The sequence below is a fragment of the Pseudodonghicola flavimaris genome (assembly GCF_030164425.1).
In the GTDB taxonomy this organism is placed as follows: Bacteria; Pseudomonadota; Alphaproteobacteria; order Rhodobacterales; family Rhodobacteraceae; genus Pseudodonghicola; species Pseudodonghicola flavimaris.
In genome coordinates this window covers 1-57,153 of sequence record NZ_JASNJD010000025.1, presented here as the reverse complement: position 1 = coordinate 57,153, position 57,153 = coordinate 1, and the positions used below count along the sequence as shown (strand labels likewise).

Annotated in this window: 53 protein-coding genes, 5 pseudogenes and 1 riboswitch (1 of these 59 only partly in view); of the genes and pseudogenes, 49 read left to right on the top strand and 9 right to left on the bottom strand. The window is 61.6% G+C overall.

The features are described 5' to 3' along the window. A protein-coding gene (locus QO033_RS22435) for a Fic family protein (RefSeq protein WP_284483105.1) crosses the window boundary here: on the bottom strand, nt 1–43 show its 5' portion. 1,502 nt of this gene lie to the left of the window's left edge; 43 of the gene's 1,545 nt are visible here — the first part of the coding sequence; the start codon lies at nt 41–43; the stop codon falls past the left edge of the window. 235 nt (nt 44–278) lie between these two features. Here QO033_RS22435 and QO033_RS22430 point away from each other — a divergent pair. The 4 genes and pseudogenes from QO033_RS22430 to QO033_RS22415 all read left to right on the top strand — a co-directional run. Then, nucleotides 279–2,813 (top strand): annotated as a pseudogene (locus tag QO033_RS22430) (strawberry notch-like NTP hydrolase domain-containing protein); the annotation flags it as partial. Nucleotides 2,814–2,962: 149 nt separating this feature from the next. Next, the gene (locus QO033_RS22425; RefSeq protein WP_028095549.1) at nt 2,963–4,489 is read left to right on the top strand and encodes a tyrosine-type recombinase/integrase; all 1,527 of its coding nucleotides are present in this window, start codon (nt 2,963–2,965) and stop codon (nt 4,487–4,489) included. After that, nucleotides 4,486–5,397 (top strand): tyrosine-type recombinase/integrase, encoded by a 912-nt coding sequence (locus QO033_RS22420; RefSeq protein ID WP_028095548.1) that lies wholly within the window; start codon nt 4,486–4,488, stop codon nt 5,395–5,397. Before QO033_RS22425 ends, QO033_RS22420 begins: the two co-directional genes overlap by 4 nt. Next, nucleotides 5,394–6,398 carry a tyrosine-type recombinase/integrase gene (locus tag QO033_RS22415; RefSeq protein ID WP_028095547.1) on the top strand — a complete coding sequence of 335 codons (1,005 nt, stop codon included), beginning with the start codon at nt 5,394–5,396 and terminating at the stop codon, nt 6,396–6,398. The genes QO033_RS22420 and QO033_RS22415 overlap by 4 nt, the downstream gene beginning before the upstream one ends. Before the next feature lie 39 nt (nt 6,399–6,437). On the opposite strand, the gene QO033_RS22410 is transcribed toward QO033_RS22415, so the two are convergent. After that, a complete protein-coding gene (locus QO033_RS22410; protein ID WP_107818291.1) occupies nt 6,438–8,879 on the bottom strand; it encodes a TOTE conflict system archaeo-eukaryotic primase domain-containing protein in 2,442 nt (813 codons plus the stop codon). Between the two features lie 232 nt (nt 8,880–9,111). Between QO033_RS22410 and QO033_RS22405 the strand changes: the two are divergent. From QO033_RS22405 to QO033_RS22310, 21 genes and pseudogenes are all read left to right on the top strand, one after another. After that, a pseudogene (locus QO033_RS22405) lies at nt 9,112–10,905 on the top strand (strawberry notch C-terminal domain-containing protein); the annotation flags it as partial. Beyond that, the gene (locus QO033_RS22400; RefSeq protein WP_284483104.1) at nt 10,905–11,951 is read left to right on the top strand and encodes a DUF7146 domain-containing protein; all 1,047 of its coding nucleotides are present in this window, start codon (nt 10,905–10,907) and stop codon (nt 11,949–11,951) included. The pseudogene QO033_RS22405 and the gene QO033_RS22400, both read left to right, overlap by 1 nt. A gap of 350 nt (nt 11,952–12,301) precedes the next feature. Beyond that, nucleotides 12,302–13,228: a DUF2493 domain-containing protein gene (locus QO033_RS22395; RefSeq protein ID WP_284483103.1), complete on the top strand. Its 927-nt coding sequence runs from the start codon at nt 12,302–12,304 to the stop codon at nt 13,226–13,228. Nucleotides 13,229–13,274: 46 nt separating this feature from the next. After that, entirely contained in the window at nt 13,275–13,799 is a 525-nt protein-coding gene (locus QO033_RS22390; RefSeq protein ID WP_284483102.1) for a hypothetical protein, read from the top strand. Between the two features lie 556 nt (nt 13,800–14,355). Continuing rightward, nucleotides 14,356–14,679 carry a DUF736 domain-containing protein gene (locus QO033_RS22385; RefSeq protein ID WP_009573768.1) on the top strand — a complete coding sequence of 108 codons (324 nt, stop codon included), beginning with the start codon at nt 14,356–14,358 and terminating at the stop codon, nt 14,677–14,679. Between the two features lie 194 nt (nt 14,680–14,873). Next, nucleotides 14,874–15,122 (top strand): helix-turn-helix domain-containing protein, encoded by a 249-nt coding sequence (locus QO033_RS22380; RefSeq protein ID WP_009573769.1) that lies wholly within the window; start codon nt 14,874–14,876, stop codon nt 15,120–15,122. 99 nt (nt 15,123–15,221) lie between these two features. Beyond that, on the top strand, nt 15,222–15,491 hold the full coding sequence (locus QO033_RS22375) for a DNA -binding domain-containing protein (protein ID WP_043870029.1): 270 nt from the start codon (nt 15,222–15,224) through the stop codon (nt 15,489–15,491). A gap of 106 nt (nt 15,492–15,597) precedes the next feature. After that, nucleotides 15,598–15,918: a transcriptional regulator domain-containing protein gene (locus tag QO033_RS25330; protein WP_407682142.1), complete on the top strand. Its 321-nt coding sequence runs from the start codon at nt 15,598–15,600 to the stop codon at nt 15,916–15,918. Beyond that, complete coding sequence (locus QO033_RS22370; RefSeq protein WP_321170057.1) at nt 15,830–16,372, top strand: DUF2285 domain-containing protein; 543 nt, start codon at nt 15,830–15,832, stop codon at nt 16,370–16,372. The genes QO033_RS25330 and QO033_RS22370 overlap by 89 nt, the downstream gene beginning before the upstream one ends. Before the next feature lie 137 nt (nt 16,373–16,509). Beyond that, complete coding sequence (locus QO033_RS22365; protein ID WP_009573772.1) at nt 16,510–16,791, top strand: helix-turn-helix transcriptional regulator; 282 nt, start codon at nt 16,510–16,512, stop codon at nt 16,789–16,791. 114 nt (nt 16,792–16,905) lie between these two features. Further along, the gene (locus tag QO033_RS22360; RefSeq protein ID WP_009573773.1) at nt 16,906–17,985 is read left to right on the top strand and encodes a replication initiator protein A; all 1,080 of its coding nucleotides are present in this window, start codon (nt 16,906–16,908) and stop codon (nt 17,983–17,985) included. Next, complete coding sequence (gene parA, locus QO033_RS22355; RefSeq protein ID WP_009573774.1) at nt 17,982–18,635, top strand: ParA family partition ATPase; 654 nt, start codon at nt 17,982–17,984, stop codon at nt 18,633–18,635. The genes QO033_RS22360 and parA overlap by 4 nt, the downstream gene beginning before the upstream one ends. Further along, entirely contained in the window at nt 18,632–18,886 is a 255-nt protein-coding gene (locus tag QO033_RS22350; protein ID WP_009573775.1) for a ribbon-helix-helix protein, read from the top strand. The genes parA and QO033_RS22350 overlap by 4 nt, the downstream gene beginning before the upstream one ends. Beyond that, nucleotides 18,883–19,404: a DUF2840 domain-containing protein gene (locus QO033_RS22345; RefSeq protein ID WP_009573776.1), complete on the top strand. Its 522-nt coding sequence runs from the start codon at nt 18,883–18,885 to the stop codon at nt 19,402–19,404. The genes QO033_RS22350 and QO033_RS22345 overlap by 4 nt, the downstream gene beginning before the upstream one ends. Continuing rightward, entirely contained in the window at nt 19,401–19,943 is a 543-nt protein-coding gene (locus QO033_RS22340) for a S26 family signal peptidase (protein ID WP_284483101.1), read from the top strand. The genes QO033_RS22345 and QO033_RS22340 overlap by 4 nt, the downstream gene beginning before the upstream one ends. Nucleotides 19,944–20,010: 67 nt before the next feature. Further along, nucleotides 20,011–20,346, top strand: a complete 336-nt coding sequence (locus QO033_RS22335; RefSeq protein WP_284483100.1) for a DUF736 domain-containing protein — start codon at nt 20,011–20,013, stop codon at nt 20,344–20,346. A gap of 2 nt (nt 20,347–20,348) precedes the next feature. Beyond that, a complete protein-coding gene (locus QO033_RS22330) occupies nt 20,349–21,113 on the top strand; it encodes a lytic transglycosylase domain-containing protein (RefSeq protein ID WP_284483099.1) in 765 nt (254 codons plus the stop codon). A 243-nt stretch (nt 21,114–21,356) separates the two neighbouring features. Beyond that, the gene (locus QO033_RS22325) at nt 21,357–23,111 is read left to right on the top strand and encodes a relaxase/mobilization nuclease domain-containing protein (protein WP_284483098.1); all 1,755 of its coding nucleotides are present in this window, start codon (nt 21,357–21,359) and stop codon (nt 23,109–23,111) included. Nucleotides 23,112–23,138: 27 nt separating this feature from the next. After that, nucleotides 23,139–25,124, top strand: coding sequence for a conjugal transfer protein TraG (locus tag QO033_RS22320; protein ID WP_107817973.1), 1,986 nt, complete (start codon nt 23,139–23,141; stop codon nt 25,122–25,124). A gap of 2 nt (nt 25,125–25,126) precedes the next feature. After that, nucleotides 25,127–25,564: a CopG family transcriptional regulator gene (locus tag QO033_RS22315; RefSeq protein WP_107817974.1), complete on the top strand. Its 438-nt coding sequence runs from the start codon at nt 25,127–25,129 to the stop codon at nt 25,562–25,564. A gap of 492 nt (nt 25,565–26,056) precedes the next feature. After that, nucleotides 26,057–27,085 (top strand): IS110 family RNA-guided transposase, encoded by a 1,029-nt coding sequence (locus tag QO033_RS22310; RefSeq protein WP_107817975.1) that lies wholly within the window; start codon nt 26,057–26,059, stop codon nt 27,083–27,085. Between the two features lie 403 nt (nt 27,086–27,488). On the opposite strand, the gene QO033_RS22305 is transcribed toward QO033_RS22310, so the two are convergent. Together QO033_RS22305 and QO033_RS22300 are read right to left on the bottom strand one after the other, a co-directional pair. After that, nucleotides 27,489–27,731 carry a hypothetical protein gene (locus QO033_RS22305; RefSeq protein WP_107817976.1) on the bottom strand — a complete coding sequence of 81 codons (243 nt, stop codon included), beginning with the start codon at nt 27,729–27,731 and terminating at the stop codon, nt 27,489–27,491. Between the two features lie 187 nt (nt 27,732–27,918). Next, nucleotides 27,919–28,215 (bottom strand): hypothetical protein, encoded by a 297-nt coding sequence (locus tag QO033_RS22300; RefSeq protein WP_107817977.1) that lies wholly within the window; start codon nt 28,213–28,215, stop codon nt 27,919–27,921. A 137-nt stretch (nt 28,216–28,352) separates the two neighbouring features. Between QO033_RS22300 and QO033_RS22295 the strand changes: the two genes are divergently transcribed. From QO033_RS22295 to QO033_RS22275, 5 genes and pseudogenes are all read left to right on the top strand, one after another. Then, on the top strand, nt 28,353–30,176 hold the full coding sequence (locus QO033_RS22295; protein WP_245890294.1) for a PHA/PHB synthase family protein: 1,824 nt from the start codon (nt 28,353–28,355) through the stop codon (nt 30,174–30,176). Nucleotides 30,177–30,181: 5 nt separating this feature from the next. Further along, nucleotides 30,182–31,576, top strand: coding sequence for a bifunctional enoyl-CoA hydratase/phosphate acetyltransferase (locus QO033_RS22290; protein WP_107817978.1), 1,395 nt, complete (start codon nt 30,182–30,184; stop codon nt 31,574–31,576). Continuing rightward, nucleotides 31,576–32,742, top strand: a complete 1,167-nt coding sequence (locus tag QO033_RS22285; protein WP_211309219.1) for an acetate/propionate family kinase — start codon at nt 31,576–31,578, stop codon at nt 32,740–32,742. Before QO033_RS22290 ends, QO033_RS22285 begins: the two co-directional genes overlap by 1 nt. 8 nt (nt 32,743–32,750) lie before the next feature. Beyond that, on the top strand, nt 32,751–33,515 hold the full coding sequence (fabI, locus tag QO033_RS22280; protein WP_407682141.1) for an enoyl-ACP reductase FabI: 765 nt from the start codon (nt 32,751–32,753) through the stop codon (nt 33,513–33,515). 215 nt (nt 33,516–33,730) lie between these two features. Beyond that, nucleotides 33,731–33,967: pseudogene (locus QO033_RS22275) on the top strand (integrase core domain-containing protein); the annotation flags it as partial. 70 nt (nt 33,968–34,037) lie between these two features. Here QO033_RS22275 and QO033_RS25325 read toward each other — a convergent pair. Both QO033_RS25325 and QO033_RS25320 read right to left on the bottom strand, forming a co-directional pair. Continuing rightward, entirely contained in the window at nt 34,038–34,421 is a 384-nt protein-coding gene (locus QO033_RS25325; RefSeq protein ID WP_107817981.1) for a TetR/AcrR family transcriptional regulator, read from the bottom strand. A 52-nt stretch (nt 34,422–34,473) separates the two neighbouring features. Continuing rightward, nucleotides 34,474–34,635: a TetR family transcriptional regulator gene (locus QO033_RS25320; protein ID WP_107817991.1), complete on the bottom strand. Its 162-nt coding sequence runs from the start codon at nt 34,633–34,635 to the stop codon at nt 34,474–34,476. A gap of 124 nt (nt 34,636–34,759) precedes the next feature. Between QO033_RS25320 and QO033_RS22265 the strand changes: the two genes are divergently transcribed. From QO033_RS22265 to QO033_RS22235, 7 genes and pseudogenes are all read left to right on the top strand, one after another. Then, nucleotides 34,760–35,827 (top strand): HlyD family secretion protein, encoded by a 1,068-nt coding sequence (locus tag QO033_RS22265; protein WP_107817982.1) that lies wholly within the window; start codon nt 34,760–34,762, stop codon nt 35,825–35,827. Then, entirely contained in the window at nt 35,824–38,568 is a 2,745-nt protein-coding gene (rbbA, locus tag QO033_RS22260) for a ribosome-associated ATPase/putative transporter RbbA (protein ID WP_107817983.1), read from the top strand. Before QO033_RS22265 ends, rbbA begins: the two co-directional genes overlap by 4 nt. A 7-nt stretch (nt 38,569–38,575) precedes the next feature. Continuing rightward, nucleotides 38,576–39,688 carry an ABC transporter permease gene (locus tag QO033_RS22255; RefSeq protein WP_284483097.1) on the top strand — a complete coding sequence of 371 codons (1,113 nt, stop codon included), beginning with the start codon at nt 38,576–38,578 and terminating at the stop codon, nt 39,686–39,688. A 135-nt stretch (nt 39,689–39,823) separates the two neighbouring features. Next, nucleotides 39,824–40,771 carry an alpha/beta hydrolase gene (locus QO033_RS22250; protein WP_170109372.1) on the top strand — a complete coding sequence of 316 codons (948 nt, stop codon included), beginning with the start codon at nt 39,824–39,826 and terminating at the stop codon, nt 40,769–40,771. Nucleotides 40,772–40,899: 128 nt separating this feature from the next. Next, nucleotides 40,900–41,832, top strand: a pseudogene (locus tag QO033_RS22245) (IS5 family transposase). A gap of 293 nt (nt 41,833–42,125) precedes the next feature. Next, complete coding sequence (locus tag QO033_RS22240) at nt 42,126–42,722, top strand: TetR/AcrR family transcriptional regulator (RefSeq protein WP_107817986.1); 597 nt, start codon at nt 42,126–42,128, stop codon at nt 42,720–42,722. Between the two features lie 526 nt (nt 42,723–43,248). Further along, entirely contained in the window at nt 43,249–44,229 is a 981-nt protein-coding gene (locus QO033_RS22235; protein ID WP_284483096.1) for a LysR family transcriptional regulator, read from the top strand. Here QO033_RS22235 and QO033_RS22230 read toward each other — a convergent pair whose 3' ends face one another. Next, a complete protein-coding gene (locus QO033_RS22230) occupies nt 44,230–44,436 on the bottom strand; it encodes a transposase (RefSeq protein WP_284483123.1) in 207 nt (68 codons plus the stop codon). It lies immediately after the preceding gene. 62 nt (nt 44,437–44,498) lie between these two features. After that, nucleotides 44,499–44,897, bottom strand: a pseudogene (locus tag QO033_RS22225) (transposase); the annotation flags it as partial. Between the two features lie 414 nt (nt 44,898–45,311). Here QO033_RS22225 and trbB point away from each other — a divergent pair. The 11 genes from trbB (at nt 45,312) to QO033_RS22170 (ending at nt 55,028) form a co-directional block, all read left to right on the top strand. Next, the gene (gene trbB / locus QO033_RS22220; RefSeq protein WP_107817993.1) at nt 45,312–46,310 is read left to right on the top strand and encodes a P-type conjugative transfer ATPase TrbB; all 999 of its coding nucleotides are present in this window, start codon (nt 45,312–45,314) and stop codon (nt 46,308–46,310) included. Further along, on the top strand, nt 46,307–46,639 hold the full coding sequence (locus QO033_RS22215; RefSeq protein ID WP_011747801.1) for a TrbC/VirB2 family protein: 333 nt from the start codon (nt 46,307–46,309) through the stop codon (nt 46,637–46,639). The genes trbB and QO033_RS22215 overlap by 4 nt, the downstream gene beginning before the upstream one ends. 67 nt (nt 46,640–46,706) lie before the next feature. Next, entirely contained in the window at nt 46,707–47,000 is a 294-nt protein-coding gene (locus QO033_RS22210) for a VirB3 family type IV secretion system protein (RefSeq protein WP_107817994.1), read from the top strand. 6 nt (nt 47,001–47,006) lie between these two features. Beyond that, entirely contained in the window at nt 47,007–49,517 is a 2,511-nt protein-coding gene (trbE, locus tag QO033_RS22205) for a conjugal transfer protein TrbE (protein WP_107817995.1), read from the top strand. After that, a complete protein-coding gene (trbJ, locus tag QO033_RS22200) occupies nt 49,514–50,296 on the top strand; it encodes a P-type conjugative transfer protein TrbJ (protein WP_107817996.1) in 783 nt (260 codons plus the stop codon). Before trbE ends, trbJ begins: the two co-directional genes overlap by 4 nt. Nucleotides 50,297–50,313: 17 nt before the next feature. After that, on the top strand, nt 50,314–50,601 hold the full coding sequence (trbK-alt, locus tag QO033_RS22195; RefSeq protein ID WP_284483095.1) for a putative entry exclusion protein TrbK-alt: 288 nt from the start codon (nt 50,314–50,316) through the stop codon (nt 50,599–50,601). Between the two features lie 3 nt (nt 50,602–50,604). Further along, nucleotides 50,605–51,957 carry a P-type conjugative transfer protein TrbL gene (gene trbL, locus QO033_RS22190; protein ID WP_284483094.1) on the top strand — a complete coding sequence of 451 codons (1,353 nt, stop codon included), beginning with the start codon at nt 50,605–50,607 and terminating at the stop codon, nt 51,955–51,957. Then, nucleotides 51,954–52,643: a conjugal transfer protein TrbF gene (gene trbF / locus QO033_RS22185; protein ID WP_284483093.1), complete on the top strand. Its 690-nt coding sequence runs from the start codon at nt 51,954–51,956 to the stop codon at nt 52,641–52,643. The genes trbL and trbF overlap by 4 nt, the downstream gene beginning before the upstream one ends. Continuing rightward, entirely contained in the window at nt 52,640–53,668 is a 1,029-nt protein-coding gene (gene trbG / locus QO033_RS22180; protein WP_284483092.1) for a P-type conjugative transfer protein TrbG, read from the top strand. The genes trbF and trbG overlap by 4 nt, the downstream gene beginning before the upstream one ends. Further along, complete coding sequence (locus QO033_RS22175; RefSeq protein WP_284483091.1) at nt 53,665–54,786, top strand: TrbI/VirB10 family protein; 1,122 nt, start codon at nt 53,665–53,667, stop codon at nt 54,784–54,786. The genes trbG and QO033_RS22175 overlap by 4 nt, the downstream gene beginning before the upstream one ends. 2 nt (nt 54,787–54,788) lie before the next feature. After that, on the top strand, nt 54,789–55,028 hold the full coding sequence (locus QO033_RS22170) for a DUF2274 domain-containing protein (protein WP_284483090.1): 240 nt from the start codon (nt 54,789–54,791) through the stop codon (nt 55,026–55,028). Here the strand turns inward: QO033_RS22170 and QO033_RS22165 are convergent. Then, the gene (locus QO033_RS22165) at nt 54,961–55,941 is read right to left on the bottom strand and encodes a LysR family transcriptional regulator (protein WP_284483089.1); all 981 of its coding nucleotides are present in this window, start codon (nt 55,939–55,941) and stop codon (nt 54,961–54,963) included. The two genes, QO033_RS22170 and QO033_RS22165, sit on opposite strands and share 68 nt — an antisense overlap. A gap of 251 nt (nt 55,942–56,192) precedes the next feature. Continuing rightward, nucleotides 56,193–56,388, bottom strand: a riboswitch (cobalamin riboswitch). Between the two features lie 49 nt (nt 56,389–56,437). On the opposite strand from QO033_RS22165, the gene QO033_RS25315 reads away from it, so the two are divergent. After that, nucleotides 56,438–56,728 carry an ABC transporter substrate-binding protein gene (locus tag QO033_RS25315; RefSeq protein ID WP_407682144.1) on the top strand — a complete coding sequence of 97 codons (291 nt, stop codon included), beginning with the start codon at nt 56,438–56,440 and terminating at the stop codon, nt 56,726–56,728. Nucleotides 56,729–57,153 lie beyond the last annotated feature (425 nt).

Here is a 57,153-nt window from a genome sequence, read left to right as displayed (position 1 = left end):
CGGTTACGGCACCTGAAAACGGATTCCTTTGCGCCTGCTCCATGAAATTCAGATCTCAGCCATGATGATTGGTTTCAGATCTATGTATCTCATGAATATCAATTCTAATCAATCATGCCTCGCGAAAGTTGATGGCGGAGCGCTGTCGCCGTCAAGTCTGCGAGGTTATGGGGCCTATGATGAAGAGTTAGAGAGGTACCGGGACAGGGTGAGTCCGGGTGGTTGAGAGAGAGCGCCGTCCGGGTCCTCCCCGTTCCCGCTCTCCGAGGTTCCCCGACATGAATATCTCATCTCCCGTGACCGATCCGGTCACGCCGCTGGCGGCTGCGCCAGCGATCCTGGCCGCCGCCAATCTCCTCCTTCCCCATCTCGAACGCGGTCAACGCGTCAATACTGTGGACCTCCGCAGTGCCATGGAAAGCGCTTTCGGCGCCTCCGACGCCAGCGGCGCGTGGGACTGGAAGCTCGCCTATGAGGCCTGCGAAGTCGCCACGGTTCTGTTCCTGCGCAAATACGGAAAGGCGCTTTTCCGCAAAGCCGGTTCTCCGGTTTCCCGGCTCGATGCTATGGCGAAGATCGCGGGCCTTCTTCCGACGCAGACCCGCCGCTCCGAGGAAAGCCAGAGCTTCCAGCAGTTCAGCACGCCTCTGCCTCTCGGTCTTGCCGCGCTGGCGGCGGCCGCGATCACGCCTGATGACGTGGTGCTGGAACCCTCGGCCGGCACCGGCCTGATGGCGATCCTGGCCCAGACCGCGGGCGGTTCGCTGATCCTCAACGAACTCGCCGAGACCCGTGCCGATCTTCTCTCGTCCCTCTTTCCGGCCTTTCCCGTCACCCGGTTCGACGCCGCCCAGATCGACGATCATCTGGCCCCGGAGGCCGTGCCATCCGTTGTGCTGATGAATCCGCCATTCTCGGTCATGGCCAATGTCGAGGGACGGATGGCGGACGCTGCCTATCGTCATGTCGCTTCGGCACTGGCCCGGCTCGCCCCCGGCGGACGGCTGATCACGATCACCGGCGCCAACTTCGGACCGGAAGCTCCAGCCTGGCGCGATGCCTTCATGCGCTTGCAGGTTCGCGGACGTGTGGTCTTCACAGCGGCCATCGATGGCGCGGTCTTTGCCAGGCATGGCACCAGCATCGACACGCGGCTCACCGTCATCGACAAGTTGCCCGCCGACGATCCGTCCGTCTTCCCGGCCTCGGCAGGGATCGCGCCTGATGTTGCCACGCTGCTCGGCTGGATCGAAAGCCAGCTTCCGCCGCGCTTGCCGGTCTCGCTGCCGAAGGTCTCTTCTCCCGTGCCGGCGGCTGCCCCGAAGACCGTGCGCTGTTATCTCGCTCACGCCGCAGCGTCCCGACCCGCCGCTGCACCAGCGTCCGATCCCGCGGTGGTGGAGCTCGAGTATGAGACCGTGGACTGGGCGCCGCCCGAGGGCGCGTGCCTGTCGGACGCGATCTATGAGGAATATGCGCTGCAATCGCTGCGCATTTCTGGCGCACAGCCGCATCCGACCAAACTGGTGCAATCGGCCGCCATGGCCTCCGTCGCACCTCCGAAGCCCTCCTACCGACCGATGCTGCCCACCGACATCCGTACCCGGCTTTCCGACGCGCAGTTGGAGACGGTGATCTATGCCGGGGACGCCCATGCCGATCACCTCGCCGGCGCCTGGACTGTGGACGAGCATTTCGACAACGTAAGCGCCGCTGCCGAAGGCGCCGCCGACGCTGTCCGCTTCCGCCGGGGCTTCATGCTTGGTGACGGCACCGGCGCTGGTAAGGGACGCCAGTCCGCCGCCATCATTCTCGACAACTGGCTGCGCGGGCGCCGCAAGGCGGTCTGGATCAGCAAGTCCGACAAGCTGATCGAGGACGCGCAACGCGACTGGTCGGCGCTCGGAATGGAGCGACTCCTGGTCACGCCTCTGTCACGCTTCCCTCAAGGCGCAAAGATCACGCTCTCGGAAGGCATCCTTTTTACCACCTATGCCACGCTACGCTCCGATGACCGCGGCGAGAAGGTTTCGCGCGTGAAGCAGATCGTCGAATGGTTGGGCAGGGACTTCGAAGGGGCCATCATCTTCGACGAAAGCCATGCCATGCAGAATGCCGGAGGCGGCAAAGGAGACCGCGGCGACATCGCCGCCTCACAGCAGGGTCGCGCAGGCCTGCGGCTCCAGCATGCCCTGCCGGATGCGCGCGTGGTCTATGTCTCGGCGACAGGAGCCACGACCGTTCACAATCTCGCCTATGCCCAGCGTCTCGGCCTCTGGCATGGCGAGGATTTTCCGTTCCAGACCCGCGCCGAGTTTGTCGAGGCGATCGAGGCCGGTGGCGTGGCAGCCATGGAGGTGCTCGCCCGCGATTTGCGTTCTCTCGGCCTCTATACCGCGCGCTCGCTCTCCTACGACGGCGTCGAATACGAACTGGTCGAGCACAAGCTCACCGACGAGCAGCGCCGCATCTATGACGCTTACGCGGCCGCGTTCGCCGTGATCCATGGAAACCTGGACGCGGCGATGGAGGCGGCCAACATCACCGGCAGTGAAGGCACGCTAAACCGGCAGGCCAAATCCGCAGCGCGGTCGGCCTTCGAGAGCACCAAGCAACGCTTCTTCGGGCATCTGCTGACCTCGATGAAGACGCCGACGCTGATCCGCTCGATCGATGCCGATCTCGAGGCGGGCCATGCCGCCGTCATCCAGATCGTCTCCACCGGCGAGGCGCTGATGGAACGGCGGCTGGCAGAAATCCCCACCGAGGAATGGAATGACATTTCCGTCGATGTCACGCCGCGGGAATACGTCTTATCCCGAGCTCCGGATAAGACATAATATGCCGCGTCAGCATTATGCTGAGTTCGGGGCTTCAAGCTGTTGTTCTGGTGATTCATTTTCAGGTTTCCGCTTTGGATAATCATGATGCCTCTGCTCTCAACCGCAGAAGGACATCTTCCATGAACTCCCCCTCGAACTCTCCGCTCGCCGACCGGGCCGGCGCCGACGAACTCGCTCTGGTCCGCGCCTATTTCGCGGACAATCCACGGCTTTCGGCAGGCGCGCTGAGCGCCGCCCGGCATTTCCTGAAGTGGGCACGCGCCCGGAAGATCCCGATCAGAGATTTCGATGCATCAGCGGTGGACAAGTTCTTGCGCCATCGCTGCCGCTGCGGCCGCTACAGCCCTGCGCAACTGCGCAAACCTGTCTACGCCACCGATACGCGCAGGTTCCTGAGCTATCTCGAAGCCACCGGTTTGGTCATGATTGCCGATGATGTCGCGCGGCTCGGGCAATATCTGGAGGCCTATGCCGGGAAGCTCAGCGCCGCCGGTTACAGCAAGGTGACGCATTCGATGCGACTGAGTCAGGCGCGCCATTTCGCGGAATGGGCGCGGCAGATGCGTGTTTCGGTTCGTGGAATCGACGAGGCCATCATTGTCCAATTCGCGCATCATGATTGCCGTTGCGGGATCAAGACCAAGCGCGGTAAACGGGTCGAGGGTTCCGGCACCTGGGGTCGTCGTCGTGGCGCTCGTGCTTTTGTCCGGTTCCTGCGGGAAGAGCGTCTGATCCCCGCAGAAGCGCGTGACTGCATTACCGCCTACGATCCGCGCCTGACCGAGTTCTCGGAATGGCTGCGCCGCGAACGTGGGGTGACGTCAGAGACTCTACGGCGTTATTTGAACGAAGCCGGCCGCTGGCTGGAACGCCTGGGCGCAACCCCGAAGGATTACAACGCGGCGGCAATCCGGTCTATCGTTCTGGATCAGGGCGAAGAGCGTTCCCGATCATCTGTGCGCATGACGGTCACCGTGCTGCGCTCCTTCCTGCGATTCACCATCGTTCAAGGTCAATGCTCCCCGTCGCTTCTCCATGCGGTGCCACCCGCTGTTCGGCGCAGGCTTTCGACCGTCCCGCGCACCATACCCACCGCGAAGATCGAAGAGATCATTGCCTCCTGTCGCACCGATACGCCCGTCGAGATACGGGACCGTGCCATTCTCCTCCTCCTCGCCCGGTTGGCCCTGCGCGCGGGAGACATCTGGCAACTGCGGCTGTCCGATATCGACTGGCGCGCGAGCCGCTTGCGATTGCACGGCAAGGGTAGACGCGGAGAGATGATGCCCCTGCCGCAGGATGCAGGCGATGCGCTGCTGGCCTATATCGAGGATGTGCGTCCGGTGGTCGCCACGGACAGGATTTTTCTCCGAACCCAGGCACCGTTCACTCCGCTGCGATCCGCTGCCGAGATCGCCGGGATCGTTTCCCGTGTCCTGAACCGGAGCGGTTTTACTGGCTTGCCGACCGGCTCACATGTCTTTCGCCATTCGTTGGCGTCGGCCTGGTTGCGCGGTGGTGCGGATCTTGACCAGATCGGTGTCGCCCTCCGCCACACCTCGCGCGATACCACCGCGATCTACGCCAAGGTTGATGTCGAGATGCTGGCCGGCGTGGCTCAGCCATGGCCGGGGTGCGCATCATGATGCATCACCATGTCGACCGCTTCGTCCAACTGAATCGTGCCCTTGGAATGAAGTTTGCCGCGCAGGAGACATCCTTGCGCGCCTTCGCGGATTTTGCCGCGGAACGGTCCATCACGCACGTGACGGCGGCGTTGATACTGGAGTGGGCCGGTGGCGCATCGACGCCGGATGCCGCGCGGGCCCGGTTTGATCGCGCTCGCGCGCTGGCGGTGTTCCTGCATGCGGAAGATGCGCAGCACGAGATTCCGACTATGGGTCTGCTGGGCCGTTCACGACGCCGGCGACCTGCTCCGCATATTCTGACGCAGGACCAGATCAGTCGGATCATGCAGGAGGCGCTGCTGGTGCCCGGCCTGACGCCGATCAGCCCTCTGACCTACCACAACCTGTTCGGGCTGCTTGCCTCGACAGGCTTGCGGATTTCGGAGGCTTTGTCCCTCCGGCGCGACGACCTGACGGAAGATGGTCTCATGATCCGGAAGGGAAAGTTCGGCAAGAGCCGTCTCGTGCCCATACATGCCTCGACCCGCGCCGCGCTGGAACGGTATCTCGAAGCCCGCTGTATCGTGCGCAATGCTGGCGACGATCTTTTCGTTCTGGGTCATGGCCGCGCTCCAACGGCGACCAGGGTTTACGTGGTCTTTGTTCGGATCGTGCGGAAGCTCGGCTATCGCAACCCGACAGGTCCCGGCCCCCGGGTGCACGATCTGCGCCATACATTCGCGGTGCGATCTCTGGAAGCTTGCGGGAATGACCCGCAGGCTGTCTTGCGGCACATGAAGGCCCTGAGCACCTATCTCGGCCATGTCGATATCGCCAACACCTATTGGTACCTCGAGGCCACGCCGGTCCTGCTGCAGATGATCGCGTCGACCGCCGAAGAGACCTGGATCGGAGGTGCCGCATGACCCCGCTCGCTCCCGACCTTTCAGCCTTCCTGCAAACCCACCTCCCGGGCGAATGCGGAGCAAGCCGACATACCATCGCGGCCTATGCGCATGCATTCACCCTTCTCCTGCGGTTCGCCGCCGAACGGCTCAAGCGTTCCCCTTCGGAACTTGCCATCGAAGACCTTGATGTGCAGATGATCAGGGCGTTCCTTGACCATATCGAGGAAGGGCGTGCCAATTCCGTCCGGTCCCGCAACGCGCGGCTGGCGGCAATCAAATCGTTCTTCCGTTTTGTCGAACATCGCCACCCGGCATGTCTTGAGCAGGCAATGATGATCCGGGCCATGCCGATCAAGCGGACAGATGCCAAGCTTATCGACTACCTGACCAAGGAAGAAGTCCGCGCCTTGCTTGCCGCGCCGAACCACCACACGCCGGGCGGTTTGCGCGACCGGGCGATGCTGCATCTGGCCTATGCCGCGGGGCTGAGGGCGTCCGAACTGCTCGCGGTGCGAATGGGCGACTTTCCCGCAGGGTCGTTTTCCAGCGTGCGGATCCTGGGCAAGGGGCGGCGGGAGCGCATCCTGCCGCTCTGGAAAGAGACCCAGGCCGCCATTCGCACGTGGCTGGCCGTCCGCCCAGGCGATGCGGGGCCGGAGTTATTCCTGAGCCGCGACGGCCGCAGGATGACGCGGGACGGGTTCGCCTTTAGGCTCAGGCAACACGTGGCGACCGCCGAACGCTCGGCACCCTCGATTGCCGCCAAGCACGTGACCCCCCATGTGCTGCGGCACAGTTGCGCCATGCACACGCTTCAGGCCACCGGCGATATCCGCAAGGTCGCGCTCTGGCTCGGCCATGCTAGCATCCAGACGACGGAGATGTATCTGCGCGCGGACCCGACCGAGAAGCTCGCGCTCTTGGATGCCCATCACGCCCCGCTGATCAAGCCGGGTCGGTTCCGGGAACCCTCGGACAAGCTAATGCAGGTCTTGGCCGTCGCCACACAGAGATCCTGACCGACCGGGCAGAATTGGCGTCCCGCTTTCGGCGGGGCGCTATTCCATCACATAGCCAAGGGCCCGATAGCCCGTTCGTCGCTTGGCGGCCATTCTGGACAGGACGGGCACCGAACTGTCGACATAGTCGACCACCAGCACGTCTTTCTTTTCGTCATGCCGCCGATGCAACCTGCCGACATATTGCGCCAGCGTGCCTTTCCAGGCGATCGGCATCGTCAGGAACAGGGTGTCGAGCCGGGCGTCATCGAAGCCTTCGCCGATATAGCGTCCTGTCGCGAGGATCAGCCGTTCCTCGTCGTCATCGACATTCAGCGCCGCATGCGCGGCCTTCCGATCCTTTGCAGACATGCCGCCACGGAGCACGACGATGTTCTTCGCAAATCGGGAGAACCGCTGATGAAGATGCTCGAGGTGATCCTTCCGCTCGGTCAACACGATCGGCGAGCGTTTGGCCTCCAGTGACTTCAGCACGTCGTCGAAGATCAGATCGTTTCGGGCCTCGTCCTCCGCCAGAGCGGCATAGATCGCGGGCATTGACGGGCGCTCGGCCATGGCGAGGGCCTCTGGCAGCCGGAATCTCGTGTGACGTTCCCGCGCCCGATGGTGAATGCCGCTTTCGGCGGCCTGTGATTTGGCGCTCACTTGATGGCGCACCGGACCGCATTGCATGAAGATAATCGGGTGATGCCCGTCTTTTCGAGCGACCGTTGCCGACAATCCCGTGACATAGCGCGCCTTCGATCTGCGGGCCACAAGCTCAAAGCTTGCAGCGGACAGGTGATGGCATTCATCGACAACGAGGTGACCGTAATCGGCTACGACGTCGTCAACTTCGCCTTTGCGAACCAGGCTCTGGATCAGCGCCACGTCGACCACACCGGTGGGTTTGCGCTTTCCGGCGCCGATGGTGCCGATCTGCTTCGGGTCGATCTGCAGAAAGGACCGAAGGCGCTCGACCCATTGGCTGAGGAGTTCGCGACGGTGGACCAGAACTAGCGTATTGCGGGCACGATGTGCGATCAGCGCCGAGGCCACGACCGTCTTGCCGAATGCAGTCGTGGCGGCAAGCACGCCGGTATCGTGTTCGGCCAATTCGTCAAGCGCTCGCGATTGCTGCTGGCGAAGTTCGCCACGGAAGTGAACCGTCCCCGGCAAGCGGGTTCCGTCTTCGCGCAAATCGTCCAGATCGGCTGTCGCACCGTGATCGGACAGGAACCCGATCGCTTCGTCGAAGCTGCCGCGCGGCAGGGCGACGTGTCGGGGATGCAGTTCGGCACAGGACACAATTCGCGGCTTGCCGAATGTCGGCAACCGCATCGCCTGCGCACGATAGAATTCAGGGTTCTGGAACGCGGCCAACCGCACCAGTTGGGCAATCATGGCCGAAGGCAGCTCCGAACGGTCGATATAGATCTGGTCTGCGACCGTCACCTTGATGGTCGGTGGAACGGGAACATCGAGGCGGCGCGGCGTGCTGCGGCGCGAGGGGGGCATTTTCCAGGGTTCGTCCGCCTGTTCGTCATCCACCGGCATGCGGACGCCCAACACCCGCCCGGAAAGCTCTGCCGCTTCGACAAGGTCGGTCACCGCCGCCGCCGACATTCTCGGCAGGGAGGACAAATAAGCCCACTGATCGGCAAAAGGCCGCATGTCCGTGTCTACAAAGACGCTGTTGCCCGTCTTGCGCGCAGTGTTCTGGAGCGGCAGTGCGATCAGATTCCCGAAGCCGCCGAGCGGCATGATATCCTGGTTTGGAAACAGCCGGTCATAGGAAGCAAAGCCGATTTCCGGCCGCCTTTCCATCGTTTCCGTGATCAGGACCGACCCGAGCTGGCGCGCCAGACGGGCGGCGACCGGTTCGGAGAAGAAGATCCAGACATGACCTCCGTTCCCCGACCTCGATCGTTCCAGCGCTGCGGGAACTCCCTTCACCCGGCAGGTTTCGAGCAAGGCATTCGCGTCATCCGTCCAGGATGCCTTGTCAAAATCCGCCGCCAGGAACCAGCATGTATCACCGGGCAGCAGCGGATAGACGCCGGCGACAAAATCTCCGCTTCGGCCATCATCACCGCGCAGGTGTTTTTCCATGATGCTTTCGTCCGGCGGGATGAACTTCTGATGGGGGCATTCGCCACATTTGACCTTCGGCTTGCCGCAGATGCCCTTCACCCATTCGTTGGCACAAGCAGGCGAATATCCTGAGCGACCGGTCTTCCTGTTTTCCCATCGCACCGGGAATACGTCAGGCCGACCGGCGAACAGGCGGCGGAACAGATCAACCTTTTCGTGCGACGGCGAGGCATTCGTGACGGGGGCGTTGTCGAAGGAAGGCTGTTTCACTGCCAGCGCATGCTCTGCAGCGAGGTGAGCCTCGAGTGCCACCATCTTGCGCTGAAGCTCACGCTGCTCGGCATCCAGATCTGCCAGACGCGCTCGAACCCGCGCCAAGTCCGCCTCTATGTCGCTCTTTTCAGCCACCCGCGATTTCCACCCAGTCTCTTCCGTCCCGCCCAGCATAAAGCGCGGAAGAGACTGGCGTAAGAAGGTCTGCATGGCAGCCGAGCGGAGAGTTCGAGGGGGAGTTCATGGGGGATGTCCTTCTGCGGTTGAGAGCAGAGGCATCATGATTATCCAAAGCGGAAACCTGAAAATGAATCACCAGAACAACAGCTTGAAGCCCCGAACTCAGCATAATGCTGACGCGGCATATTATGTCGGCTCGTATTTGCAGCATTCCTTCCCGGTGCAGCTCTACGAACCCTTCACCGACAGCGAAGGCAATCTCTCCTCGCGGCCCGTGTTCCGCGATGGTCAACCGGTCGAGAGCCGCGAAGCCGTGGCGCGGCGCGATGAGATGCTGGAGCAGCTCGGCTCGTTGCCGCCGGTTCCGGGGGCGCTCGACCAGATCGTCCAGCGCTTCGGCACCGATCTGGTGGCGGAGGTTACGGGGCGGTCCCGGCGCATCGTGCGCAAGGGCGATGGCGCATCGGCCCGCCTGGTCGTAGAGAGCCGTGCGCCCTCCGCCAACCTTGCCGAGACTTCGGCCTTCATGGATGACCAGAAGCGCATTCTGGTCTTCTCGGATGCGGGGGGCACCGGGCGCAGCTATCATGCGGACCTTTTGGCGCGGAACCAGCGGCTGCGGGTGCACTACCTGCTGGAGCCGGGCTGGAAGGCCGATGCCGCCATTCAGGGGCTCGGGCGCACCAACCGCACCAATCAGGCGCAACCGCCGCTGTTCCGACCCATCGCCACGGATGTGAAGGCCGAGAAGCGGTTCCTCAGCACGATCGCGCGTCGTCTCGACACCCTCGGCGCGATCACCCGTGGCCAACGCCAGACCGGTGGACAGGGCCTGTTCCGGCCCGAGGACAATCTGGAATCCGCCTATGCCCGCGATGCGTTGCGCCAGCTCTATCTGCTGATCGTGCGCGGCAAGGTCGAGGGCTGCTCGCTTGAACGCTTCGAAACCGCCACCGGTCTGACGCTGATGGACCTGAACGGCATCAAGGACGACCTGCCGCCGATCACGACCTTCCTCAATCGCCTGCTGGCTCTGACCATCGAGTTGCAGGGCATCCTGTTCTCTGCTTTCGAACAGCTTCTGGAGGCCCGGATCGACGGGGCGATTGCCTCAGGCACCTATGACATGGGGCTGGAGACGCTGCGCGCAGAGAGCTTCATCGTCACCGACCGGCAGGTGATCCACACCCATCCCGGCACCGGTGCTGAAACGCGGCTCCTGACCCTGACCGAACGCAAGCGCAACCAGCCGGTCTCGCTGGATGCGGCGCTGGCGGAACTCGACGATCCGCGGGCGAAGCTGCTCGTCAACGAGCGGTCAGGCCGGGCGGCGGTGCAGGTCCCGACCACCAGCGTCATGCTGGACGATGGCGAGATCGAGCGCCGCGTCCGGCTGATCCGGCCGATGGAAGCGATGAACATGCCCGTGCGGGCGATGGGCGAGACCCACTGGGTCGAGATAGACCGCACCGGCTTCGCATCGACGTGGACCGCCGAACTGGCCGAGGTGCCGGAGTTCACCGACAGCATCCTGCATATGGTGACCGGGCTCCTGCTGCCGATCTGGAAACGCCTGCCGCAGGACTCCTCCCGCGTCTATCGGCTCCAGACCGACGAGGGCGAGCGCATCATCGGTCGCCGGGTCTCGCCCGCATGGGCGGCCAATGCCGCCACCAGCGGCGTCGCGACCAGCATCACGCCGGACGAGGCCTATGCCGCGCTGATCGAGGGCCGGACGATCTTCGATCTCGCCGAAGGGCTGCAACTGCGCCGGCCCCGCGTCATGGGCGCGAACCGGATCGAACTGACCGGCTTCACCGATACCATGCGCGATCGGCTGCGAACCTATGGTCTCTTCAGCGAGATCATCTCCTGGAAACTGCGCTTCTTCGTGCCGGTCGGCGGATCGGGGCCGGAGATCATCGGCAGACTGCTCGACCGCTTCCCGGTCGAGCGCATTTCCGAGCGGGAGGCCGCGTGATGGCACGTCTCAACGCTTCCGAACTGGCGCAGCGTCTCGGCCGAGAGGCCGAGGCGGTCTGCCGCCACTATCTCTCGAATGGGCGTAAACAGGGCAATTACTGGCAGGTCGGCGATGTGCAGAACAGTCCCGGCCGCTCCATGTTCGTCCGTCTGACCGGGCCGGAGTCCGGCAAGGGCGCGGCCGGCAAATGGACCGATGCGCAGAGCGGCGAGCATGGCGATCTGCTCGACGTGATCGGCGAAAGCCTCGGCCTCATCGACTTCGCCGACATCGCCGAGGAAGCCCGCCGCTTCCTCAGTCTGCCGCATCCTGAACCGGAGTCATGGTCCCGCACGTTCCGAACACCGCCAGCACCATCCGGATCGTCCGAAGCGGCGCGTCGCCTCTGGCACATGACCCGGCCATTGATCGGCAGTCTCGCGCAGACGTATTTACGCGGACGCGGCATTACGGATTTACGCGGAACCGCAAATCTGCGTTTCCATCCGAATTGCTACTGGCGACCCGAGGGCGATGGGCCGACAGAAACCTGGCCCTCCATGATTGCCGCGGTGACCGACCTCAACGGCAGGATCACCGGCGCGCATCGCACCTGGCTCATCCGCGACGGCTCTGGCAAGGCGCCGCTCGATCCGCCGAGGAAGGCGATGGGCGACCTGCTCGGAAACGCCGTCCGGTTTGACGAGCCGCAGGATGTGCTCGCCGCAGGCGAAGGCATCGAGACCATCCTGTCGCTCCGCCAGGCCTTGCCCACGATGCCGATGGTCTCGGCACTTTCCGCCGGACATCTCGCCGCCATCCTGTTCCCGCCGCATCTGCGCAGGCTCTATATCGTCCGCGACAACGATCCGGCAGGCGACGGCGCGCGCGATGGCCTGGTGGTCCGTGCGCACGAGGCCGGGATCGAGGCGATCACGCTCTCGCCCATGCTGGGGGATTTCAACGACGATCTCGTCAGCCTCGGACTGGAGGCGCTTCGGGCGCAGATCCGGGTGCAGATCGCGCCCGAGGACGTTGTCCGCTTCATGGCCCTGACGCCATAGCCGGCACGGGGGCCGGGATCGGGAAGCTCTGATCCGGTCATGCGCAGTGGGCTACATCCTGTCATCGGCAGGAGGACCGCGCCTTGGCCTTCTGAGAGGGCGAGCGGCCCACAAGCGCTCCGGCCCGGCAATGGCGGCGCCCAACTGATTTCCGTCGGCGGCCCGCCACCCCACGCGACAGGTCGCGTGGGGACCCCGTCTCCCCCGCCTTTACAGCGCGAAACAAATCAGCCGGGCTTTGCCATCAAGGCCCTGAGCCAAAGGGCTCGGGCTGCCCGGCCGGAACGCCCGTGGGCTTGTCGTCGCCATGAAGGCCGCGACGGTCGCGGTCCAGCCGAAGGACTCATCCCATGTATGCCCATGACGAATACGAACCCGATCACGGCATGTCCCCGACCGGCCATGTCATCGAAGACCTCGAACTCTATGGCTACCGTCCCGCCGAGGACGAGGCCGATCCCCGGATCACACCCGAAGACGACGCGATCCGGGGCGCAGTCTCCGACATCTTCGACGCCCTGATCTCCACCATGGCCGACACGAGCCTCGATTCCGACCTCGACGAGATCCTGTGGTCCACCGTCAACACCTTCCATCGTGCCGTCGAGCGGACCGAACGCAAACTCGACGACAACGAGCAGGCGCAGAGGCGCCTTCAGCGGGAACAGGACGGCAGCGAGGTCAAATCCGTCCAGCTCGAAACCCTGATCGGTATCGGCCAGAGCCTGATCGAGCGCCGCGACAGCATGGAGACCTTCCGCGAGACCGCCGCCGACCTCTACCTGCGCAGCACCGGCACGCCCTGGTCGCCGCGCTCCGGCTCACGGGTCAACCATCGCCAGATGACCTCGGCCATGATCGACAGCCGTGACTTCATCGCCGCAAAGCGCAGGGCCGACAATGAGGTGCTAGTGCCCTCCGGGCCGAAGATCGCCTTCTCGGGCGGAGAGACCACCGATCACCGGCTGATCTGGGACAGGCTCGATCAGGTTCATGCCAAGCACCCCGATATGGTCCTTCTTCACGGCGGATCGCCGAAAGGTGCCGAACGCATTGCGGCCACCTGGGCCGACAATCGCAAGGTGCCGCAGGTCGCCTTCAAGCCAGACTGGGTGAAACATGCCAAGGCCGCGCCCTTCAAGCGCAACGACCGGATGCTCGATACCATGCCGATCGGGGTCATCATCTTCCCCGGCTCCGGCATTCAGGAGAACCTTGCCGACAAGGCTCGCAAGATGGGAATCCCGGTCTACCGCCTGGCGGAGGGCAGCGCGTGAGCGCTGCCAGCAATCCATCGCCACCATGCCCGGCAGAACTCTCGCCATGCCGGGCGATTTCATGCTATGTTCGCCTTGCGCCATGGTGGTGGTGGAAGGCGCGACCGTTCCAAGTCAAACGGGAGTCTCCACCATGATCGTTCTCGGAATCCTTACATCTTTCGCGGCCATTGCGGGCCTGTGCTGGTTGGTGTTCAACCTCGCGGTCTTCGCCCTGCCGTTCCTCGTCGGACTTCATACCGGCATTTGGGCCTATGGAACCGGCGCAGGCTGGTTCGGTGCAATCCTCGTCGGCGGCTTCGCCGCAGGGTTGACGCTTGCCATCGGTCAGGCGCTGATCCTGCTCGTGCGCCCGCTCTGGGCGCGGTTTGTCATCGCGCTGATTTTCGTGGTGCCGGCGGTGCTCGCCGGCTTCCACGCCACCCTCGGGATCACCAGGGCCATGATACTCTCGGAGACATGGCAGATAGTCTTCGCATTCATCGGCGCTGGCGCCGTTGGCGTTTCCGCCTTTCTCCGCATTGCCGGTTCGGCTTCTGAGCCTTCGGACAGCTCTCCCGTGAGCGCCTGACATTGCCGACGATCCGATGAGGCGGGGCCTGATCAGTGCTGGACTGCCATCCCAATCGTCAGATTCCCGGTATGGGGTGGTGTGCGGATCGGCATGAGACCCGCGTCGCGGCCCGTGGCCGTGCGGTGGTAATGGCGGACCGTTCGAGCGGCAAGTCGCACCTGTGATTGCGGGGGGCACGTCGGGCGGGGCGCCTGGAGCGTGATGCGCATGGCCTGTCGCGGGTGAGCAAACCCGCCGGTGAAAAGCCGGTCAGGTTGAGGGGCATCCGCGATCGCCATCGTCTCCGTTCCTTGCCCGTCCCATGTCCGCTCCATACGGCCCTTTCAATGGCCTGATCTGGCCGAAGATCGGCTACGCCTCGACCGGCTTGGCGCAACAGCGCCGCCATAACTTTCTTCCCTTGGGCTGTGCCCATTCCGCGCGGAACAAGAAAGTTCTGCCTTTGCTGTCCAGCCCCCGGCACGCCGGGGGTGCACCGCCGGTCGTCTCCGGCCTGTCGATCGCCATCGGGCCGCAATGGTGCGGACCCGGAAACGGAAAACGGAGACCTAAAATGGCAACCATCGGCACCTTCAAGAAGACCGGCAACGAATTCACCGGCGAAATCGTCACCCTCAGCGTTCAGGTCCAGGGCGTGCGCATCGTTCCCGACACCCGCGCCACCGGCGAGAACGCCCCCAGCCACCGCGTCCTGGTCGGCCGCGCCGAGATCGGCGCCGCCTGGTCCAAGCGCTCGGGCGAGGGCCGCGACTATCTGGGCCTCAAGCTCGACGATCCGAGCTTCACCGCCCCGATCTACGCCAACCTCTTCGACGACGAGGACGGCGAGAGCTACGCTCTGATCTGGTCCCGCCCCAACGGTCGCCGCGGAGAATAACGCCGTCGCGAGGCCCCGGTCGAAAGGCCGGGGCCGACCGCCAAGCCGGGCAACCGAATCGGTTCCAGAAATATGCGACGCCAAAGCGAAAACGCGATGTAAACACGTCAGAATTTTGGTGGTGAAATTCTATGATGCGACTATAATAGTCGTAGTTCTGGCGTTTGCGCCGGGCCGGATGGGAGGTGATCTGCATGATCACCGCCCGACAATCACGGGCCGCGCGGGCGCTTCTTGGCTGGACACAGGAGCAGCTGGCGGATGAGGCCCGGGTATCTTTGACCGCGCTCAAGCGTCTCGAATCCGAAAGCGGGCTCGAGGTCTATGAGACCACGCGCGATCAGGTCCGACGGGCTTTCGAGGCGAATGGCATTCTGCTCCTGAACTCCGACCAGGGGATAGGAGTGATGCATGTTCAGGCGAAGGCTGCCTCGAAGGCCTGACCTTTCCGGCAGGTTTTGCAGAGAGCCGAATTGCGCTATTGCCGTGCTCACAAAACTGTCAACTGGCTGTGCTAAGGATGTGCAGCAAACGCCGTGGGGATGCGCGTGACGATCAGCAGCTTGCAGGATGTACCGCCGCAGGGGGACGTGGTGACTGAGTATGACCGTCATCACATGGCGCAGTATATGCGTTTGCTCGATGCTGCAGGCGAGGGCGCGAGCTGGCAGGAGGCCGCGCAGATCATTCTAGGTCTCGATGCGCAGACAGAGCCAGAGCGGGTGCGTCTGGTCCATGACGCACATCTTGAACGCGCGCGTTGGTTGAGCTCGGAAGGGTATCGGCAGTTGGCGGCGGGGCGAACCGCCTGAGGAGGTGATGCGTGCCACGCATCACCTGATGCCTTGGGGCGGGCTTCCCAAGTGATTGATCTCTTGGAATCCTTTCTTGTGATCAACCCAGGGGAGAGGCGATGCCATGCAACCTGATCGCTCGAATTGGCGTGACCAGGCCGCCTACGACTATCTTGATGATCTGGCTGCGCCGGACCTCGGCTGGGAATGCCTGCGCCGCAATCCCGAATATCAGCATGACTACGCGAAGCTCGCAGGAGAACCCCCGGAGAGGGTTGATCTGATGGATCAGGTCGGCCGTCGATGGGGGTTGTGCTTTCCCGATCCGGCCCGGGCTGCCCGCCTCCGTTGCGGAGGTGTTCTGGTGTCCGGCGGTCGATACAGGTGTCGTGGTGCTCGTTGCCGCCCCCGAGGCACTGGCCGAAGAGTCAGACGCCCCCGGTAGTGAAATAGTCGCCCCGACGGGCAGGGCGTCCCCCATTGGCAAGCACCTGCGCCACAGGCTGCCGGACGGGACATACCTGCATCTCGTCGCTCCCCTGAAAGACCGTGGTCGGCTTGTCGCCACCGTTCCTCTCGGCCTCGAGGGTCTCGATCGCATCGAAGCAATCCAGCGGCTCCTGGCGGATCAGCATCGACGTCGATCCATCCCCCGCGACACCCGCCTGACCGCGCAGCAGAAAGCGCGCCTGCGGCGTGTCCTTCAAGCCTCCGACGCAGCCTTCCATGGCGCGACCCAGAAGCAGATCGCCGAGGTCTTGTTCCGTACCGGTCACCTGGACCGCGATGAATGGCAGGTGTCCTCGGCCCGTTTTGCCGTCTCCAGCCTCCTTCGCGAGGGACGTGACCTGATCGCAGGCGGCTATCGCAAGCTCCTGCGTCACCAGCGCCGCCTTTAGGTCGGGGATCCCGCGCCGCGGTGTGCGGATTTACCCCTGCCAACTCCCCACTGCATCTGACCGGACGCGCTTCGCCATCGTGACCGTCATCAGCCGCTGTTTCGCGGCACTGGTCACACACAGTAGGGAGACGCCCGATGTCCGCCATCTCAACCGAACTTCCCCCGCGCTATCTGCGCACCAAGGAAGCCGCCCAGTTCCTGAGCCTGTCGGCTCGGACGCTGGAGAAGCACCGGACCTATGGCACCGGTCCCGCCTACCACAAGCTGGGCGGACGCGTGGTCTATGCGATCGAGGACCTGCAGGCCTGGGTCGGACGCGGCGCTGTCACCTCGACTTCCGACCCGCGCGGGCAGGTGCTGCCAGCGAAACGCCACACGCTCCCCAACCTCCCGCAGCCCGGCCGCTTCGTGCGCTGACGTGGGGGTGACACCTTCATGACTGATGGACGCAGACCCCGTTCCGAGCGTGGACAGCTCGATCTGTTCCGCGCGCTGCCCGGGGATTTCGCCCCAAGAGATGCGCAAGACCTCATGGCCTATCCCTTTTTCTCCCTCGCCAAATCCAAACGGGTCGCACCGATCGACTTTGCCGCTGGTAGCGTCAGCATCCGGGTCGAGGCGGTTCCCGATCACGGTATGGCCACAATCTGGGATGCCGACATCCTGATCTGGGCGGCGAGCCAGATCGTCGAGGCGCGTGACGCGGGGCTGCGCACCTCCCGGCTGATGGCCGCCACCCCTTACGAGATCCTCACCTATGTCGGTCGCGGAACCGGTGCGCGGGACTATCAGCGCCTGAAGGCGGCGTTGGATCGTCTCCAGTCGACGACGATCTCCACCTCGATCCGGCAGCCGGCGGAAGGACGTCGCCATCGCTTCTCCTGGATCAACGAATGGCAGGAGCGCAGCGACAGGGAGGGGCGCCCGGACGGCATCGAGTTGATCGTGCCCGACTGGTTCTACCAGGCCGTGCTCGACAATGCACTCATCCTCACCATTGATCGGGCGTATTTCGACCTGACTGGCGGGCTCGACCGTTGGCTCTATCGCCTGGTGCGCAAGCATGGTGGCAGGCAACGTGAAGGTTGGCGTTTCGACTTCCATCATCTTCACCAGAAGTCCGGGGCGCTGTCCCCCTTCAAGCGCTTCGCCTTCGAGCTTCGCGACATCATCCGGCGGCAGCCGCTGCCGGGTTATACGCTCTTTCTCGAGACAGAGGTTGGTGGCCGCAAGCTGCTGGCTTTCGAGCCTGCTCCGGGCTGTGGAAAACCTGTGAATGGGCTCGTGCTATCGGGAACCCGGGCTATCGTGCTATCAGGAACCGAAGGCTCGTGCTATCAGGAACCCAAACAGGGGGTAACGCACGGAAGCAAAAGCGGAAATCGCCCCCTTAACTTAGAGTCTAACAAAGAGTCTAACTTTGAAGAGCGCGCGCGTGATGTGGAAAACCTCATCCGTGCCACCGCAAAGAGCCTCAGCCAGGCCGGTAAGACGAAGGCAGCCGTCGCCCCATCGGTGCCGCGAACGGCTTCCGATCAGGGTGTCGCAGCAGCCTCCGATCATCCAGATACGCCCCGCCTTCCTCTCGAATTGCCGGGAGGTGGCGAATGATCGTCGCTCTGCTCAATCAGAAGGGTGGCGTCGGCAAGACGACGCTGGCGCTCCATATTGCTGGCGAATTGGCGATACAGGGCAAGCGCGTCACCCTGATCGATGCCGACCCGCAAGGCTCCGCCCTGGACTGGTCGCAGCAACGCGCCCGCGAAGGTCTGCCGCGGCTCTTCGGCACCCTCGGCCTGGCCCGTGACACCCTGCACCGCGAAGTCCCCGAACTTGCCCGCACAGTCGATCATGTCGTTATTGATGGCCCACCGCGTGTTGCGGGGCTCATGCGCTCAGCGCTGCTCACCGCCGATCTGGTGCTGATCCCGGTACAGCCCTCGCCATTCGATGGCTGGGCCTCTGCCGAGATGCTGTCCCTCCTTGGGGAGGCCCGCATTTATCGGCCGGAACTTGTCGCCCGCTTCCTGCTCAACCGCTGCGGCGCGCGCACCGTTATCGCCCGGGACACCGCCGAGGCGCTGGCGGATCACAATCCTCCTGTGCTTGCCAGCACGATTGGTCAGCGCGTCGTCTTTGCAGATGCGGCGCAAACCGGTCGCCTCGCCAGTGACATCGACCGTCAATCGCCTGCTGCCCGAGAGATCGCGGCGCTGACGTCTGAGATCGGGCGCCTCGGTCTTGGGAAGGTGGCGGTATGACCGGGCGCAATGACAAGCGTGGTTTCGCCGCGCGGCCAGTCGATGCCGAGACCTGGATCAAGGCTGGCGAGGCGCCATCCGCACACGGTCGCGCGGCGGCGATCTATACGGCCCGGCTTACCATCGACATCACCCCGGACCTGCGCGGTCGCATCAAGGTCGCAGCTTTCAGCCGAGGCGTCACTGTCGCTGACATGCTGCGCGAGTTGCTCGGGCGCGAATATCCGAAACCCGAAGGAGAACCTCAATGACCGGCTTTGTGATCCCCGGCGTGACCGGAGACGGATCGTTCGACGCCCATTCCGGCGGCGAGCTGACGCGCGTGGAACTGACCTGGGTGGAGAAGCGGATCGAGTTCTGGATCAGGTTCGGCCAGGAGGCCGGAACGCAGATCCTCGACCGCAGCCGCCGCATCGTCTTCTTCCGTCCCGGCGCCGTGTTTGGCTTCGTCCGCTGGGCGGCGAATGACTACGGAACCGTTGTTTCGCGCATCGACATTGTGCGCGCGATCGCGCCTGGTAGCGCCTGTCAGACGCTGCCCTGCGTGCGTCCCGGTGGCGAGATTTTGTTGAAGATCGAAGGCTGGCCCAAGGTCGAAGAGGTCCTGCGCCATGTCGATGCTATCGAGGGTCTCGGGATCGACCCTGCCGAGGTCGATCCCGACCACTGGCGCCATGTCGCCCACTGGATGAAGGCGGGCGAAGCGCCGCGCGCCTATACGGCGGAACGCCATGCCGCATGGCTCCGGCGCCGGGAGATCGGAAAATGACCCGTGCCCGCTACATCATGGCGACGGTCGCGGCGGTCGCCACCGTCATCGCCGGCAGCATTCCGGTTGCGCCACGGCTGGTCTGGAACGCCTCGGCCAGCGTGCCGATTGGTTTCTACACCATAGCGCCGGCGGATCGGCTCGAGGTGCCAGATCTGGTCGTGGTCATGCCGCCCGAACCCTTTGCAGGTTTCATGGTCGCGCGCGGCTATGTCGGTCGCGATGTACCGATCCTGAAGCACGTCATCGGGCTGCCGGGACAACGGGTCTGCCGTGACGTCGCCGCGATCACCGTCGATGGCAGACACCTGGGGGAGGCGCGAGAGCGCGACAGCCAGGGCCGCGATCTTCCTGTCTGGCAGGGCTGCCGCACCATCGCCGAGGGCGAGGTTTTCCTGATGAACCCGGCGGTCTCTGACAGCTTCGATGGCCGATATTTCGGTCCGTTCCCCACCTCGGCCGTGATCGGCCGGGCCAGTCCACTGTTCACCGATGAGGGCGGCGATGGCCGCCTCGTCTGGCGCGCGCCGGATCGGTGACGGCGCGCTCATGGCGGGACGTGCAAGCGGCCCGCATCCCACTCACCGCATGAGGAAGGAGCCTCCAATGCCACAGATCGGTCAATTCACCCGCACCTCGTCCGGCTATGCCGGACAGCTTCGCTCGCTCTCGCTCGACCTGGAGCTGACCTTTGTTCCCACCGACAATGTCGATACCGAGAAGGCTCCTGCCTATCGTATCCACCTCGGTGACGAGGAGGGCCCGGAGGTTGGCGCGGGCTGGAAACACACCGGCGAAACCGCTGGGGCGTTCGTTTCGGTCCTGCTCGATGATCCGGTTTTCCGGCATCCGATCCGCGCCCGCCTGTTCCAGTCGGATGAGGAGGGCAGGGCATGGGGGCTGCACTGGACCCGCCCGAAGAAGCGGGATGAGCAGGACTGAAAATGACAATGTCCTGCACCCGTCCCGCTTCGGGGAGATGCGGCGCCCGCCGCCGCATGCTCCTCCTTCTTCTTTCCGGCCTCTTCCTTCCGGCCACTGCCACGCAGCCGCTCTTCGCGCAAACCGGTGTGCCCGAACACGCAATCGCCGCGCATCCCTACGCCGCCCAGGTCACCGAGGCATCGCAGCGCTTCGGCATTCCGACGACATGGATCATGGCCGTGATGCGGGCAGAGAGTGCGGGCGATCTGCGTGCGGTTTCTTCCGCTGGCGCGATGGGGCTGATGCAGGTCATGCCCGACACCTGGGCCGGGCTGCGCATCCGTCATGGTCTTGGCGGAGACCCTTTCGAGCCGCGTGACAACATCCTCGCGGGCACGGCCTATCTGCGCGAGATGTGGGACCGCTATGGCAATGTCACGGCGATGCTGGCGGCCTATAATGCCGGTCCTGCCCGCTACGACGAATACCGTTTGGCGGATCGTCCGTTGCCGGCCGAGACGCGTGCCTATGTCGCCGCGCTTGCGCCCGTGCTGCTTGGCGAGCGGCCATCGGGCGGCACTGTTGCTGCAGCCCGGCCGCTCGATTGGCGTGAGGCGGCGATCTTCATCAGCCGCGACGACGGCGGGTCTGCGATCGGTTCTGTGTCGCCTCACCGGACGGTCGGCGGCGCTCCTTCACCCGTCCCGGCGTTGCCGCAGGCGGGCATCGCCCCGCAGGCCGAGGGCCTCTTCGTCAGGCGAGAAACTGGTGAGGCCCGGCCATGACCTGCGCGACGACACTTCGCATTCCGTCGTACTCGGGCGTGCTTCTGAGGGGACGGGCGGTGGCGGCAGGCACCACGACCGAAGGATGGCAGGATAAAAGGGCGCACGGTGCGCGGTGGTTGGGCGGTTGTTTTTGTTCATGTTTTTGCTGCGATCCGCACCGTGTGGCGCGTGTTCGCACCGTGCGAGATGTGCCTAAGTTTGTGAAAATGATCGCTGTTTCGCACTGTGTGGGGACCTCCCATGCCCGATGATCGCGAGTTCCGCATCCGTCCGGGGCGTATCCGCTCGACACGGGTGCAGCAGGGCCGGCCCTTTGTCGCACAGGCCCTGGCTGCGGCGAAAAAGGCCGGGGGTGGTGTGTCGCGGGCCGGGCGCGTCACCCCGAGCAATCGGTCCCGCTTCGGGCGTGGTCAGCGCGCCAGCATTCAGGCCAACCGCCTCATCACCGCTCGCACGCGCGGCGCGGTGATCAAGGCGCGTGTGGTGCGGCACAGCGGGACGTCCGCGCCTCTCGGAGCCCACCTCGATTACCTGCGCCGGGATGGCGTGACCCGGGATGGGGAGAAGGCCAGGCTCTTCGGGCCGGGAACGGAGGATGCCGATGGCCGGGCCTTTGCCGAGCGGTGTCGCGATGACCGTCATCATTTCCGCTTCATCGTCTCGCCCGACGACGCCCCGGACATGTCTGACCTGCAAACCTTTACCCGCGATCTCGTCGGGCGGATGGAACAGGATCTCGGCACGTCGCTTGACTGGGTCGGCGTCGATCACTGGAACACCGCCCATCCGCACGTCCATCTGATCGTTCGGGGTGTGCGCAACGACGGCCAGGATCTCGTAATCTCACGGGACTACATCAAGGAGGGGATGCGGGACAGGGCACGGGCTCTCGTCACCCAGGAACTGGGCCCGCGCAGCGATCTCGACATCCGCCGGACACTTGAACGCCAGTTCGGGGCGGAGCGTTGGACGCAGCTCGACCGTCAGTTGCTGCGGGACGCGGGGCGTTCGCGCATCCTCGACATGGCGCCGGATTCGGATCGGCAGCCGGACGCGTTTCACGCGCTGAAGGTCGGGCGGTTGCGAAAGCTGGAAATCCTCGGCGTCGCCGACCAGATCGGACAGTCGCAATGGCACATCAGGGACGATGCCGAAGTGGTCCTGCGCGAGATGGGGGAGCGTGGCGACATCATCAAGCGGATGCATCGTGCCCTGACGGACCGGGGGATCGAGCGCGGGTCCTCGAGTTACGTCCTTGCCGCGGAGAGCCTCGATGCTCCCGTCATCGGTCGTCTGGTCCAGCGGGGCCTCGATGACGAGCTGAAGGGGACAGCCTATGCCGTCGTCGATGGTGTCGATGGCCGGAGCCACCATATCCGTCTGCCCCATCTCGACGCCGCCGGCGACAGTGCACCAGGCTCGATCGTGGAACTCCGCACCTATGACGATGCGCGCGGCCAGCGTCGTGTCGCACTGGCGGTTCGGTCAGACCTGGACCTCGCTGCGCAGGTGACCGCGCCCGGGGCGACCTGGCTCGACCGGCAGGCCATCGCGCGGGAACCGCTTGCGCTGTCGGACCAGGGCTTTGGTGCCGAGGTCCGGCAGGCTCTGGACGCGCGCGCCGATCATCTGACCTCGGAGGGGCTGGCCGAGCAGCGGGGCGGCAGGGTCGTCTTTGCCCGGCGCCTGCTCGGAACCTTGCGCGACCGGGAGTTGCAGGCAGTTGGCGCGCAGCTCTCGGGAGAAACCGGGTTGCCGTTCGGCAAGGCGGGGGCGGGCGACTACGTCAGCGGCCTCTATCGCCAGCGTCTCGCACTCGCTTCGGGCCGCTTTGCCATGATCGAGGGCTATGGAGCTGACGGCGCGTTCGGCTTCCAACTCGTGCCCTGGTCCCCCTCCCTCGAAAAGCACCTCGGCCGGAATGTCGCCGGCGTCGCCCGCGGGGACGGCGGGGTCGATTGGGACTTCGGCCGCAAGCGCGGTCTTGGCCTCTGATCAAAACACAGGAAAGGAGCGACAGTCATGTCCGCAACAAAAATCCTTTGGGGGCAGATCTCCATCGTCTTCCTCATCATTCTGGCCACCACCTGGGGCGCGACGCAATACGTGGCCGCGAGCCTCGGCTATCAGGCACAGCTGGGCCCGCCCTGGTTCGTGCTGTTCGGGACGCCCGTCTACTATCCTCCCGCCATCTTCTGGTGGTGGTATTTCTATGAGGCCTACGCGCCACCGGTCTTTGCGACAGGTGGGATCATCGCCGCCTCGGGGGGCTTCATTGCTATCGGGGTGGCCATCGCTATGTCGGTCTGGCGCGCCCGCGAGGCCCGCAACGTCGCGACCTATGGATCTGCCCGATGGGCGGAGATGGGCGAGGTGAAGGCGGCCGGACTGCTTGACCCAGATGGTGTTGTCCTCGGTCGCTATGAGCGGCAATATCTGCGCCACGATGGGCCGGAGCATGTGCTCTGTTTTGCGCCGACACGATCCGGCAAGGGGGTAGGGCTCGTCGTGCCCTCGCTTCTCACTTGGCCCGGCTCGGCCATCGTTCATGACATCAAGGGCGAGAACTGGCAACTGACCGCCGGGTTCCGCGCTCTACACGGTCGGGTCCTGCTGTTCGATCCGACCAATCCGAACTCTTCGGCCTACAACCCCCTGCTGGAAGTCCGTCGTGGGGAGTGGGAGGTTCGCGATGTCCAGAACATCGCCGACATCCTCGTCGACCCCGAGGGGAGCCTGGAGAGGCGAAACCACTGGGAGAAGACCAGCCACAGCCTGCTCGTCGGGGCGATCCTGCATGTCCTTTATGCCGAGAAGGACAAGACGCTGGCCGGCGTCGCCAACTTCCTGTCCGACCCGCGGCGTCCCGTGGAGTCCACGCTCCGCGCGATGATGCGGACGCCGCACCTGGGCGAGGCGGGGCCGCATCCCGTGGTCGCCAGTGCCGCTCGCGAGTTGCTCAACAAGTCCGAGAATGAACGCTCGGGTGTGCTTTCGACGGCAATGTCTTTCCTTGGCCTCTATCGCGACCCTGTCGTCGCTCAGGTCACGCGCCGCTGCGACTGGCGGATCGGTGACATTGTCGGGGAAGTGCGTCCCGTCACGCTCTATCTCGTAGTGCCGCCATCTGACATCAATCGCACCAAGCCGCTCATCCGCCTGATCCTCAACCAGGTCGGCCGACGCCTGACCGAAGACCTGCAGGGCAAGGATGATCGTCATCGGCTACTTCTGATGCTCGACGAGTTCCCGGCGCTCGGTCGCCTCGACTTCTTCGAGAGTGCGCTGGCCTTCATGGCGGGCTACGGGTTGAAGAGCTTCCTCATCGCCCAGTCGCTGAACCAGATCGAGAAGGCCTATGGTCCGAACAACTCGATCCTCGACAATTGCCACGTCCGGGTGAGTTTCGCGACCAATGATGAGCGTACGGCCAAGCGGGTGTCCGACGCTCTCGGCACCGCCACCGAGATGAAGGCGATGAAGAACTATGCCGGGCATCGTCTGGCGCCCTGGCTCAGCCATCTCATGGTGTCCCGGTCGGAAACTGCGCGGGCGTTGCTCACCCCCGGAGAAATTATGCAGCTGCCGCCCTCAGACGAGATCGTCATGGTGGCTGGCACACCACCGATCCGGGCGACAAAAGCACGGTATTACGAAGATGCGCGGTTCACCGAGCGGGTCTTGCCGCCACCCGACTTAGTGGAAGTGGGCGTCTCGGGAGAGGATGACTGGAGCAGTCTGGCAGTCCCCACGCAAGAGGACGAGCCCGAGTGGCTTTCCGAGACAGCATCGGAGGACAACGATCCGACCGGCTCGGAGCGCCGTCTTCAGCCGGAGTTGGCGCAGCCTCAACCGGTCGACAGGCAGTCCCCCATTGAGAACGAGTTTGAATTCGACCCACCCGAGGATGAGGAGGATGGTGCCATCCGCAATCGCCGCATCATGCAGCAGATGCGCGGTGTCGCGCGGCAGGTCTCCCTCAATCCCGATGACGGCATGGAGCTTTGATCATGACCACCAGCCGCAAGAAGACGAAGATTTCGGTCTACCTCGATCCTGAGGTCATGAAGATGCTGGCAGACTTCGCCGCCCGGCGTGATCGATCCCAATCGATGGTGGCCGAGGCCGCGATCGCATCCTTCCTCTCTCCGGATGACGCAGAGCGCCGCGACGCGGTTCTGGCCCGACGCCTGGATCAGATCGACAGGCGGATCACCCGGCTGGAACGCGATGTCGGGATCTCCGTCGAAAGCCTGGCTGTGTTCATCCGTTTCTGGCTTGCGACAACACCGGCTCTGCCGGAACCCGCGGCCAAGGCGGCTCGGGCCAAGGCAGGGGAGCGCTACGAGGCGTTTATCTCGGCTCTCGGTCGGCGCCTCGCGCAGGGCCCGAAGCTGCGGCAGGAGGTGTCGGAGGATGTGGACGGCGGCGGGGCAGCAGGTGGCTGAAACGATGTCACCTGCCTCAGCCGCAAAGGTCGGGGCTGTAGAAGTGATCTTGATACCTGGGATGACGGCTGCGGTCGATGCAGAAGCGTCACCGCACTCATCATCGGGCCGCGTTTCATCGATCGTCGCCAGTGAATCCCATTCTTTGTTGGCGAAAGTGCCCTCATGGCGCCTGAAACACGACTGAGGCCAAGGCCCTCCAGTCCCTGGTTGCGGCCTACAACACAATTTCCTCGGGACTGGGGGACACGCCTGAGACTTGGCGCCCGCGGCTGGCAGCGCACGGCAATGCGGCCGCTGCGCCCCACCTGTGGGCAGGTGGCTTCCTGCTCGGGACGAAGTTCGCGCCCAAGCTCTGGAAACCGGTATTGCAGGCAGCAGAGAGCGACCTGAGAGGACCGATCAGATGGAGTGGTTGCCGCCCTCCCCAGACGGCATCGCAATGTGCCAAGGTCGTGGTGTTCAACGCCACGCGAAGAGGAGGACGGCGAGATGAAGGAGATGATGATTGGGATCGATCTGACAAAGGCAGTTTTCCAGGTCCACGGTGCCCTTCGGACAGGGGAGGTCCGTTTCCGCAAGAAGCTCACGCGCAAGCAGTTGTCAGAGTTCATGGCACAGCAGGCGCCCAGTCTGGTCATCTTCGAAGCGTGCGGCAGCGCACATTATTGGGCGCGCGAGATGGAGGGGCTTGGGCACGAGGTGAAGCTGATCGCGCCGCAATATGTGCGCCCCTTCGTCAAGCGCCAGAAGAATGATGCTGCCGATGCCGAGGCGATCGTCATCGCAGCCCGTCAGCCTGAGATGAGTTTTGTAGAGCCCAAGACAGTTCAGCAGCAGTCCCGCGCGGCGGTTTTTCGTGGCCGCGAGCGTCTGGTACATCAGCGGACCGCTGACGTGAACGCGTTGCGGGCGCTCCTGTATGAGCACGGCTATGTATTCCCCGCCGGGATACGCCATCTCAATCGCATAGCAGCGCTTGTGGAGGATGAAGCTTCAAAGTTGCCAGCGCTGATCCGGGAGGAGAGCCAGGACCTGCTGACGCAGATTTCAGAGAAAACGGCGCGTATCATCGAGCGCACCATGAAACTCAAGACGCTGGCCGCCGCTTCAGACAGGGTGCGCCGGCTTCAGAGCATGCCAGGTGTGGGGCCGCTGACGGCTATTGCGGTAGAAGCGTTTGGCCCAGACATGGCACAGTTCAAAGCTGGGCGCGGCTTTGCGGCTTGGTTGGGCCTTGTTCCCAAGCAGCATTCCTCTGGAGGCAAGGAGCGTTTGGGGCGGATGACCAAGGCCGGTCAAGCCGACATCCGACGCCTCCTGATCATTGGGGCAATGTCACGACTGAGCTGGCTTGGGCAGCGTACCATTACGGAGGGGAGCTGGCTGTCACGGATGTTGGCGCGCAAACCCAAGATGCTGGTTGCGATTGCGCTGGCTAACAAGATGGCCCGCCAGATATGGGCGATGCTGACGAAGAACGAAGATTACAGGGATCCGGCGCTGGCAGGCGCGGCATGATGCTCATGTCGAACTGCTAGCGACGGTGCCGAGGGGAGTGTGAGAAGACGGCGACCTGAATGGGCAAAACGATCGAACAGATCCGGATCGGGAAAACCAGTCGTTCTCTGCGAGCAGAAAGCTCGGCGATTAGATTTGGACCCGATCCGCTGATCACCATCCCGGCCCGCGGCTTTTGAGAATGCCGCATCATGAAGGCCTGACAAAAGTGCGCACTCGATCACACGCCAACAGGGTCACAAACTTCTTGCATTACGGGCGGCAACCACAAAAGAGAAATGGCCGACCCCCGCGCCAACCTTGATACCGCCACTGTCGCGAAGGTAGCCAGGGCTGTCGCCGCCATCCGCGCGCACTTCATGCCGCGCAGGGCAGAGTCCTTCCGCAGATAGCGACCCGCTCGTCAAGCATGGCCTACAACGACCAACTCGTGTCGTTCACGGTTCTTCAAGTACGGCTTGACGAACTTTGGCGCGATCAGGCACACCTCATGGCCGATCGCGGCCAGTGAAGGGCCGTGCACCGCAACAATGCATCCGGGATGCATCAGCATGAACGCCAGGAACTGCTTTCGCGACAGTTTATTGCGAAACACGATCTCGCCGTCTGCTGTCGCTCCGTGCAGTTGGAAGACCTGTTTCGCCAAGTCAACGCCGATGATTAGAGACTTCCTTCATAGCCTTTTCCTCCTGATCCTTCATGGATCATTCTGACACAAGTACCGTCAGGAAGGGCTACCTAACCCATCATCAGAGCCGTGCGCCCCACTTCCTGTCATCAGTGCACTCAAGAAACCGAAGGTTCTTGGCGGGAGCGAAAACGCGGCAGGCAGCTTAGGCCTTTTGGGGAACGGCTGTTTGTACCAGATGGTCAAAGCTCTTGCGTGCCATATCTTGCCAGTATTGCGCGAGCAGGGCGGCAGCGGTGAGCGGCGTGTCTGCCTTAGCAAGTTCGTGCAGCATTCTAGCGTTATCCTCGGCAACTGAGGCAAGAAGATCGCAGCCTTCGCGCCACGCCTCGGGAGAGGCCTGAGCGGAACGCGTCATCAAGTCAACGAATTGGGCCGGAAACGCAACTGCCGCGGCAGCTTGAAAGGGCGCGGTTTGAGCTGTGGTCGGTTTCGTTGTCATTTTTAGACTTCCTTTGCGAAGGATTGGGACCGGAGGTTACCATCTGTGCCTGCATTCCTACTTCGTCCATTGACATTAGTCAACGACCGATGATTAAGCTTCCGCAGGCTTATTTTCAACGATTGAGGAACCCTCATATGGCGCAGGATTCGAAGAATTCCGACCCACGCAAGCCTTCGGAAGCAGGCGCCGACAACAAGTCCTTCATGCGGTCGATGCGAAGGCTACCTTCAACTCAGGGCGAGAGTGAGCCGCTGGGGATCGAGGCATTTCAGGCCTATGATAAAATGCGCGAGGCTCTCTCCGGCCAGTTTACCGGCGGCGCGTCGCCCGGCTCGGCGGCAATGGCTTATTTCGACTGGGCCTTCCATCTGGCCTCTGCGCCTGGCAAGCGAATGGAGTTGGCCGTCAAAGCCGATCGCAAATGGAAACGGCTTTCGGCGTGGCTCTGGTCGTCGACATTTGATCCGCAAACACCACCGGCGATCGAGCCCCTTCCTGGCGATAACCGCTTCTCCGACGAGGCCTGGAGCAAGCCACCATTCAGTTGGATGGCTCAGGCTTTCCTTCTTGAGCAACAATGGCTTCACAACGTCACGCATGAAGTGCCGGGCATGACGAAGCACCACGAAGAGGTCGGCTCATTCGCGGCGAAACAGATGCTGGACGTGTTCGCTCCGTCAAGCAATCCCTTCACCAATCCGGAAGTTATCGCTCGCACCTGGGCCACAGGTGGCATGAATTTTGTCAAAGGCTTCCAGAACCTCATGGAGGACCAAGCGCGCAAGATGACCGACCGCCCCGCAGTAGGGACAGAGGCCTTCTTGCCTGGTGAGACTGTCGCAGTTTCGCCGGGTAACGTCGTGTACCGCAACCATCTGATCGAGTTGATCCAATACAGCCCGACAACCGATAAAGTGCACCCCGAACCAGTTCTGGTCGTTCCTGCCTGGATCATGAAATACTATATTCTCGACCTCTCCCCAGAAAATTCGCTGATCCGCTGGCTGGTGGCGCAGGGCCATACCGTCTTTGCGATTTCTTGGCGAAATCCAGATGTCTCCGACCGTGATCTGGAAATGGAAGACTATCTTGAGCTTGGGGTCATGGCCGCATTATCAAAAATCAATACTCTGGTTCCAAAGACCAAAGTGCATGGCGTGGGCTATTGTCTCGGCGGTACGCTGCTCTCGATCGCGGCGGCAGCGATGGGTGGGCAGGCTGACGACCGGCTCAGCTCGGTCACGCTGCTTGCGGCGCAGGTGGATTTTACAGAGCCTGGAGAACTGGCTCTTTTTATCGACCCGAGCCAACTGCATTTTTTGGACAGCATGATGTGGAACCGCGGCTACCTCTCGGCGGACCAAATGTCTGGAGCGTTCCAGCTATTGCGCTCGAACGATCTGGTCTGGTCGCGCATGGTACGTGAGTACATGATGGGCGAACGCACACCGATGAATGACCTGATGGCCTGGAACGCGGACAGCACGCGCATGCCATACCGGATGCACTCGGAATATCTTCGCAAACTCTACCTGAACAATGAACTCTCCTCGGGCCGCTTCATTGCGGATGGACAGACGGTCCTCTTGCAGAACATTCAGGTACCGCTCTTCGCTGTCGGCACCGAGCGCGATCACGTGGCGCCTTGGAAATCGGTCTACAAGATCCACCAGTTCACCGACTGCGAAGTGACTTTCACGCTTACTTCAGGCGGACACAACGCCGGGATCGTCAGCCCACCGGACCATCCGCGTCGCCATTATCGTTTGGGGACTCACAAACACGGCATACCGCTGCTGTCGGCTGAAGACTGGCAGGCCAAACATGAGCAGGTGAAAGGATCGTGGTGGTTAGTCTGGCAAAAATGGCTGGCTGCACATTCGAGCGCGATGGCTGCCCCACCAGCCATGGGCACGGCGCTTGCCAAAGCTCCCGGCACTTATGTGTTCCAGAAGTGACCATCATGACCGATGCTTTGACCAACCGAACCTTCGATCAGTTGCAGCCCGGCGACCGGGCAGCCCTGACGCGTGCCGTGGGTGTTGACGACGTCGCGCTTTTTGCCGCGGTATCGGGGGACAACAATCCCGCGCATATGGATGCCGGTTTTGCCGCTCACGGCCCATTTGGCCATGTCGTCATTCACGGAATGTGGACCGCGGCGCTGGTGTCTGCCGTTCTGGGCACCCGCTTGCCGGGACCTGGCACCATCTATCTGGGTCAACAAATCCGCTTTCTGAAACCAGTCTCACCGGGCGACACCATTACCGCCACCGTCGAGGTAATAGAGCTCATCACCGGTCAAAATCGGGTACGGCTTTCGACGATCTGCGCCAACCAACAGGGTGAAACCGTGCTTTCGGGCGAGGCACTCGTCATTGCCCCGACATCGCAGGTGATGTGGACGCCTGACAACATGCCGGAAGCGATGATCCGCTATAAGAGCCGCTATCAGAACTTTGTCGATGAGGCGCGGGGGCTGGCCGCCGTTTCGGCGGGAATCGTGCATCCCTGCTCCAAAGCGGCAATCCTTGGCGCGATTGAGGTACGAGATGAGGGGATTTTTGAGCCCTTGCTGATCGGCCCCGAACCAAAGATCCGTGCCGCCGCCGAGGCAGCGGGCGTGGCACTTGACGACATGGTGATCGAAGACACCCCGCACAGCCACGCCGCCGCTGCCCGTGCAGTCGAACTGGCGGCGGCCGGGCGCATTTCGACTCTTGTCAAGGGCAGCCTGCATTCGGATGAGCTCTTGGCGGCTGTGGTCTCGAAAACCGGTGGTCTGCGTACCGAACGGCGGATAAGCCACGTCTACGGAATGGATGTGCCAGCCTATGGCAAGCCTGTGATCGTCACCGATGCCGCGATCAATATTGCGCCCACGCTGGAGCAGAAACGCGACATCTGCCAGAACGCAGTCGATCTTATGCATCTTCTCGGTTTGGAGCGACCCAAAGTTGCTGTGCTGGCCGCGGTTGAAACTGTAAACCCGGCTATGCCCGCGACGCTAGATGCAGCGGCCTTGACCGTGATGGCGGCACGCGGACAGATTACGGGGGCGATGGTCGATGGCCCGCTGGCTTTTGATAATGCCATCAGCCCTGAAGCGGCGGCTACGAAGGGCATCATCTCGCCGGTAGCGGGCGAGGCTGATATCTTGCTCGTTCCGGACCTTGAGGCCGGGAACATGCTGGCAAAGCAGTTGATCTATTTTGCCGGAGCCACCGCTGCGGGCCTCGTGCTGGGCGCTCGGGTTCCCATCGTGCTGACAAGCCGCGCCGACCCGCTGTCGGCGCGCATTGCCTCGGCAGCGTTGGCCAAGCTCGCGGTAAGCCGCAAGACCGAAGTGGTCGCGTGATGGAGCGAGATCTGATCCTGACGTTCAATGCCGGATCATCGACTATCAAGTTGGGGTTCTTTGCACTGACGCAGACGGGACCCAGCCGGCTGGCAACTGGTGTGATCGATTTTCGTGATGAACCGTTCGAGCTCCGCCTGAAACGGAAGGGCGCGACCTTTTCGCAAGTGCTGAAAGCAGAGGTTGATGATTTGAGGGGAGTGCTTAATCATGCCTTTGGCTGGCTGGCGGGGCAATTCGATCTATCGCGTTTGGCGATGGTCGGGCACCGAGTGGTTCACGGCGGCGATATATTCACAAGCCCCACCCTCATCACCGACAAGGTGATTTCCCAGATCGACGACTTGGCTCGCCTGGCCCCGCTGCATCAGCCGCAAAGTCTGCGGTTGATCCAGGCGATGCGCGGTCTCTACCCAGGTCTGCCGCAGACCTCTTCCTTCGATACCGCTTTCCACGCGACACAGAAACCGCTGACCCGCCGTTTCGCGATTCCCCGCGCGCTGCATGATCAAGGCATCAAGCGCTACGGCTTCCACGGGCTCTCCTACAGTTTTATCGCGCGAGAGCTTGCTGAAATCGTGCCCGGCGCCAAGGCGGTGGTTGCCCATCTGGGCAGCGGTGCCAGCCTTTGCGCGATGGAAAATGGCATGAGCGTGGACAGCTCGATGGGCTTTTCCACCCTTGACGGAGTCCCAATGGCCACACGTTCAGGCGCTCTGGACCCGGGCGTGATTCTTTATCTGATGGGAGAGCTGGATTGGGATCTGAAACGCGTTGAAACAATGTTGTACCACGAAAGCGGGCTCCTTGGCGTTTCGGGTTTCGAAGCCGACAGCCGGGAGCTCATGACGAGTGCCCGCCCCGAGGCCGTCGAAGCAATCGATCTTTTTTGCCAGCGGATTGCGGGCGAGGTGGGACGGCTGACGACCAGTCTTGGCGGCATCGACGCATTGGTCTTCACTGCTGGGGTCGGCGAACACCAACCCGGCATCCGAGAAAACGTGGCGAACCGGTTGGCGTGGCTAGGGCTGGAGCTTGATCACCTGGCCAATGTCAGAAACGCCCGTGAAATCAGTTCACAGAAAAGCCGGATCCGAGCCTTTGTCATCGCTACGGATGAAGAGAGCATCATCGCATCCGAGGCTGTCAGCTTGATGGGATTATGATGAGTGGAGTGATTGATTTGAACGGCAAACGCGGGCTTGTCGTGGGTGTTGCGAATAGGGCAAGTATCGCTGCTGGCTGTGCGCATGCTTTCCGCGCGGCTGGGGCAGAGCTTGCGCTGACCTATCTGAACGACAAAGCGCATCAATGGGTTGCGCCGGTCTCTGAAGAAGTAGACGCAAAACTACTGCTGCCCTGCGATGTGCGCGAGCCCGGCCAATTGGAAGCCGTGTTCGATCGTATAGGTTCGGAATGGGGGCAGCTGGATTTTCTCCTTCATGCGATTGCTTTTGCCCCCCGCGAGGATCTGCATACCAGCGTGGTCAACTCCACGGCTGAGGGGTTTGCACTGGCCATAGACGTTTCCTGCCATTCTTTCCTGCGTATGACGCGATTGGCCCGGCCTTTAATGAAGTCGGGTGGGTCGCTGATTACCGTCAGCTTCTATGGCGCTGACAGGGTGGTCGAGAATTACAATCTGATGGGACCGGTCAAGGCCGCCCTTGAGGCTTCGGTTCGCTATGTCGCCGCCGATCTTGCAGAGGAAGGCATCCGTGCTTTTGCGCTCTCCGCCGGACCAGTAAAGACGCGTGCCGCCTCGGGAATTGACCGCTTCGATGCGTTGTTGGATGAGGTGCGTGCGCGCACTCCTTCTGGCAAGCTGGTTGATATCGAGGAAATAGGCAGACTCGCAGCCTTTCTAGCCAGTCCCGTCGCCGCACCGATGAGTGGCTCGGTCGTCTATGCCGACAACGGATATCACACCACGGCCTGATATGGGCCGTCTTGGCAACACGAGAGGCAATTCGCTCAGCGAAGGTTCACGATAATCGTGGTGAAGCAGGGTTAACAGCTCGCAAATGCAAATCGTGCCGCAATGTGTTTGTCACAAGGATCCTGATTCTGGCAAAAGCCCGGGCCAACGCCCGCAGGTAGCTGAACTTCGTGCCTGAAGAGCCGGCGACCGGTAGGAAGCCACGCTCCCACAATACCATTTGCGCGGATCAGGGCACCGAGTTCGTGTCGCGCGACATGGCCCTCTGGGACTATTAGCGCGGCCTCGCTCTGGGCTTATCGCGCCCGAAATAGCTGACGGACACCGCTTTCATCAAAGCATTCAGCGGCCAGTTCCGGACGAAATGTCTGGACCAGCATTGATTCATAACCCGTGCAGATGCCGCCGAAAAGTTAAAGGCCTGGCGCATATACTACAATGAGGAACAGCCCCAGTCATGCTGACGAAATCCGGGGGCATCACCAGCCTGTCACCCTCTTCAAAATCCGATGGTGCCCCTCCCTAATCAAGTTTATTATTGTCGTTCAAAATACTCTGTAACAGAGAGGCGGAGACAGATCGAAGTTCATCGTCGGATATCGATCTGATCGGCTCGATCTCCAAGATATTCCGAGAAAGAATCGCGCCGAAAAGAAATGAGGTGGCGAACATCACCGCCATCTTCTCATGCTCACCGAATGTACGGGTGAGTAGTGCCACGAAGTTCTGCTCCAAGATCTCACGGATGATCTCCCTTGGTTCCGCGCTTGTGCAGGATCGCAGGACGATGTCCAACACCCTGCCTTCGTTCACATCGGTTGACGCGTCATCGGTGATGACGTTGCAGATTCTCTCGATGAGAGCACCGGAAGATATGGGTTCGTCGAACAAGTCATCGATCTTCATGACTGCGAGGATTGCCGCCCTGAACAACTCGGCTTTGGATCCGAAGGCTCGATTAACGTATGCGACATCCACGCCGGCCCACGCCGGCTCTCGCAGCAAGATCGCGGACGCCGACTTCGGAGTAGGGAGATCGAGAAAACAGGACGACCGCCGCCTCCAGAACGCGTTGGCGTCCCGAGATCTGTCGAGGTTCAGAGTTCGAACTGCTGCGCATGTGCTCATTGCCCTCCCTAGCGGCGATATCATCGACCGTTGACTTTGCAGTAATTGCTGCGCAAATAGACACAAAAGGCCATTTTGCCTAGCCTGAAATTTCTTCTCTTGCCCGGATCGCCGTCATGAAAAAATCGAATAAGAAATACCTTCTTGCCGCCCTCGTAGCGCTTGCAGGTGCCGTTGGCTATCTTGTCTGGACTGAAATGCGCGATCCAGGTCTGCCGACTGGGCTCGCGGCGGCGAATGGCCGCATAGAAGCTACGGAGTTCGATATTTCTGCACTGACTGGCGGACGCATCGCAAGTATCCTGCCGGCTGAGGGCGATTTCGTCCATACAGGGGACGTTCTCGTGCAGATGGATGTGGTGCAGCTGAACGCCCAAAAACGCCAAGCGGAAGCACAGCTGCGCCGCGCTGAGATTGGTGTTGAAACCGCGAAGGCTCTCGTAGCACAGGCCGAAGCGCAGAAACGCGCGGCGGAGGCGGCCGTGAGTCAAGCCCAAGCCGTCGCGGATGCGACCGCCCTGCGTCTTGCCCGCTCGGAGCGGCTGGTCGAGAGCAATGCAGTGTCACAGCAGGTACTGGATGACGACCGCTCGAATAATGCCCAAGCTCTCGCGGGCGTTGCCTCGGCTGAAGCAAGCTATGCCGCAGCCCAAGCCGGCGTGAGCAGCGCCCTCGCTCAGGTGGTAGATGCAGAGGCCGCCGTCGATGCGGCGAAAGCCTCCATCGATTCCATTCAGGCCTCGCTGAACGATGCCACGCTCAAGGCGCCGCGCGATGGCCGAATTCAATATCGCGTCACCCAGGAGGGTGAAATTGTAAGCTCTGGCGGACGTATCCTGAGTTTGGTCGACCTTGCCGATGTCTACATGACGGTCTTCCTCCCAACCTCTCAGGTCGGCAGGGTTCAGGTCGGCTCCGAAGTTCGCCTTGTCATGGATGCGGCACCGGACATCGTGATCCCTGCAGCGGTCTCCTATGTGGCCGATGTTGCGCAGTTTACACCCAAAACGGTCGAAACCGCGGATGAGCGCGAAAAGCTGATGTTCAGGGTGCGGGCACGCATCGATCCGGACCTTTTGGTTCAGCATATCGAATATGTAAAAACCGGTCTTCCCGGCATGGCCTATCTGCGGCTCGATCCAGATGCTGCATGGCCTGACTTCCTTGCAAATGTCGTGAAATGAACGGGGTCGCCGCCGGGGTGTCCGGCCTGACACTGCGCTATGGCGCGGTTATAGCACTGAATGATGTGACCTTGGACATCCCGTCAGGCTGCATGGTCGGACTGATCGGACCGGATGGGGTTGGCAAATCGAGCCTGCTCTCTCTGCTGGCTGGAGCGCGTGTCGTTCAGGAAGGCGATGTCAATGTCCTTGGCGGGGACATGCGGAACCTCAAGCACCGAAACCGCATCTGCCCGCGCATCGCATATATGCCACAGGGGCTCGGCAAAAATCTTTACCCGACGCTTTCAGTCGAGGAGAACCTGGATTTCTTCGGCAGCCTCTTCGGCCATGACAAAGCCGAGCGTGAGCGTCGTATTGTAGATCTGCTCGCCGCCACTGGCATGTCTCCTTTCCGTGACCGCCCCGCGGCCAAGCTTTCGGGTGGTATGAAGCAAAAGTTGGGGCTGTGCTGTGCGCTGATTCACGATCCAGACTTTCTCATCCTCGACGAGCCGACGACGGGCGTCGATCCGCTGTCGCGTCGTCAGTTTTGGGATCTGATTGATCGAATTCGCGGTGAACGGCCCGAAATGAGCGTGATCACCGCCACTGCTTATATGGAGGAAGCGGCGCGCTTTGATTGGATTGTCGCGATGAACGCCGGTCGTGTTCTCGCATCTGGGACCAAACAGGAGCTTCTGGAACGCACCGGCGCGAGCGATCTCGATACAGCCTTCATCTCACTATTGCCCGAAGAGGATCGCGACGGAGATGCTACAGTAGTGATCCCGCCACGGGCAGATGAAATGACAGACGTCGCCATCGAAGCAGAGGGGCTGACCCAACGCTTCGGAGACTTCGTCGCTGTGGACAATGTCAGTTTCCGCATTTCTCGTGGCGAGATTTTTGGCTTTCTGGGATCGAATGGCTGCGGCAAAACCACGACGATGAAGATGCTGACAGGCCTTCTGGAGCCAAGTGAGGGCCGCGCACGACTCTTTGGCCATGAGGTCGATGCCTCTGACCTGGGCGTACGGCGCAGGGTCGGCTTCATGTCGCAGGCCTTCTCCCTATATTCCGAATTGACGGTAAGGCAGAATCTTGAACTGCATGCCAAGCTCTTTGCCATGAAGCCCGAAAAAATACCTAGTCGTGTCGCGGAAATGATCGCGCGTTTCGACCTTGCGGATGTCATCAATAATCTGCCCGATGCGCTGCCGCTGGGTATTCGTCAGCGGTTGTCTCTGGCTGTTGCGATGATCCACGGACCCGAGATCCTGATTCTGGACGAGCCAACCTCGGGCGTGGATCCGGTGGCTCGCAACGCCTTCTGGAGGATTCTGGCGGAGTTGTCGCGACAGGATGGGGTGACAATTTTCGTCTCTACCCATTTCATGAACGAAGCGGAATGGTGCGACCGCATCAGTCTGATGCATGCCGGGAAGGTGCTGGTCTCGGACACCGCCGCCGAAATCACCCGCAACAAGGCCTGCGATACGCTGGAAGATGCATTTGTAGCCTATCTGCAAGACGCAATCGGTGAGACACCTGAAGTACTTGAGCCAATGGAGACTAACGCGATAGCGCCCGTTTCAGGGGCAGGCGGAGCTTCGGAGGCTGCAAGGCAGAAGGGGTTTAGCCTGCAGCGCCTGTTAAGTTATTCGAGGCTCGAAAGCTTGCAACTGCAGCGCGACCCTATTCGCCTCGCCATGGCTCTGGTTGGCACCCTGCTCTTGATGATCGTGATCGGACTGGGCATTAACATGGATGTCGAGGATCTGAGTTTTGCAGTCCTTGACAGAGACCAGACCACGACAAGCCGCTCGTACGTTGCCGACATTTCCGGTTCACGATATTTCATCGAACAGGATCCACTGTCCAGCTACGATGAACTGGATGCGAGGATGCGTTCGGGCGATCTGTCGTTGGCAATTGAGATCCCGCCCGGCTTTGCCGCAGATATCGCCGCGGGACGAGATGTATCCGTGGGAGCCTGGTTCGATGGCGCCAACACCACCCGCGCCAATACCGTCCAAGGTTACGTACAAGGTATGCACTCTGCCTGGCTCAGCGCACAAGCCCGCCAAATCTACGGAGATGCCGCACTGACAGGCAATTTTGAACTGGTCACACGCTATCGATACAATCCGGACGTGCGAAGCCTTGATGCAATGGTCCCCGCGATCATCCCTCTTCTCTTGCTGATGATCCCCGCAATTCTGACCACCCTCTCCGTGGCGCGTGAGCGCGAGCTTGGCTCGATCATCAATTTCTATGTGACCCCAGTCACACGGCTAGAATTTCTGATCGGCAAACAGTTGCCTTATATCGCGCTCGCCATGCTGAACTTCCTGCTCATGATGGCCATAGCGGTTACGTTCTTCGCGGTGCCGTTCAACGGCGATTTCGTCGGCTTTGCACTGGCAGCATTGATCTATGTCGTCGCGACCACGGCTCTCGGGCTTCTGGTCTCGGTGTTCATCGCGAGCCAGGTAGCGGCTTTGTTTGCGACCGCTATGCTGACCATGATCCCCGCGGTCAGCTATTCAGGCCTGATCGACCCGGTGTCTTCGCTGTCCGGATTTGGACGCGTCGTCGGAGAAATATATCCGACAACATGGTTCGTCACCGCGGCGCGCGGCGCATTTTCCAAGGCCTTTGGCATGGCAGAATTGGCCGGTCCGATGCTGGCCATGGGAATTTCCGTTCCGGTCATTCTAGGGTTGGCAGCGTTTTTCCTGTCGAAGCAGGCGAAGTGAGGGCGGGATGAACCTGAAGAATACCTTTAACCTCGGCGTAAAAGAGCTTCGCGGGCTTTGGCGGGATCCGGTTATGCTGGCCCTCATTGTTTACGCGTTTTCACTTTCTGTCTGGACCAGGGCGAACTCTTCCCCCGATGCTCTGAGCAATGCCGCCATCGCCATCGTCGACGAGGATCAGTCACACCTTTCCACCCGGATTTCCTCGGCCTTCTATCCGCCGTATTTCGTTTCTCCCCGAATGATCACTGCGGCCGAAATGGATGACCGCATGGACCAGGGACTGGACACTTTCGCGGTGAACATCCCCCCCGATTTTGAGCGCGACGTGTTGGGAGGCAGAAGCCCTGCGATTCAGCTCAACGTCGACGCCACCCGTATGAGCCAAGCCTTTACCGGCGGTGGATATATTCAGCAAATCGTCTCCGCCGAAGTATCTGAATTCGTCTCTGGTCACCGCTCCGAAACGGAACTGCCGGTGGATCTGGCATTGCGCGCGCGTTACAATCCGTCCCTTGACCCGAAATGGTTCGGAGCGATTTCGAGCGTGATCCAGTCAATTACGATGCTGTCGCTGGTGCTGACAGGATCCGCACTGATCCGCGAAAAGGAACATGGAACGGTTGAACACCTTTTGGTCATGCCAGTTACCGCAACCGAGATCATGGTCTCGAAAATCTGGTCTATGGGGTTGGTGGTGCTCTTGGGCTCTAGTTTCTCACTGCTTGTCGTTGTGCAGGCCTTGATGGATGTACCCGTACAAGGCTCAGTTGCTCTTTTTCTCGCGGGTACGGCGTTGATGATCTTTGCGATGACCGGCCTAGGCATCTTCCTGGCCACCATTGCCGGATCAATGCCGCAATTTGCTTTGCTGCTGATGCTGGCGCTCCTGCCGCTGCAGGTGCTGTCGGGTGCAATGACGCCGAGAGAGTCGATGCCAGAGATTATTCAAAACCTTATGCTTGCGGCACCGAATACCCATTTCATTATTCTGTCGCAGGGGATTCTATTTCGAGGGGCAGGGTTCGATGTCGTTTGGCCGCAGTTTTTGGCGCTCGCGCTGATTGGCTTTGTTCTGTTCCAGCTCGCCCTGGTCCGTTTTCGCGCTTTCCTTAGGTAGGACATGGTTTTGCGGCAAGCTCTTTTCCTGATGTTTCTATTGCTTGCGGGTTGTGCGTCGCGGCCTGGACCGGAAGTGTTGGTCCCGGATACGACGACCCTTCCGGACGGGGCTCGTAATATCAGGGTGCTTGCGATGACTACCCGCGCGCAAGTGACAGACTATCCAGAAACCTTTGGGGGCAATCGCGCAGACAAAACAACTTTTCTAGAGTATATTGTCTCGGTTCCACCGAACCATCAGCCTGGAAAGATCGAATGGCCAGATCTTGAAATCGACGCAGCGAGACATTTCGCAGTCCGAAATGACACAATCCTGAGCGCGGAAGCATTCTCCCGCAAAGCCTCACAGCGTCATGTCGGAGTGTATATTCACGGATTTAACACCAACTATCAGGAGGCGCTTTTCCGCGGTGTCCAACTCGCTGCTGATGCGCAGATCGACGGAGAACCCATAGTATTTTCATGGCCATCCGAGGGGAGCGCGACAGCTTATCTGGCTGATCGCGATGCTTCCGATTTTTCGCGTGCAGCTTTGGCAGATCTTCTGACAATGTTGACAAAAGGGCGTAGCGTTTCAGATCCGCTACCCGTTTTGGCTCATAGTATGGGTGCCCGTATGACGATGGAAGCGCTGGTCCATCTAAGCCTCGCCGGACGGAGCGATGTTCTGGATCGCACAGTTCTAGTACTCGCCGCGCCAGACATAGACATTGATCTATTCCGCAAGCAGATGGCGTCCATCGGAAAAACGAAACATCCCATTACTATTCTTGTTTCTTCAGACGATCGCGCGTTGAAAATTTCTGCACGACTCGCCGCCGATCGGACGCGACTTGGGGCCGTCGATGTTAACGATCCGGCAATTCAGCAACTCATAGTTGATACGGGAGTTCGTATTGTGGATGTTACCCAGATCGAATCCACCGACTCGACGCATAGTCGCTACATCGGATTGTTTTCAGGAGTATCTTCAGTCAACGTAAACGCTAATCCATTTGGAGGAGTGCGCCATGCCGGTGCCTTTGTTTTTAACAATGTCGGCGACGTATTTCAGGTGATAGGCGGAGCTTTAAGCGAGTAATACCAACTTTCAATAATTCTGACTCTCGGGCTTCCCAAAAGCCGATGAATCTGAATCTCTGTTGCGGCTTTGTTGCACAAATCGCCTGAAGGATTCATCTTATGAATCCAGCATGATAGCTGGGAGGCATGAGCAGTTGGTCCCCTACGAAGTACAAGACCAGGAACTGGCCTGCGTACAACACGGCGCTGAAGGAGCGCGGTTCGTTATCGATCTGGTTTGATCCTGAGATGTCTTGGTACGCGCATCGGACAGGCAAGCGCGGGCGTCAGCCTGAGTTCAGCGACGCGGCGATCCAGGTTTGCCTGACGATGAAGGTGCTTTTTGGCATGCCCCTTCGTCAGACGACCGGTTTTGTCGAAAGTCTGCTGCGTCTGGCAGGGCTCGACTGGAAAGTCCCGGACTTCAGCACTCTGTGCCGCCGACAGAAGACGTTGAATGCCTCCATCCCTTACCGCGGGGGAACTGAACCGCTGCATCTTCTGATCGATGCGACAGGGATCAAAGCCGAGGGCGAAGGGGAGTGGAACGCACGCAAGAATGGCGGGAGCAAGAAACGCCTGTGGCGCAAGCTTCACCTTGGTATGGACGAGGAAACGCTGGAGATCCGCGCGGTCGGCGTCACGACCAGCAATGTCGGTGATGCACCTATGCTGCCTGACCTGCTGGAACAGATCCCACGCGACCTAGAAATTGCGACCGTCACCGCTGATGGCGCCTATGATACTCGAAGATGTCACAATGTGATCGCGGCTCGGGGAGCCGCCGCCATTATCCTTCCGCGTAAAAATGCCCAACCCTGGAAGCCAACCACAGCGGGCGCTATCGCGCGAAACGAAGCTGTGAGAGCCTGCAAATATCTCGGATGAGCACTCTGGCGAAAGCTGACCGGATATCACCGCCGGAGCCGCGCAGAGACAAAGATGAACTGCGTCAAACTACTCGGCCAAGGCCTCATGGCGAGGGACTTCGACCGGCAGGTCGCTGAGTTGCAGGTCCGGATCGCGGTGCTCAACCGCTACACGGCCCTCGGCATACCCGTAACTGAGCCCGTAGGATAGGTATGTCTCGGGAAAGGGGACCTCCGTTCACACCCAAATTTGTGCAACAGTGCCACTCAACGCTCTGAAAGCCGGATAGTGACCGGGCCGCGCTGGTGCGCACGAAAATGGGTGCCGATCCACTCTCGGCACGGTCTATGTGTTCCGAGCTAATCGTCCTGATCGGGAAAGGTTTCGCCTTTACTGATCACGCATTTGAAACGCACTTTGAGTTGATCTCGCCGAAAAGTCAACAAGCATTGACTTATGTCGGGATGCCGTTATAGTTTCAAGTAAACCTGAAAGGACTAATCATGGGGAGCCGGCCGCCGCGCGGAGAAGGTGTTACACGCCGCAAGATTCTTGAAGCCGCGATAAAACGATTTGGCGAGCATTCTTACGAGGAAACCAGTCTTCGCGACATCGCTGGCGATGTTGGGGTTGACGTTGCCTATGCTCATCGATCCTTTGGATCTAAGAAAATGCTTTTTATTGAAGCGCTTGAAGCTTCATCAGAACGGCTTGATCTAAGTGTTCTAGAGCCTGATAAGATTGCAATTTACTTGGTGGAACGGCTACTTGCAGAGCCTCGTGGCAGGGTCCTCCCTAATATTAGCGCATTTGATATCCTCATCCATTCCGTTCATAGTGCGCAGTTATCGCCTCTCCTTAAGGAGCGATTTGAAAGCCTGTTCCTTCGCCCGCTTTCCTCTAAATTCGAAGGTGTTGCTGAGGAGAGAATCTACGTCGTCATTTCACTCCTACTAGGTTTTGGAATACTGCGTGATTTTCTAAAGCCCCCAACTGTTACCGCGTTAGGGCGTGATAAAGTCACTGCGATGTTGACCTGCCTAATTCACCAAATCCTGAGCGAGAGCCCTCTTTTGCAAAGAGGAAACAACCCCGATTGAGCGCAACCTCTGTATGGGCGTGTTGGATGCATTTTGGATTCGCGGTTGGCGAGTTCCACTTGCCGAATACATAGTGTTTGACCGACGCAAAAGGCCCTTGCTTGCCCCCTCCGGCGCTAAAAATACTTCTATCTCGATCGGGCCGAATGGCTATTCTCATGTGAAAAACGTCCGCTACGCAAACTATGGCTCGGATTGAAGCGAATTTATTGCGATGACCTTGCAGTATTGGAAAGTTTAAGCTTGAAAGTCAACGAGTGTTGATTTAGATTGAGAGTGCTAAGCTGCACCAAGGAAAGGAAGGTGGCAGTGCGGGGCGCGTTTGCGTTTATTGTTGGGTTCACAACTCCGTGATCGCTGTGGTGCTCAGCCTAAAAACTGGGGCGACAGTCAGCCCCATTGAGTTTGCCAATAAGCGGCGTGCAGGAAGTCTTGCCATTGATTGTTTCTCGGCAGCAAAGCCGCGGTAAAAAAAGAGTCGCCGCGTCTCAACTTAAGTGTCGGCTGTTTATGCGGAGGCGGCTTCATGATCGAACTGCGTCAACTACACTATTTGATTACTATCGCCGAATTTCGGAGTATACGTGCAGCTGCCGAAGCCCTGAATATACAACAATCAACACTGAGTCGCACGATCCGCGCCATTGAGGATGATTTGGGTGCGATGCTATTTGAGAGGCACCATAACGGTGTCGAATTTACTGAAGCTGGGCAGGCTTTCATTCAGGAAATCAAGACAGTGATCAAGCTGCTCGACCGCGCAAAACGATATGCAAGGCTGGCTGGTCGTGGAAAGACTGGAAGCCTAACGATCGGAATCCAGACCTCCTTGGGTACAGGCTTCCTGAAGGAACTGCTTAGGCGATACTCGATCGTCCATCCCAAGGTTCAACTGAGCGTGCTTGATGGCACAACAAAAGAGCATGTTAAATTGGTGGCTGCGGGCTCTTTGGATATTGCCTTTATCACCGACTGCGAAGTTCCTTCCAGCTGTGATTATGCACAGCTCTGGCAAGAAGAGGTCTTTGTTGTCACCTCAAAAGACCACGCCTTGTCGTGCCAGCCATCGGTCGGTTGGTCGTCCATGCAGAACGAACGAGTTCTAGTTACCGTCGCAGCGCCTGGACCCGAGGTTGAAGCTTTCATTCGTAAAGCTATGGTTGTCGACGATGGGTGCAGCCTTAAGATCGATCGGATTGATTCCACGCAAGAGATGCTTCTGGATCTGGTCGCCTTGAATCAGGGTATTACGGTTGCAGTCTCATCTTGGCAAAGACCGGATGAGCGAGAACTTGCCTATCTTCCGTTTAACGAAGCGAAAAAAAGTGTACCGTTCAATGCCATTTGGAAAAGGACGAACAGCAATCCTGCGCTTCGGCGGCTCATAAGTGCCGCACATATATGCGCTGGACGGCATCGCAAGGGCACGTCCGATTGGACGTATTCCCAGAGCTATCCTGACCACAGCGATATCTCCATTCTGCAAGTGGCGCTTCCTTCTACATGATCATCGGGTGATGGAGGAGTTGGTCGGAAGGCCCAAGACATAGTCGATGCCATGCTCCTCGCAGAAGGCCGTAACCTCGGGTTTGCAGTAGTGTCCATCGCTGCGGATAGTAATGTGGGTTTCTGGCCAGTGGTGTCGCAGTTGGCGAACGAGACGCCGGATGTGTCCGGCTGCCTCCGCACCCGTCGGCGTCCTGCCAGTGCCCACAGCATGGCGATCGGCTGGCCCGTGGCCGTGTCGTAAACGTGGATCGGCAAGAAACAGCGTTCGCCGTGATGATCATTCCAGAACGACAGCTGCTGGTAGCCGTGCACGACACACAGGTGTCATCGATATCCAGCTTCATCGCCTCGGGGGGGGCTTGGATAACTGGCTCCGTAGATGCCGATCATCGCTTCCATCAAACGCACCAGCTCGCGTGTAGTCGGTGCGTTCTCCCAGTGTCTCATGATCATCTGGCTGGCAAGGCCCGCGCCCGATCCCGGCAGCTTGCCCAGTGCCAGGCGGAAGCCAGGATCATCGCGCAGAGCATCAAGGTCATCGGCATTCTTATAGCTGCAGCCGATCACCAAGACCCGCGCCCGCAGTATGTCATCGAGTTGGTGGATCACCCGAAACTGATCGCGCGGATCGGCAATGCAGGCGGCGAACCGTGCACAGAGTCCCATTTCGCGCTCGGCCTACGCCAGCAGCAGAACGCCTCCATTCGACGTGATCCTACCACCGTCGAAGGCCACTGTTACCGACCGCTGGAAACGTAATCAGCAGCGCGCTATCCCCCCCCTCCGAGTATGACTCGTGGCATTTCTTGCCCCGTTGCATGTTTGGTCTAAGCACTTAATTTCCTACAACAGGACAATGGTTTACGCTACTACCGCCAACCCTCTCGTGCGCTCCGGTGAATAAGAGAGGTCAGTTCGGAACGACCTCGGCTCCCTTTGCATTTCGCCGATCACCTGTCTTTACACGCCACACTACTACGCCCCTCAGAAACCTGTTGAGCCTTAGGCTTTTACGGCTTTCTTAATCGACCCCGATCCAGGGCGGCCGGTTGGAGGCGCCCGCAAGGGAACGGGGCCGGCATGGCGAAGACCGATCAGAGACCAGAGGTGATCCGGAGAGGCGCGCGGATGCTGCGCACCGCGCTCGGGCCGGCGATCGCCGGGTTTCTGGACGACCCCATGACCGTCGAGGTGATGCTCAACCCCGATGGGCGGCTCTGGGTCGACCGACTTTCCGAGGGGCTGGCCGACAGCGGCAAGACGCTGAGTGCAGCCGATGGTGAACGCATCGTACGACTGGTCGCGCACCACGTCGGCGTCGAAGTTCATGGTCTGTCCCCACGCGTCTCTGCGGAGCTCCCGGAAACCGGCGAGCGCTTCGAGGGGCTGCTGCCTCCCGTGGTCTCAGCCCCGGCCTTTGCCATCCGTAAGCCAGCCGTAGCCGTCTTCACGCTCGACGATTACTCCGCCGCCGGGATCATGACCCCTGCGCAGGCCGAGGCGCTGCGGCAGGCGGTTGCGTCACGTGCCAATATCCTGGTGGCGGGGGGCACCTCGACCGGCAAGACCACGCTGACCAATGCGCTGCTCGCCGAGGTGGCCAAGACCTCCGATCGCGTCGTGATCATCGAAGACACCCGAGAACTGCAATGCGCCGCGCCGAACCTCGTGGCGATGCGCACCAAGGACGGTGTTGCCAGCCTGTCCGATCTGGTGCGGTCCTCGCTGCGTCTGCGCCCCGATCGTATTCCGATCGGTGAGGTGCGTGGCGCCGAGGCACTGGACCTGCTCAAGGCCTGGGGCACCGGCCATCCGGGCGGGATCGGCACCATCCATGCCGGTTCCGGGATTGGCGCGCTGCGCCGTCTCGAGCAGCTCATCCAGGAAGCCGTCGTTACCGTGCCCCGCGCCATGATCGCGGAGACCATCAACATCGTGGCCGTCCTGGCCGGTCGAGGGTCCGCGCGTCGTCTGGTCGAACTCGCCTGCGTCGAGGGCCTCGGGCCGGAGGGCGACTACCGGATTTCCCCTGCCATTTCAGACCCCGCCATCCCTCACGAACAAGGAGATCCCGAATGATCCGTCACGCCCTGCGCATCCGCCAGCACATCGCCACCGCGGCCGCCGCCACCTATGTCAGCCTGTTCATCGCCCCGGCTGCTCATGCCTCCGGGTCTTCCATGCCCTGGGAAGCACCGCTGCAATCCATCCTCGACTCCGTCGAGGGGCCGGTGGCCAAGATCGTGGCGGTGATCATCATCATCGTCACCGGTCTGACGCTGGCCTTCGGCGATACCGGCGGCGGTTTCCGGCGGCTGATCCAGATCGTCTTCGGGATTTCCATCGCCTTTGCGGCCTCGTCCTTCTTCCTGAGCTTCTTCAGCTTTGGTGGCGGGGCGCTGATCTGATGGGTGGCGACCGGTGGCCCGCAGGGACAGGACACTCTCCGGTGGAGAGTGTCCAGGGAGGAACGCCATGAGCGCAAGCGAATGGCAGGGCTTCGAAGCCCTCGACGCGGTGCCGGGATACAGCGTTCCGGTCCACCGCGCGCTGACCGAGCCGATCCTGCTCGGCGGAGCCCCGCGCTCAGTCGCCATTCTGAATGGCACACTCGCGGGTGCGGTCGGCCTCGGACTTCAGCTCTGGCTGGTCGGGATCCTGATCTGGGCCGTCGGCCACATCGCCGCCGTCTGGGTGGCAAGGCGCGATCCGCTCTTCGTCGAGGTCGCCCGCCGCCATTTGCGCATTCCCGGTCATCTCTCGGTGTGAACCCACATGATGAATCTCGCAGAATACCGTCGCAACGCCTCGCGCCTCGCCGACTACCTGCCCTGGGTGGCGCTGGTTGGGGAAGGTGTGGTCCTCAACAAGGACGGCTCGTTCCAGAGAACGGCGAAGTTTCGGGGTCCCGATCTGGACAGCGCCGTCGCGGCCGAACTGGTCGCGGTCGCCGGACGGTTGAACAACGCATTCCGCCGCCTCGGTTCGGGTTGGGCGATCTTCGTGGAAGCGCAGCGCTCTGAGGCCGCGACCTATCCTGCAAGCACCTTCCCGGATGCGGCATCGGCGCTGGTCGATGCCGAGCGCAAGGCCGATTTCGAGGAGGAGGGGAGCCATTTCGTATCCGGCTATTTCCTGACCCTCCTCTGGCTTCCGCCGGCGGAGGACGCGGCACGCTCAGAATCCTGGCTCTACGAGGGCCGCGAGACCTCAGGTGTGAACCCCTGGGATCAGGTGCGCGGCTTCATCGATCGTACCGATCGCGTGTTGGCGCTGCTCGACGGCTTCATGCCGGACTGCCACTGGCTCGATGACGCCGATACGCTCACCTACCTGCATTCGACGATTTCGACCAACCGGCACCGCGTGCGCGTGCCCGAGGTGCCGGTCTATCTCGACGCGCTCTTGCCCGACCAGCCGCTGGCCGGCGGGCTGGAGCCGCGCCTGGGCAATCAGCATTTCCGCGTCCTGACGATCACCGGCTTTCCCGGCGCCACGACCCCGGGCCTGCTCGACGATTTGAACCGGCTGGCCTTTCCCTATCGCTGGTCGACCAGGGCCATTCTCATGGACAAGCTGGATGCGACGAAGCTGCTGACCCGGATACGCCGTCAGTGGTTTGCCAAGCGTAAGTCCATCGCCGCGATCCTCAAGGAGGTGATGACCAACGAGCAATCCGCGCTGGTCGATACAGATGCCGCGAACAAGGCCGCCGACGCGGACATGGCCCTGCAGGAACTCGGCGCGGATCTGGCTGGCATGGCCTATGTCACTGCGACGATCACGGTCTGGGACGAGGACGTTCGCCGCGCCGACGAGAAGCTGCGGCTGGTCGAGAAGATCGTCCAGTCCCGCGATTTCAGCGTCATGGTCGAAACGGTCAACGCCGTCGATGCCTGGCTCGGAAGTCTGCCCGGGCATGCCTATGCCAATGTCCGGCAGCCACCGATCAGCACATTGAATCTTGCCCATATGATCCCGCTCTCGGCGGTCTGGGCGGGGCCAGAAGAGGATGAGCATTTCGGCGACGCTCCGTTGCTCTACGCCAGGACCGAAGGCTCCACCCCGTTCCGGTTTTCTCTTCATGTCGGGGATGTCGGTCACACCCTCGTCGTCGGCCCGACCGGCGCGGGCAAGTCTGTGTTGCTGGCGCTGATGGCGCTGCAGTTCCGGCGGTATCCGCGCAGCCAGGTCTTCGCTTTCGACTTCGGCGGTTCTATCCGCGCCGCTTCGCTCGCGATGGGCGGCGACTGGCATGACCTCGGCGGAGAGCTGACCGACGCTGCCGAGAGCTCTGTCTCGCTACAACCGCTGGCCCGCATTCACGAGACCTCCGAGCGCGCCTGGGCGGCCGACTGGATCGTCGCCATCCTGACGCGCGAGAACATCCAGATCACCCCGGATGTGAAGGAGCATATCTGGACGGCACTGACTTCGTTGGCCTCGGCCCCTGTGGGCGAGCGGACCATGACCGGGCTTGCGGTCCTGCTGCAATCCAACGATTTGAAGCAGGCGCTCCGCGCATACTGCGTGGGTGGACCCTATGGCAGGCTGCTCGACGCCGAGACCGAACAGCTGGGATCGGCGGATGTGCAGGCCTTCGAGATCGAGGGGCTGGTGGGAACCGGCGCGGCGCCCGCCGTCCTCTCATACCTGTTCCACCGGATCGGTGATCGGCTCGATGGACGCCCCACGCTGCTCATCATCGACGAGGGCTGGCTCGCACTTGATGACGATGCCTTCGCGGAGCAGCTCCGCGAATGGCTGAAGACGCTGAGGAAGAAGAACGCCTCGGTGATCTTCGCGACGCAGAGCCTCAGCGACATCGACGGCAGCGCCATCGCGCCGGCGATCATCGAAAGCTGCCCGACGCGGCTCCTGCTGCCGAACGAGCGGGCGATCGAGCCGCAGATCACCGCGATCTATCGTCGCTTCGGCCTCAATGACCGGCAGATCGAGATCCTCGCGCGAGCCACGCCCAAGCGCGACTACTATTGTCAGTCGCGGCGTGGCAACCGGCTGTTCGAACTGGGCCTCAGCGAGGTCGGTCTGGCCCTCTGCGCGGCGTCGTCCAAATCGGATCAGGCGCTGATTGCTGAGATCTGCGCCGAGCACGGCCAAGACGGCTTCCTCGCCGCCTGGCTGAAGGCGCATGGCCTCGATTGGGCCGCCGATCTGATCCCCGACCTCACCAATCTCGCCTTGGACGCGGACGGGGCCTCTCCGGCCACCGCTGTTGTTGAGGACGCCGACATCGACCTTGAAGAAGAGGAGATCACACCATGACTCGCAAGATCACGTTTCGGTTCGCCGGCCCGTCGCTGCTCGCCCTCGCGCTGGCGATGCCCATGGCGATGTCGCCCATCGCAGCGCCGCCCGCGCACGCGCTCTTCGGCATCGGCGGGGGGCCGTTCATCGTCTATGACCCGACCAACCATGCCGAAAATCTCCTGACCGCGGCGCGCGCTCTGGAGCAGATCAACAACCAGATCGCACAGCTCCAGAACGAAGCGCAGATGCTGATCAACCAGGCGCGCAATCTCGCCAACCTGCCGTATTCCGCGCTCCAGCAGATCCAGCAGAACGTCAGCCGCACGCAGCAGCTCCTGGCGCAGGCGCAGAACATCGCCTTCGACGTGCAGAGCATCGACCAGATGTTCCAGCAGGACTATGGCAACCTTTCCCTGACGGCGACCGACCAGCAACTGATCGCCGAAGCCCGGTCCCGTTGGGAGAACACCGTCGTTGGCCTGCAGGATGCCATGCGCGTGCAGGCCGGAGTCGTTGGCAATATCGAAGCCAATCGCGCCGAGATGTCCGCGCTCGTAGGGCAGAGCCAGAACGCGGTCGGTGCTCTGCAGGCCACGCAGGCGGGCAACCAGCTCCTCGCGCTGCAATCGCAGCAGCTCTCAGATCTGATCGCGGTGATCTCGGCAAACGGCCGCGCCAACGCGCTGACTGAGGCCGAGCGCGCCACCGCTGCTGAACAGGGCCGCATCCAGCGCGAGCGCTTCCTGACGCCGGGCTCGGGCTACCAGCCCGGCAACGCGCAAATGTTCAACTGAGGCCGGGAGGGGAGACGATGGAGGGGAAGGTGCTGGCCCGGATCGCAGCCATCGTATTCGTGGCGATCGCGATCACAGCCACGGTGATCGAGATGACACGCGAGGAAGCTCCCGTGCCGGCCAGCAGTGCGCCCGCGCTCCAGCCGTCTGCCGATCCTCTCCGCGCGACGCTGCGCCGGTGCCAGCAGCTTGGCGAGGCCGCTGCCAGCGATGCCGATTGCCTCGCCGCCTGGACAGAGAACCGCGACCGGTTCCTCGGCCGGACGCCTGCATCTGAAGCGCCGCAGCATTCGGGAGACCAATGAGCCATGGGCGGTACCGGCGTCATCGACAACTTTCTGGGCATCTTCACCAGCTATATCGACAGCGGGTTTGGGCTGCTCGGTGGCGAGGTGGCCTTCATCGCCACCACGCTGATCGTCATCGACGTGACGCTGGCGGCGCTGTTCTGGGCCTGGGGCGCCGATGACGACATCATCGCCCGGCTGGTGAAGAAGACGCTCTTTGTCGGAGTCTTCGCCTATATCATCTCCAACTGGAACAACCTCGCCCGGATCGTCTTCGAGAGCTTCGCGGGCCTCGGTCTGATGGCCTCGGGCACCGGGTTTTCCGCTGCCGACCTTCTGCGCCCTGGCCGCGTGGCCCAGACCGGGCTAGAGGCCGGACGACCGCTGCTCGAAAGCATCTCCGATCTGATGGGCTGGGTCGCGGTCTTCGAGAACCTCGTCCAGATTCTCTGCCTGTTCTTCGCCTGGGCGCTGGTGATCCTCGCCTTCTTCATCCTCGCGGTTCAGCTCTTCGTCACCCTGATCGAGTTCAAACTCACGACCCTCGCGGGCTTCGTGCTGATCCCCTTCGGCCTCTTCGGCAAGACCGCTTTCATGGCCGAGCGTGTGCTGGGCAACGTCATCTCGTCCGGCATCAAGGTTCTCGTCCTCGCCGTGATCATCGGCATCGGATCGACGCTCTTCGGCCAGTTCACCGCTGGCTTCGGCGGCGTGACCCCGACCATCGATGATGCCATGGCGATTGTTCTGGCTGCCCTGTCTCTGCTGGGCCTCGGAATATTCGGCCCCGGTATCGCCTCGGGTCTGGTGTCCGGCGGGCCGCAACTCAGCGCGGGGGCGGCCATTGGTACCGGCCTTGCCGTTGGTGGCGCTGCGATCGGGGCCGGAGGGGCGACCATGCTGGCGGCACGCGGAGCCGGGTCCGCGCTCTCCGGTGGCGCCGCCCTCGCACGCGGCGGCGCGGGCGCGGCGGGTGCTGCCTCGAGCGCCTACACGCTCGGCTCGATGGGTGGTGGAGGTCTCCCCGGCGGGATGGCTGGTGTAGCGCGCGCCGGGGCCGCTGCCGCGGCATCACCGCTCAAGAAGGCCTCCTCTCGCGCGGCTGGCGGGCTCCAGTCCAGCTACGCCGAGGGCGTCAAGGGCGGTGTTGTGGCGACGGGCGGAACCACCTCAATGGGCACGGTTGGCGGAGCGGCACCCGAGCCCGCCATCACCGGCCCGCCCTCCTCTGATGGTCCGCCAGCCTGGGCGAAGCGCATGCGCCATAGCCAGGCCGTGAGCCATGGCGTGCGCGCTGCCGCTCATGCCGTCCGATCGGGCGACAGCCACGGCTCGGGCTCCTCCGTCAATCTCTCCGAAAGGGATCGCTCATGAACCTCTTCAAGCGTTCCGTCACGCATTATGGCAAGACACCTCAACCAGAGACGCCTTACCAGAGGGCAGCGCAGGTCTGGGACGAGCGCATCGGCTCCGCTCGCGTCCAGGCCCGCAACTGGCGCTACATGGCCTTCGGCAGCCTGATCCTTGCGGCGGGTTTTGCCGGCGCCCTGGTCTGGCAATCCGCGCGTGGCACCGTCGTGCCCTGGGTCGTTCAGGTTGACGTGCTCGGCGAGGCCCAGGCTGTCGCTCCGGCCTCCGCCGACTACGAGCCGACCGATCCGCAGATCGCCTTCCATTTGGGTCGCTTCATCGAACAGGTCCGGTCCATCCCCGCCGATCCGATCATCGTGCGGCAGAACTGGTTGCGCGCCTATGAGTTCACCACGGATCGCGGGGCGGCTGCTCTGAACGACTTTGCCCGCGCCAACGACCCGTTCACACGCGTCGGTCGTCAACAGATCGCCGTCGAGGTGTCCTCTGTCATTCGGGCCTCGCCGGGATCGTTCCGCGTCGCCTGGAGCGAGCGCCACTACGAGAACGGTCAGCTTTCCACGACCGAGCGCTGGACCGCGATCCTGACCGTCGTGATCCAGACCCCGCGCAGCGCCGAGCGCCTGCGCGCCAATCCCCTCGGAATCTATGTCAATGCGATCTCCTGGTCGCGGGAGATGAGCCAATGACTGAACAGCATCTGCATGCAAACAGGTCTTCGGACATCAGGACGCCGACGTTGGTTGCTCTGCTGCTGTCCGCGTCCTTGTTGGCGGGGTGTGCCAGTAACCGGGTGCCGGAATTCAGCTACGACGAGTCCGTGCCGCCGCTGCCCACTCCGCCCGCCTCGGCTGCCGAGGAACGCCCTCGGCCCTTGCACACGCCGCCGGTCTGGACTGTGGCGCATGGCGGAGCGGCGGCGGGCACGCCGACCGGACGTATCGAAAACGCCAATGCCGCCGCCCGGGTCGAACCGCGCCGCGAAGGCTATTACAATGCGATCCAGATTTATCCCTGGTCGGAAGGAGCCCTCTATCAGGTCTATGCCGCTCCCGGTCAGATCACCAACATCGCACTCGAGCCGGGCGAGCGTCTGACCGGCGCAGGCCCGATTGCCGCGGGAGATACCACGCGCTGGATCATCGGCGACACGGAGAGCGGGACCGGATCCACCGCCCGCGTCCACATCCTCGTCAAACCGACGCGGGACGACATCTCGACCAATCTGGTGATCAGCACTGACAGGCGGGTGTACACGATCGAGCTGCGTGCGCGCGAGGCGCTCTACATGCCCTCCGTCGCCTGGGCCTATCCGGCAGCGCCCCGTGGCGGTCGACAGGCTGTGGCAACCTCGCCGACCATTCCGGCGCCCTCTGCCCGCAATCATCGCTACGGCTTGCAGATCCAGGGGGAAAGCCCGCCCTGGCGTCCGGTCTCGGTCTTCGATGACGGCCGCCGCGTCTATGTCGTCTTCCCTGCTGGCATAGCCCAGGGCGAGATGCCGCCGCTCTTCGTGCTCGGCGCCGACGGAGAACCGCAGATCGTCAACAGCCGTATCCACCGGAACGTGCTGATCGTGGATCGCCTCTTCGGTGCGGCGGAGCTCCGGCTGGGAGCAGGAGACCGCCAGCAGGTGGTCCGGATCGTGCGCATGGAGGAACGCGAGGCGGATGCGCAAACGGAGGGTGATGCGCAAAGGGGAGGGGCGTCATGAGTGACACCGATCCTGCAGCGCCGATGCGTCTGCGCCCCGATCCGCCGCGCGTGACGAGGCTGTCGCGCAAGGTTCTGGCCGGTGTCGGGGCGGTCGCGCTGTTCGGCATTGGGGGCACGCTGATCTATGCGCTTCAGACCCGTGAGGCAGGGCCGGGAGGTGGAGAACTCTATTCCATCGACAACCGACCGGCCGCGGACGGCCTGGAGGGGTTGCCGTCCGACTATACCGGACCGGTTCTGGGACCTGCGCTGCCCGGTGACCTCGGGCGGCCGATCCTCGATGCGCAGGAGCGGGGAGTGCCCGTAGGCCCTCCGCCGATTGCGGGCCCGACCGTCGATCCGGACGCGGAGCGCCGCAGGGCAGAGGAGGAAACCGCGCGTCTGAGCGGTGTCTTTTTCCAGACGGCATCTGGCAGGGCAACAACGGCCGGGGTGGGCGTGAACCTTCCGGGCCTGGGGGGCTCCGAGCAACCTGAGGGGAACCGGTATACGGCGTTCCTCAACGGTCCGGTGGACCGGCAGACCGTCGCATCGGATCGCATTCAGCCGCCAGCCTCGCCGTACATCCTTCAAGCCGGAGCGGTGATCCCGGCCGCGCTGATCACCGGCATTCGCTCCGATCTCCCGGGCCAGATCACCGCGCAGGTCACCGAGAATGTCTATGACAGCCCGACCGGATCACTGCTATTGATCCCACAAGGAACCCGCATCATCGGCCAATACGATGACGGTGTGACGTTCGGCCAACGCCGCGTGCTGTTGGTCTGGAACCGCTTGATCCTTCCCAGTGGCCGATCCATCGTTCTCGAACGTCTGCCAGGCGCGGATGCGAGCGGCTATGCCGGCCTCGAGGATGACGTTGACTACCACTGGTGGGATCTTTTGCGCGCAGCGGGTCTGTCCACGCTGCTCGCGATCGGCGCGGACCTCGCCACAGATGACGAGGACCGCCTGGTCCAGGCGATACGCGATGGCGCGGTGGACACGATCAACCAGGCCGGTCAGCAGATCGTACAGCGTCAGCTGCAGGTCGCGCCGACATTGACGATCCGGCCGGGCTTTCCAGTCCGGATTATCGTGACCCGCGATTTGGTATTCGAACCCGCAGGAGGCTGACCATGACGAAACTGAAGCTGGGACCGGTGCCCGACGACAAGCCCGTGAAAGTGACGGTGGAACTACGCGCGTCCCTTCACCGCGATCTGGTCGCGTATGCCGAAATCCTCGCCCGCGATAGCGGCCAGACCGCCGCCGATCCTGTCCGGCTTATCGTACCGATGTTGGCGCGGTTCATGGCGACGGATCGCGGATTTGCGAGGGCGAGGCGGCCGAAGTCAGCTCTTGGTCCCCCTGATTGACTGTGTCGTTCGGTTGACCCATCGCCTTGCCTTTGGCCATATTTAGTAGTCGCCTGAATGCCGGATTGTCATTCGCTGGGGACCAGACTGCAGAGAATGGTAGAATCTCATCCTTGATCGGTCGATAGACAATACCTGGAAATTGTGCGACCGTCATTGCCTCACTGACGAGGGTTAGCCCCCGGCCAATTGCCACCAGTGGTAGTAGATTGTCTCGACCGACAGAATGTACATGAATAGTTGGATGAGATCCCAGGTCAGCCAATCTGCGCACCAAATGATCATGAATCTCTTGTCCCGGCGGAGCTTCACTCACGATGAAAGCCTCCGTAGCCAACTGCTGCCATATAAGTTCGGTCTGGGGAACCAAAGCGTGATTGTCTGGGAGAACGATGAAAATTCTCTCCGACCATAGATGGATCTGTTCGCAGCCTGACCATTCCTTGGAGCCCGTAAGGAATGCAATGTCGAGTTCGAACTGACGAATGGCCGCAACGTGATCATATGGGTTTCCATCAACGAGCTCGACGTCAACTCTGCTATGCCACCGACCGTAGTTGCTCAGCAATTCAGCGAGGAACCCAGAAGCGATCGAAGAGTATAAGCCGATTCTTATGCGGCCTTGCTCTGAGCGTCCCATTGAAGAAACTTCAGCGGCTCCTTCCCCTAAACTACGAATAATTTGACGAGCTCGTGGAAGGAAACGACCGCCGGCGTTGGTCAGTCGAACACCGTAGCTATGCCGGTGGAAAAGCGACGCTCCCATGCGATCTTCGAGATCGCGTATACAGCGACTAATCGTCGATTGCTGTAGCCCGATGGCCAACGCCGCCTTGCGGAAGCTCCCATGTTCAGCAGCAGCCAAGAAACAATGGAGATGGCGAAGCTCGACTAACTCGCACCGTTTACGCATGGCGCCAGTTCCTGTGCTGCTGTCGCGCTAAAGTCCCGGGCCGCAAGTTATGAGAGGCCAGAGTGCCGTGCCGCATAGACAATCGGAGCCGAGTGCCGTCAGCCGACCTCATTGTTCGCGCCAAGAAGGAAACTATGCGCAGTCGAACAGGCGGCCATAGAAAACCAACTATATGCGATCGTTTCCCGAGCCTTGCGGCCGGACGGTCAACTGTACAGCCCACATCTACCTCCTCCGGACATCCCGCCGGCGCGGTTGCAATGATGTCGGCAGGTCTCCTGACTACCGGGTAAACGCGAATCTAGCCTTCTCAGGGAGAACCCAGTGGCGTGATAAATCGTGCTCACCGTCTACAGTTGCGGGGGGCAGTTTTGTTATGCGAGTTCGTGTCTCTAACTGCGAATTCCCTATTAGTTCCTTTCGGAAACCGACGTATTAGGAAGCTGACCATGGGGAAACGCTTCGGTCAAGTGATGCCAATAACGCAGGCGTTTTCCTGCTCGGTGCCGTTCGGGATCATTTCGAGACGCTGGGCAAAGCGTTCGACAAGGAAGACGTTGCACGTGCGGGCATTGACAAGCTCGGTGATCAAGTGAGTGCGCTGAATCCCGAGATCGCAAATTTTACGGATAAGGCGCTGATCCTGTTGCACAACAACGGCGCATTCAGCTCCTTTGGGCAGCAGTCTCGCTATAGGTTTGTCTTTAATGAACTGGGCGTGAACCCCGCCGGGGCGGTGGGTGAAACCGGGCTTCATGGTCAGCCTGTCACAAGTGAATTCATCTAGAAATCGAACGCCGATCTGATCTTTGCGATCGACCGCACCGCAGTGATGGAAGGCCGTCCGACTCTGACAATAGACCAGATCGCCAACCCGCTTCTTGAGGCCACAAAAGCATGGCAGGATGATCATGTGATCTTCGTCCATCCCGGGGCCTGGCGACAGCGACCGGGCCGAGCTTTTTGTCCATCATGATGGACGAGTTCAGCGCCGTTTATGACGATCCGGGGGGCTGCCCGAAAGCGCATTAAAGCGTCTGGAAAGTTTTGGGAGATACTCCAAAATACTTGGTATCTGGTGTTCGACCAATCGTAAGCGGTGTCTGAGCGGCACGTTGTCTGCGCCGGCGCGGACTGCGAGGTGATACCCATCTCAAGATGGGAGTGCGTTTCGCAATGGATGCTCAGACTGCGTTTCTCAGATCGCTGGGA

Bases quoted from the DNA above. Each gene is read 5' to 3' on its own strand.
- QO033_RS22240 (WP_107817986.1), top strand. From the start codon at position 42,126: ATGGGGAGCCGGCCGCCGCGCGGAGAAGGTGTTACACGCCGCAAGATT.
- QO033_RS22295 (WP_245890294.1), top strand. From the start codon at position 28,353: ATGGCGCAGGATTCGAAGAATTCCGACCCACGCAAGCCTTCGGAAGCA.
- parA (WP_009573774.1), top strand. From the start codon at position 17,982: ATGATCGTCGCTCTGCTCAATCAGAAGGGTGGCGTCGGCAAGACGACG.
- QO033_RS22360 (WP_009573773.1), top strand. From the start codon at position 16,906: ATGGCCTATCCCTTTTTCTCCCTCGCCAAATCCAAACGGGTCGCACCG.
- QO033_RS25330 (WP_407682142.1), top strand. From the start codon at position 15,598: ATGCAACCTGATCGCTCGAATTGGCGTGACCAGGCCGCCTACGACTAT.
- QO033_RS22170 (WP_284483090.1), top strand. From the start codon at position 54,789: ATGACGAAACTGAAGCTGGGACCGGTGCCCGACGACAAGCCCGTGAAA.
- QO033_RS22265 (WP_107817982.1), top strand. From the start codon at position 34,760: ATGAAAAAATCGAATAAGAAATACCTTCTTGCCGCCCTCGTAGCGCTT.
- QO033_RS22235 (WP_284483096.1), top strand. From the start codon at position 43,249: ATGATCGAACTGCGTCAACTACACTATTTGATTACTATCGCCGAATTT.
- QO033_RS22290 (WP_107817978.1), top strand. From the start codon at position 30,182: ATGACCGATGCTTTGACCAACCGAACCTTCGATCAGTTGCAGCCCGGC.
- QO033_RS22340 (WP_284483101.1), top strand. From the start codon at position 19,401: ATGACCCGTGCCCGCTACATCATGGCGACGGTCGCGGCGGTCGCCACC.
- QO033_RS22315 (WP_107817974.1), top strand. From the start codon at position 25,127: ATGACCACCAGCCGCAAGAAGACGAAGATTTCGGTCTACCTCGATCCT.
- QO033_RS22380 (WP_009573769.1), top strand. From the start codon at position 14,874: ATGATCACCGCCCGACAATCACGGGCCGCGCGGGCGCTTCTTGGCTGG.
- QO033_RS22320 (WP_107817973.1), top strand. From the start codon at position 23,139: ATGTCCGCAACAAAAATCCTTTGGGGGCAGATCTCCATCGTCTTCCTC.
- QO033_RS22330 (WP_284483099.1), top strand. From the start codon at position 20,349: ATGACAATGTCCTGCACCCGTCCCGCTTCGGGGAGATGCGGCGCCCGC.
- QO033_RS22365 (WP_009573772.1), top strand. From the start codon at position 16,510: ATGTCCGCCATCTCAACCGAACTTCCCCCGCGCTATCTGCGCACCAAG.
- QO033_RS22395 (WP_284483103.1), top strand. From the start codon at position 12,302: ATGTATGCCCATGACGAATACGAACCCGATCACGGCATGTCCCCGACC.
- QO033_RS22285 (WP_211309219.1), top strand. From the start codon at position 31,576: ATGGAGCGAGATCTGATCCTGACGTTCAATGCCGGATCATCGACTATC.
- QO033_RS22300 (WP_107817977.1), bottom strand. From the start codon at position 28,215: ATGACAACGAAACCGACCACAGCTCAAACCGCGCCCTTTCAAGCTGCC.
- trbE (WP_107817995.1), top strand. From the start codon at position 47,007: ATGATGAATCTCGCAGAATACCGTCGCAACGCCTCGCGCCTCGCCGAC.
- QO033_RS22210 (WP_107817994.1), top strand. From the start codon at position 46,707: ATGAGCGCAAGCGAATGGCAGGGCTTCGAAGCCCTCGACGCGGTGCCG.
- QO033_RS25320 (WP_107817991.1), bottom strand. From the start codon at position 34,635: ATGCGCAGCAGTTCGAACTCTGAACCTCGACAGATCTCGGGACGCCAA.
- rbbA (WP_107817983.1), top strand. From the start codon at position 35,824: ATGAACGGGGTCGCCGCCGGGGTGTCCGGCCTGACACTGCGCTATGGC.
- QO033_RS22425 (WP_028095549.1), top strand. From the start codon at position 2,963: ATGAACTCCCCCTCGAACTCTCCGCTCGCCGACCGGGCCGGCGCCGAC.
- QO033_RS22375 (WP_043870029.1), top strand. From the start codon at position 15,222: ATGCGCGTGACGATCAGCAGCTTGCAGGATGTACCGCCGCAGGGGGAC.
- QO033_RS22420 (WP_028095548.1), top strand. From the start codon at position 4,486: ATGATGCATCACCATGTCGACCGCTTCGTCCAACTGAATCGTGCCCTT.
- trbL (WP_284483094.1), top strand. From the start codon at position 50,605: ATGGGCGGTACCGGCGTCATCGACAACTTTCTGGGCATCTTCACCAGC.
- QO033_RS22385 (WP_009573768.1), top strand. From the start codon at position 14,356: ATGGCAACCATCGGCACCTTCAAGAAGACCGGCAACGAATTCACCGGC.
- QO033_RS25325 (WP_107817981.1), bottom strand. From the start codon at position 34,421: ATGAAGATCGATGACTTGTTCGACGAACCCATATCTTCCGGTGCTCTC.
- QO033_RS22390 (WP_284483102.1), top strand. From the start codon at position 13,275: ATGCCGGGCGATTTCATGCTATGTTCGCCTTGCGCCATGGTGGTGGTG.
- QO033_RS22255 (WP_284483097.1), top strand. From the start codon at position 38,576: ATGAACCTGAAGAATACCTTTAACCTCGGCGTAAAAGAGCTTCGCGGG.
- QO033_RS22310 (WP_107817975.1), top strand. From the start codon at position 26,057: ATGAAGGAGATGATGATTGGGATCGATCTGACAAAGGCAGTTTTCCAG.
- QO033_RS22350 (WP_009573775.1), top strand. From the start codon at position 18,632: ATGACCGGGCGCAATGACAAGCGTGGTTTCGCCGCGCGGCCAGTCGAT.
- QO033_RS22335 (WP_284483100.1), top strand. From the start codon at position 20,011: ATGCCACAGATCGGTCAATTCACCCGCACCTCGTCCGGCTATGCCGGA.
- trbB (WP_107817993.1), top strand. From the start codon at position 45,312: ATGGCGAAGACCGATCAGAGACCAGAGGTGATCCGGAGAGGCGCGCGG.
- trbF (WP_284483093.1), top strand. From the start codon at position 51,954: ATGAACCTCTTCAAGCGTTCCGTCACGCATTATGGCAAGACACCTCAA.
- QO033_RS22400 (WP_284483104.1), top strand. From the start codon at position 10,905: ATGGCACGTCTCAACGCTTCCGAACTGGCGCAGCGTCTCGGCCGAGAG.
- QO033_RS22165 (WP_284483089.1), bottom strand. From the start codon at position 55,941: ATGCGTAAACGGTGCGAGTTAGTCGAGCTTCGCCATCTCCATTGTTTC.
- QO033_RS22325 (WP_284483098.1), top strand. From the start codon at position 21,357: ATGCCCGATGATCGCGAGTTCCGCATCCGTCCGGGGCGTATCCGCTCG.
- QO033_RS22415 (WP_028095547.1), top strand. From the start codon at position 5,394: ATGACCCCGCTCGCTCCCGACCTTTCAGCCTTCCTGCAAACCCACCTC.
- QO033_RS22175 (WP_284483091.1), top strand. From the start codon at position 53,665: ATGAGTGACACCGATCCTGCAGCGCCGATGCGTCTGCGCCCCGATCCG.
- QO033_RS22215 (WP_011747801.1), top strand. From the start codon at position 46,307: ATGATCCGTCACGCCCTGCGCATCCGCCAGCACATCGCCACCGCGGCC.
- trbG (WP_284483092.1), top strand. From the start codon at position 52,640: ATGACTGAACAGCATCTGCATGCAAACAGGTCTTCGGACATCAGGACG.
- QO033_RS22345 (WP_009573776.1), top strand. From the start codon at position 18,883: ATGACCGGCTTTGTGATCCCCGGCGTGACCGGAGACGGATCGTTCGAC.
- trbJ (WP_107817996.1), top strand. From the start codon at position 49,514: ATGACTCGCAAGATCACGTTTCGGTTCGCCGGCCCGTCGCTGCTCGCC.
- trbK-alt (WP_284483095.1), top strand. From the start codon at position 50,314: ATGGAGGGGAAGGTGCTGGCCCGGATCGCAGCCATCGTATTCGTGGCG.
- QO033_RS22250 (WP_170109372.1), top strand. From the start codon at position 39,824: ATGACTACCCGCGCGCAAGTGACAGACTATCCAGAAACCTTTGGGGGC.